This is a genomic window from Massilia sp. Se16.2.3 (assembly GCF_014171595.1).
Taxonomy (GTDB): Bacteria; Pseudomonadota; Gammaproteobacteria; order Burkholderiales; family Burkholderiaceae_D; genus Telluria.
Map to the genome: position 1 here is coordinate 5231939 of NZ_CP050451.1, position 56037 is coordinate 5287975.

General features: G+C 65.9%; 50 protein-coding genes, 1 tRNA gene and 5 pseudogenes (2 of these 56 only partly in view). 34 read left to right on the forward strand and 22 right to left on the reverse strand.

Going from position 1 to position 56037, the window contains the following annotated elements; translation table 11 throughout:
- The 10 genes from G4G31_RS23995 to G4G31_RS24040 all read left to right on the forward strand — a co-directional run.
- Positions 1-912, forward strand: the 3' portion of a protein-coding gene (locus G4G31_RS23995) for a DUF4331 domain-containing protein (protein ID WP_308621927.1). 504 nt of this gene lie to the left of the window's left edge; only the last 912 of its 1416 coding nucleotides appear in the window; the start codon falls outside the window, past its left edge; its stop codon occupies positions 910-912.
- A gap of 91 nt (positions 913-1003) precedes the next feature.
- Positions 1004-1276 carry a hypothetical protein gene (locus tag G4G31_RS24000; RefSeq protein ID WP_182989695.1) on the forward strand — a complete coding sequence of 91 codons (273 nt, stop codon included), beginning with the start codon at positions 1004-1006 and terminating at the stop codon, positions 1274-1276.
- A 148-nt stretch (positions 1277-1424) separates the two neighbouring features.
- The gene (locus G4G31_RS24005; protein WP_182989696.1) at positions 1425-2063 is read left to right on the forward strand and encodes a hypothetical protein; all 639 of its coding nucleotides are present in this window, start codon (positions 1425-1427) and stop codon (positions 2061-2063) included.
- Positions 1979-2506 carry a hypothetical protein gene (locus tag G4G31_RS24010; protein ID WP_182989697.1) on the forward strand — a complete coding sequence of 176 codons (528 nt, stop codon included), beginning with the start codon at positions 1979-1981 and terminating at the stop codon, positions 2504-2506. Before G4G31_RS24005 ends, G4G31_RS24010 begins: the two co-directional genes overlap by 85 nt.
- Positions 2507-2733: 227 nt before the next feature.
- Positions 2734-3630, forward strand: coding sequence for a HupE/UreJ family protein (locus tag G4G31_RS24015; RefSeq protein ID WP_308621930.1), 897 nt, complete (start codon positions 2734-2736; stop codon positions 3628-3630).
- Positions 3631-3748: 118 nt separating this feature from the next.
- Positions 3749-6154 (forward strand): M1 family metallopeptidase, encoded by a 2406-nt coding sequence (locus G4G31_RS24020; RefSeq protein ID WP_182989698.1) that lies wholly within the window; start codon positions 3749-3751, stop codon positions 6152-6154.
- Positions 6155-6265: 111 nt separating this feature from the next.
- The gene (locus G4G31_RS24025; RefSeq protein ID WP_182989699.1) at positions 6266-8665 is read left to right on the forward strand and encodes a M1 family metallopeptidase; all 2400 of its coding nucleotides are present in this window, start codon (positions 6266-6268) and stop codon (positions 8663-8665) included.
- Complete coding sequence (locus G4G31_RS24030; protein ID WP_182989700.1) at positions 8662-9156, forward strand: DUF6702 family protein; 495 nt, start codon at positions 8662-8664, stop codon at positions 9154-9156. Before G4G31_RS24025 ends, G4G31_RS24030 begins: the two co-directional genes overlap by 4 nt.
- 8 nt (positions 9157-9164) lie before the next feature.
- Positions 9165-11195, forward strand: a complete 2031-nt coding sequence (locus tag G4G31_RS24035; RefSeq protein WP_229425223.1) for a TonB-dependent receptor — start codon at positions 9165-9167, stop codon at positions 11193-11195.
- A 54-nt stretch (positions 11196-11249) separates the two neighbouring features.
- On the forward strand, positions 11250-11987 hold the full coding sequence (locus G4G31_RS24040; RefSeq protein WP_182989701.1) for a 2OG-Fe dioxygenase family protein: 738 nt from the start codon (positions 11250-11252) through the stop codon (positions 11985-11987).
- A gap of 354 nt (positions 11988-12341) precedes the next feature.
- Here the strand turns inward: G4G31_RS24040 and G4G31_RS24045 are convergent, their stop codons facing one another.
- Entirely contained in the window at positions 12342-12731 is a 390-nt protein-coding gene (locus G4G31_RS24045) for a hypothetical protein (protein ID WP_182989702.1), read from the reverse strand.
- A 161-nt stretch (positions 12732-12892) separates the two neighbouring features.
- Between G4G31_RS24045 and G4G31_RS24050 the strand changes: the two genes are divergently transcribed.
- Complete coding sequence (locus G4G31_RS24050) at positions 12893-14035, forward strand: efflux RND transporter periplasmic adaptor subunit (protein ID WP_182989703.1); 1143 nt, start codon at positions 12893-12895, stop codon at positions 14033-14035.
- Positions 14036-14045: 10 nt separating this feature from the next.
- Positions 14046-17172, forward strand: a pseudogene (locus tag G4G31_RS24055) (efflux RND transporter permease subunit).
- Between the two features lie 339 nt (positions 17173-17511).
- On the opposite strand, the gene G4G31_RS24060 reads toward G4G31_RS24055, so the two are convergent.
- A complete protein-coding gene (locus G4G31_RS24060) occupies positions 17512-18192 on the reverse strand; it encodes a YqjD family protein (protein ID WP_182989704.1) in 681 nt (226 codons plus the stop codon).
- On the opposite strand from G4G31_RS24060, the gene G4G31_RS24065 reads away from it, so the two are divergent.
- Together G4G31_RS24065 and G4G31_RS24070 are read left to right on the forward strand one after the other, a co-directional pair.
- Positions 18180-18365 carry a hypothetical protein gene (locus G4G31_RS24065; RefSeq protein ID WP_182989705.1) on the forward strand — a complete coding sequence of 62 codons (186 nt, stop codon included), beginning with the start codon at positions 18180-18182 and terminating at the stop codon, positions 18363-18365. The two genes, G4G31_RS24060 and G4G31_RS24065, sit on opposite strands and share 13 nt — an antisense overlap.
- A 707-nt stretch (positions 18366-19072) precedes the next feature.
- The gene (locus G4G31_RS24070) at positions 19073-19474 is read left to right on the forward strand and encodes a DUF1622 domain-containing protein (protein WP_229425225.1); all 402 of its coding nucleotides are present in this window, start codon (positions 19073-19075) and stop codon (positions 19472-19474) included.
- A 40-nt stretch (positions 19475-19514) separates the two neighbouring features.
- Here the strand turns inward: G4G31_RS24070 and G4G31_RS24075 are convergent, their stop codons facing one another.
- Together G4G31_RS24075 and G4G31_RS24080 are read right to left on the reverse strand one after the other, a co-directional pair.
- A complete protein-coding gene (locus tag G4G31_RS24075; protein WP_182989706.1) occupies positions 19515-20324 on the reverse strand; it encodes a class III extradiol ring-cleavage dioxygenase in 810 nt (269 codons plus the stop codon).
- A 59-nt stretch (positions 20325-20383) separates the two neighbouring features.
- Positions 20384-20959, reverse strand: a complete 576-nt coding sequence (locus tag G4G31_RS24080) for a YceI family protein (protein ID WP_182989707.1) — start codon at positions 20957-20959, stop codon at positions 20384-20386.
- A gap of 252 nt (positions 20960-21211) precedes the next feature.
- On the opposite strand from G4G31_RS24080, the gene G4G31_RS24085 reads away from it, so the two are divergent.
- Positions 21212-21412 (forward strand): hypothetical protein, encoded by a 201-nt coding sequence (locus G4G31_RS24085; protein ID WP_182989708.1) that lies wholly within the window; start codon positions 21212-21214, stop codon positions 21410-21412.
- Between the two features lie 13 nt (positions 21413-21425).
- On the forward strand, positions 21426-21944 hold the full coding sequence (locus G4G31_RS24090) for a YqiA/YcfP family alpha/beta fold hydrolase (protein WP_182989709.1): 519 nt from the start codon (positions 21426-21428) through the stop codon (positions 21942-21944).
- Between the two features lie 164 nt (positions 21945-22108).
- On the opposite strand, the gene G4G31_RS24095 is transcribed toward G4G31_RS24090, so the two are convergent.
- Complete coding sequence (locus G4G31_RS24095; RefSeq protein ID WP_182989710.1) at positions 22109-22417, reverse strand: hypothetical protein; 309 nt, start codon at positions 22415-22417, stop codon at positions 22109-22111.
- Between the two features lie 201 nt (positions 22418-22618).
- Here G4G31_RS24095 and G4G31_RS24100 point away from each other — a divergent pair, with 201 nt between their 5' ends.
- Both G4G31_RS24100 and G4G31_RS24105 read left to right on the forward strand, forming a co-directional pair.
- Positions 22619-24727 (forward strand): ATP-binding protein, encoded by a 2109-nt coding sequence (locus tag G4G31_RS24100; protein WP_182989711.1) that lies wholly within the window; start codon positions 22619-22621, stop codon positions 24725-24727.
- Between the two features lie 331 nt (positions 24728-25058).
- A complete protein-coding gene (locus tag G4G31_RS24105; RefSeq protein WP_182989712.1) occupies positions 25059-25475 on the forward strand; it encodes a hypothetical protein in 417 nt (138 codons plus the stop codon).
- 181 nt (positions 25476-25656) lie between these two features.
- Here the strand turns inward: G4G31_RS24105 and G4G31_RS24110 are convergent.
- The 3 genes and pseudogenes from G4G31_RS24110 to pepN all read right to left on the reverse strand — a co-directional run bounded on the left by G4G31_RS24110 (position 25657) and on the right by pepN (position 29529).
- Positions 25657-25732: transfer RNA gene (locus tag G4G31_RS24110), tRNA-Thr, on the reverse strand.
- Between the two features lie 116 nt (positions 25733-25848).
- Positions 25849-26850 (reverse strand): class 1 fructose-bisphosphatase, encoded by a 1002-nt coding sequence (locus tag G4G31_RS24115; RefSeq protein ID WP_182989713.1) that lies wholly within the window; start codon positions 26848-26850, stop codon positions 25849-25851.
- Between the two features lie 32 nt (positions 26851-26882).
- Positions 26883-29529, reverse strand: a pseudogene (gene pepN / locus G4G31_RS24120) (aminopeptidase N).
- Between the two features lie 194 nt (positions 29530-29723).
- Between pepN and G4G31_RS24125 the strand changes: the two are divergent.
- The gene (locus G4G31_RS24125; RefSeq protein ID WP_182989714.1) at positions 29724-30365 is read left to right on the forward strand and encodes a DUF4136 domain-containing protein; all 642 of its coding nucleotides are present in this window, start codon (positions 29724-29726) and stop codon (positions 30363-30365) included.
- Positions 30366-30440: 75 nt separating this feature from the next.
- Here G4G31_RS24125 and G4G31_RS24130 read toward each other — a convergent pair whose 3' ends face one another.
- From G4G31_RS24130 to G4G31_RS24145, 4 genes are read right to left on the reverse strand one after another with little or no spacing between them, the layout of a single operon-like run.
- Entirely contained in the window at positions 30441-30587 is a 147-nt protein-coding gene (locus tag G4G31_RS24130; protein WP_182989715.1) for a hypothetical protein, read from the reverse strand.
- Positions 30584-31570 (reverse strand): quinone oxidoreductase, encoded by a 987-nt coding sequence (locus G4G31_RS24135; protein ID WP_182991910.1) that lies wholly within the window; start codon positions 31568-31570, stop codon positions 30584-30586. Before G4G31_RS24135 ends, G4G31_RS24130 begins: the two co-directional genes overlap by 4 nt.
- A complete protein-coding gene (locus tag G4G31_RS24140; protein ID WP_182989716.1) occupies positions 31570-31965 on the reverse strand; it encodes a methylglyoxal synthase in 396 nt (131 codons plus the stop codon). The genes G4G31_RS24135 and G4G31_RS24140 overlap by 1 nt, the downstream gene beginning before the upstream one ends.
- Before the next feature lie 46 nt (positions 31966-32011).
- On the reverse strand, positions 32012-32932 hold the full coding sequence (locus G4G31_RS24145; protein ID WP_182989717.1) for a DMT family transporter: 921 nt from the start codon (positions 32930-32932) through the stop codon (positions 32012-32014).
- A 197-nt stretch (positions 32933-33129) separates the two neighbouring features.
- Here G4G31_RS24145 and G4G31_RS24150 point away from each other — a divergent pair, with 197 nt between their 5' ends.
- The 8 genes from G4G31_RS24150 to G4G31_RS24185 all read left to right on the forward strand — a co-directional run bounded on the left by G4G31_RS24150 (position 33130) and on the right by G4G31_RS24185 (position 39856).
- Positions 33130-33915 (forward strand): DUF2182 domain-containing protein, encoded by a 786-nt coding sequence (locus tag G4G31_RS24150; RefSeq protein WP_182989718.1) that lies wholly within the window; start codon positions 33130-33132, stop codon positions 33913-33915.
- Between the two features lie 153 nt (positions 33916-34068).
- Complete coding sequence (locus tag G4G31_RS24155; protein ID WP_182989719.1) at positions 34069-34797, forward strand: YebC/PmpR family DNA-binding transcriptional regulator; 729 nt, start codon at positions 34069-34071, stop codon at positions 34795-34797.
- Between the two features lie 24 nt (positions 34798-34821).
- Entirely contained in the window at positions 34822-36087 is a 1266-nt protein-coding gene (gene purD, locus G4G31_RS24160; RefSeq protein WP_182989720.1) for a phosphoribosylamine--glycine ligase, read from the forward strand.
- A gap of 213 nt (positions 36088-36300) precedes the next feature.
- Entirely contained in the window at positions 36301-37212 is a 912-nt protein-coding gene (gene hemF, locus G4G31_RS24165; RefSeq protein WP_182989721.1) for an oxygen-dependent coproporphyrinogen oxidase, read from the forward strand.
- Positions 37209-37922 (forward strand): nicotinate (nicotinamide) nucleotide adenylyltransferase, encoded by a 714-nt coding sequence (gene nadD, locus G4G31_RS24170; protein WP_229425226.1) that lies wholly within the window; start codon positions 37209-37211, stop codon positions 37920-37922. The genes hemF and nadD overlap by 4 nt, the downstream gene beginning before the upstream one ends.
- Positions 37922-38635, forward strand: coding sequence for a ribosome silencing factor (gene rsfS / locus G4G31_RS24175; RefSeq protein WP_182989723.1), 714 nt, complete (start codon positions 37922-37924; stop codon positions 38633-38635). The genes nadD and rsfS overlap by 1 nt, the downstream gene beginning before the upstream one ends.
- Before the next feature lie 125 nt (positions 38636-38760).
- On the forward strand, positions 38761-39231 hold the full coding sequence (gene rlmH, locus G4G31_RS24180) for a 23S rRNA (pseudouridine(1915)-N(3))-methyltransferase RlmH (protein ID WP_182989724.1): 471 nt from the start codon (positions 38761-38763) through the stop codon (positions 39229-39231).
- A gap of 7 nt (positions 39232-39238) precedes the next feature.
- On the forward strand, positions 39239-39856 hold the full coding sequence (locus tag G4G31_RS24185) for a nucleoside triphosphate pyrophosphatase (protein WP_182989725.1): 618 nt from the start codon (positions 39239-39241) through the stop codon (positions 39854-39856).
- Positions 39857-39906: 50 nt separating this feature from the next.
- Here G4G31_RS24185 and G4G31_RS24190 read toward each other — a convergent pair whose 3' ends face one another.
- A complete protein-coding gene (locus tag G4G31_RS24190; protein WP_182989726.1) occupies positions 39907-40434 on the reverse strand; it encodes a DUF1444 family protein in 528 nt (175 codons plus the stop codon).
- Positions 40435-40661: 227 nt separating this feature from the next.
- On the opposite strand from G4G31_RS24190, the gene rng reads away from it, so the two are divergent.
- Entirely contained in the window at positions 40662-42125 is a 1464-nt protein-coding gene (gene rng / locus G4G31_RS24195) for a ribonuclease G (protein ID WP_182989727.1), read from the forward strand.
- A 54-nt stretch (positions 42126-42179) separates the two neighbouring features.
- Here the strand turns inward: rng and G4G31_RS24200 are convergent, their stop codons facing one another.
- Positions 42180-42716 (reverse strand): DUF4339 domain-containing protein, encoded by a 537-nt coding sequence (locus G4G31_RS24200; RefSeq protein ID WP_182989728.1) that lies wholly within the window; start codon positions 42714-42716, stop codon positions 42180-42182.
- A 177-nt stretch (positions 42717-42893) separates the two neighbouring features.
- Here G4G31_RS24200 and G4G31_RS24205 point away from each other — a divergent pair, with 177 nt between their 5' ends.
- The gene (locus G4G31_RS24205) at positions 42894-43214 is read left to right on the forward strand and encodes a hypothetical protein (RefSeq protein ID WP_182989729.1); all 321 of its coding nucleotides are present in this window, start codon (positions 42894-42896) and stop codon (positions 43212-43214) included.
- 247 nt (positions 43215-43461) lie between these two features.
- Entirely contained in the window at positions 43462-44121 is a 660-nt protein-coding gene (locus tag G4G31_RS24210) for a hypothetical protein (RefSeq protein ID WP_182989730.1), read from the forward strand.
- Here the strand turns inward: G4G31_RS24210 and G4G31_RS24215 are convergent.
- From G4G31_RS24215 to G4G31_RS24240, 6 genes and pseudogenes are all read right to left on the reverse strand, one after another.
- Positions 44075-44896, reverse strand: a complete 822-nt coding sequence (locus tag G4G31_RS24215; RefSeq protein ID WP_182989731.1) for a substrate-binding domain-containing protein — start codon at positions 44894-44896, stop codon at positions 44075-44077. The genes G4G31_RS24210 and G4G31_RS24215 overlap by 47 nt on opposite strands.
- Entirely contained in the window at positions 44883-45581 is a 699-nt protein-coding gene (locus G4G31_RS24220) for an energy-coupling factor ABC transporter ATP-binding protein (protein ID WP_182989732.1), read from the reverse strand. Before G4G31_RS24220 ends, G4G31_RS24215 begins: the two co-directional genes overlap by 14 nt.
- Entirely contained in the window at positions 45578-46285 is a 708-nt protein-coding gene (locus G4G31_RS24225; RefSeq protein WP_182989733.1) for an ABC transporter permease, read from the reverse strand. The genes G4G31_RS24220 and G4G31_RS24225 overlap by 4 nt, the downstream gene beginning before the upstream one ends.
- Positions 46286-47167: a formate dehydrogenase accessory sulfurtransferase FdhD gene (locus G4G31_RS24230; protein WP_182989734.1), complete on the reverse strand. Its 882-nt coding sequence runs from the start codon at positions 47165-47167 to the stop codon at positions 46286-46288.
- A pseudogene (fdhF, locus tag G4G31_RS24235) lies at positions 47164-49966 on the reverse strand (formate dehydrogenase subunit alpha). The gene G4G31_RS24230 and the pseudogene fdhF overlap by 4 nt, the downstream one beginning before the upstream one ends.
- Positions 49963-51543: pseudogene (locus G4G31_RS24240) on the reverse strand (NADH-ubiquinone oxidoreductase-F iron-sulfur binding region domain-containing protein). Before G4G31_RS24240 ends, fdhF begins: the two co-directional pseudogenes overlap by 4 nt.
- On the opposite strand from G4G31_RS24240, the gene G4G31_RS27265 reads away from it, so the two are divergent.
- The 3 genes from G4G31_RS27265 to G4G31_RS24250 all read left to right on the forward strand — a co-directional run bounded on the left by G4G31_RS27265 (position 51523) and on the right by G4G31_RS24250 (position 52513).
- The gene (locus G4G31_RS27265) at positions 51523-51765 is read left to right on the forward strand and encodes a hypothetical protein (RefSeq protein WP_229425704.1); all 243 of its coding nucleotides are present in this window, start codon (positions 51523-51525) and stop codon (positions 51763-51765) included. The pseudogene G4G31_RS24240 and the gene G4G31_RS27265 overlap by 21 nt on opposite strands.
- A gap of 197 nt (positions 51766-51962) precedes the next feature.
- Positions 51963-52175: a hypothetical protein gene (locus tag G4G31_RS24245; protein ID WP_182989735.1), complete on the forward strand. Its 213-nt coding sequence runs from the start codon at positions 51963-51965 to the stop codon at positions 52173-52175.
- Positions 52172-52513, forward strand: coding sequence for a hypothetical protein (locus G4G31_RS24250; RefSeq protein WP_182989736.1), 342 nt, complete (start codon positions 52172-52174; stop codon positions 52511-52513). Before G4G31_RS24245 ends, G4G31_RS24250 begins: the two co-directional genes overlap by 4 nt.
- A 70-nt stretch (positions 52514-52583) precedes the next feature.
- On the opposite strand, the gene G4G31_RS24255 is transcribed toward G4G31_RS24250, so the two are convergent.
- On the reverse strand, positions 52584-52820 hold the full coding sequence (locus G4G31_RS24255) for a hypothetical protein (RefSeq protein ID WP_182989737.1): 237 nt from the start codon (positions 52818-52820) through the stop codon (positions 52584-52586).
- Positions 52821-53060: 240 nt separating this feature from the next.
- Between G4G31_RS24255 and G4G31_RS24260 the strand changes: the two genes are divergently transcribed.
- On the forward strand, positions 53061-55337 hold the full coding sequence (locus G4G31_RS24260; RefSeq protein ID WP_229425227.1) for a family 1 glycosylhydrolase: 2277 nt from the start codon (positions 53061-53063) through the stop codon (positions 55335-55337).
- Positions 55338-55572: 235 nt separating this feature from the next.
- Here the strand turns inward: G4G31_RS24260 and waaF are convergent.
- Positions 55573-56037, reverse strand: a pseudogene (waaF, locus tag G4G31_RS24265) (lipopolysaccharide heptosyltransferase II); it runs 557 nt beyond the window's last position.

The window sequence follows — 56037 nt, forward strand, 5'->3', positions numbered from 1 at the left end:
GGCACCAACGGCGCGACCGAATTCGACAAGCCAGTCGACAACATCGGCGAAAAGGTCTTCGGCGGCGCCGGCGGCTATGAAACCTATGCCAACCAGCACATCTACGACATCGCCATTCCCGGCTGCGGCACCGGCCGCGTGTTCGTCGGCCAGCGCAAGGAGCCCTTCTATATCGCGGTCGGCAAGATCTTCGACCTGTTCAACATGAACCCGCTGGGGCCCGAGTCCGGCGGCAACCGCAACGACCTCGAAAACAAGAACGTCAGCTCGATCGCCCTCGAGCTGCCGGTCGGCTGCCTGGTGGCGGCCGGCGAACCGGTGATTGGTGCCTATACCACCGCCAGCATGCGCCAGGCGCGCCTGATCAACCCGGCCCCGGCGTCGGGCATCAACAGCGCGGTCAAGGAAGGCGGTTCCTGGGCCCAGGTATCGCGCCTCGGCATGCCGCTGGTGAACGAAGTCATCATCGGCATGGACGACAAGGACCGTTTCAATACGTCGAAACCGAAGGATGACGGCCAGTTCGCCACTTACGTCACCAACCCGGTGCTGCCGACCGTCGTGGAAAGCCTGTTCCCGTCGGCCAAGGCGCCGGCGAATTTCCCGCGCACCGACCTGGTCACGGCCTTCCTGAAGGGTCTGCCGGGCGTGAACCAGCCGAAAAACGTGGTGGCGTCCGAGATGCTGCGCCTGAACACCGCCATCGAGCCGACCGCGCAGGCATCGCAGAATCCACTCGGCGTGGCGGCCGGCGACAACGCGGGCTTCCCGAACGGCCGCCGTCCGGCGGACGACATCGTCGACGTCTCGCTGCGGGTGGCGATGGGCGCCCTGTGCGTGCTGACCGGTAGCGGCGACGCGCTCGGCGTCGGCTGCAAGCCGACCGACGCCCCGCCGGCGGCCTGCCGCTGACCGATGGCGTGCGCAAGGATGCGACGGCCTTCAAGCCCGCCTTCCCTTACCTGAACACGCCGCTGCCCGGCAATCAATGAGGAGCATCGCCATGTCCCACTATCGATCCTTGCCGCGGCTGGCGGCGGTCACCATCGCGCTGGCGCTGTCGCTGTCGGGCTGCGGCGGCAGCAATCACACCGTCACCTTGCCGGCCCCGCCGCCGACGGGCACCGTGCCGCCGCCCGCCACGGGCGACAGCTTCTTCGCCACCGTCTACGCCAAGGCGATTCAGCTGCTCGACAACGATGAGCCGGTGGCGATCGACCAGATCGCCGAGACCAGGCCGGACAACACGGAACCCGAACCGGTTCCTGCCGGCTGAACCCGGCCGCCGGCGCAGGAACGCATCCCTGCGCCGGTTTCAAAGGAGATGTCTTGTACCCGTCCATCCTTCTGTTGTGTGCGCTGGTGGCGCCGCTGCTGTTCCAGGCCGCGGGGCGACCCCGCACATTCCCCCACGCGGCGACCAGGTGCTGGAACGCCTGCCCGCGCGCACCGACCCGGTCCAGCGCGAGCTGCTGCGCCTGCGCGCCAGCCTGAGCGCCAACCCGGCCGACATGAGGCTGGCCACGACGCTGGCGCGGCGCTACATCGAACAGGCGCGCCACGAAGGCGACCCGCGCTACCTCGGCTATGCCCAGGCGGCGCTGGCACCGTGGTGGGCCCGGCCGGAACCACCCGCGCCGGTGCTGGTGCTGCGCGCCACGCTGCGCCAGAGCACCCATCAATTCCGCGCGGCCCTGCGCGACCTCGACTTGCTGGTCAAGCGCGATTCCGATGACGCCCAGGCCTGGCTGACCCGCGCGACCGTCCAGCAGGTGATCGGCGAGCACGACGCGGCCTGGGCGAGCTGCATGCGCCTGTATTCGCGCGCGCCCGAACTGGTCGTGCAGACCTGCCTGGCGGCCGTGGGCAGCTCAGCGGCCAGGGCCGCGCCAGCTACGACCGGCTCCGGCAGGCGCTGGCCGAACGTCCCGATGCCCCGGCGCCGATCCGCGTCTGGGTCGAGACCCTGCTGGCCGAGATGGCCGCGCGCCTGGGTGACGCCGCAGCCGCCGAGCGCCACTTCCGCGCCGCGCTGGCGCTCGATGCCGAAGACAGCTATCTGATAGGCGCCTGGGCCGACTTCCTGCTCGACGCCGGCCGCGCAGGCGAGGCGGCGCGCCTGCTGCAGGACCGGACGCGCGCCGATGCGCTGCTGCTCCGCTACGCGATTGCCCTGAAAAAGCTGGGCGACGCCGATGCGGCGCGCCAGGGCGCCGTGCTGGCCGCCCGTTTCGACGCCGCCGCACGGCGCGGCGACACCGTCCACCAGCGCGAGCAGGCCCGTTTCGAACTGGCCGTGCGCGGCGACGCCGCGGCTGCCGTACGCCTGGCCAGGCTGAACTGGGCCGTCCAGAAGGAGCCGGCCGACCTGCGTATCCTGGCCGAGGCGGCGCTGGCATCAAGCGATCCTGAAGCGGCGCGCCAGGTGCGCGACTGGCTGGCCCGCAGCGCGCTCGAAGACCGCACGCTAGCCTCCGCGTGGACGCAGCCGGAGCCGCGCCGATGAACCGTCCCCCTCTTTCCTGCTCGCGCTGCTCCTCCTATGCGCGGCGCCGGCACAGGCGCACAAGGCCAGCGACAGCTACCTCAGCCTGCGGGTGCAGGACGCGCGCATCGAAGGCCAGTGGGACATCGCCCTGCGCGACCTCGAGATGGCCGTGGGCCTGGACGGCAATGGCGACGGCGCCCTGACACGGGACGAGGTACGGGGCCGCCACCAGGCGATCGCCGCCTATGCCCCCCTCTCGCCTGGCACTGGCAAACGAGGACCGGGCCTGCCCCCTGCGCGTCACCGGCCACCTGGTCGACGAACACACCGATGGCGCCTACGCGGTAGTGAAGTTCGACGCCGCCTGCGCCGCCACGGTCACGCAACTGGCGGTGGATTACCGCCTGCTGTTCGACATCGACCCGCAGCACAAGGGATTGCTGCGTTTGGAGCACGCGAGCGGCGCCTCGAGCGCGATCTTCGGCCCCGACAGCGCGCACCAGATCCTGTCTGTACGCGACGCCCCGCGCTGGCGCCAGTTCGGCGACTATGTCCGCCACGGCGTCTGGCATATCTGGATCGGCTTCGATCACATCCTGTTCCTGCTGTCGCTGCTGCTGCCGACCGTGCTGGTCCATCGCGGCGGCGCCTGGGAAGGCCGTGCCACCTTCCGCGCCGCCACGCTGGAAGTGCTGCGCATCGTCACCGCCTTCACGCTGGCGCATTCGCTGACGCTGACCCTGGCCGCGCTCGGGGTGCTGTCCCTGCCCTCGCGCCTGGTCGAATCGGCAATTGCCGCCTCGGTCATCCTGGCCGCCCTCAACAACCTGTGGCCGCTGCTGCAGCGTGCCCGCGCCGTGGTCGCCTTTGCATTCGGCCTGATCCACGGCTTCGGCTTTGCCAGCGTGCTGGCCGACCTGGGCTTGCCGCCAGGCGCGCTGGCGCTGTCGCTGGTGGGCTTCAACGTGGGTGTCGAACTGGGCCAGCTGGCCATCGTCGCCCTGTTCCTGCCGCTGGCTTACCTGCTGCGCAACGGGACGTTCTACCGCCGCGTGCTCATGGCCGGCGGCTCGGTGGCGATCATCCTGCTGGCGACGGTGTGGCTGGCCGAGCGCGCGCTCGATTTGAAGCTGATGACATGAACGGGGCGTGGCGTCCCTGGCGACCCATGTATCAGCTTTTTTACAAATCCGGATGGAGCTTGCTTGATAGATGCCATTAGAATACTTTCTCCAAATTAAAACTAAAAACAGGGGAAACATGATCCGTTTGCCAATCGCCCTGGCGGCGCTGTGCCTCAGCGTGTCCGCTTTCGCAGCCGACCCTTTCGACGACAAATTCCGCCAGCTCGACGAACTGCTGCCGACCCCGACGACGATCCGCACGGCTTCCGGCGCACCGGGCCACGCCTACTGGCAGCAACGGGCGGACTACACGATCCGCGCCACGCTCGACGAGGCGAACCGTTCGATCCGGGCCGCCGAGACGGTCACCTACCACAATAATTCCCCCGACACCCTGCACTACCTGTGGGTGCAGCTCGACCAGAACATCTACAAGCCCAATTCCGACGCCCGCATGTCGGCCACCTCGGTCGCGCGCGAAGCCTGGGTCAAGCCGCGCAGTCCGGAAGAAGGCATGAAGTTCGACGCCATGCGCACCACGCTCGAAGGCCTGACCTTCGAGGGCGGCTTCAACATCACGGCCGTCAAGGCGGGCGGACGCAACCTGCCTTTTGTCATCAACCGCACGATGATGCGCATCGACCTGCCGCAGCCGCTGAAACCCGGCCAGCGCTTCTCGTTCAACGTCGAATGGAACTACAAGATCAACGAGCAGAAGGTGCTCGGCGGCCGCTCGGGCTACGAGAAGTTCGACGAGGACAAGAACGACCTGTTCGAGATCGCCCAGTGGTTCCCGCGCATGGCGGCCTATTACGACACCTACGGCTGGCAGCACAAGCAGTTCCTCGGCGCCGGCGAATTCACGCTCGAATTCGGCGACTACGACGTCGAGCTGACGGTGCCCTCGGACCATATCGTCGCTTCCACCGGCACCCTGCAGAACCCGGGTGCCGTGCTCACGGGCGCGCAGCGCGAGCGCCTCGAGCGCGCCCGGACGGCGAAAAAGCCGGTGCTCATCGTGACGCAGGCGGAAGCGGAAAGCGCGGAGAAGGCGCGCGCCGGCATCAAGGGCGGCACCAAGACCTGGCACTTCAAGGCGAAAAACGTGCGCGACTTCGCGTTCGCCTCGAGCCGCAAGTTCATCTGGGATGCCCAGGGCATCAAGAGCGGCGACACAAGCGTGATGGCCATGTCCTACTACCCGAAGGAAGGCAACCCGCTGTGGGAGAAGTACTCGACCCAGGCGATCGTCCACACCATCGAGCAGTACAGCAAATACTCCTTCGACTACCCCTACCCGACTGCGATTTCCGTGAACGGCCCGGTAGGCGGCATGGAATACCCGATGATCTCGTTTAACGGCCCGCGTCCGACCAAGGACAAGAAGACCGGCGAGATCACCTATGGCAAGCGCACCAAGTACAGCCTGATCGGCGTGATCATCCACGAGGTAGGCCACAACTACTTCCCGATGATCGTCAACTCGGACGAGCGCCAGTGGACCTGGATGGACGAGGGCATCAACTCCTTCGTGCAGACCCTGGCCCAGGAAGCCTGGGAAGAGAACTGGCCGGAGATGCGCGGCGAGCCGCGCCTGATCACCGACTACATGAAGAGCCGTAACCAGGTGCCGATCATGACCAATTCCGAGTCGGTGCTGCAGTTCGGGAACAACGCCTATGCCAAGCCGGCCGCCGCGCTGACCGTGCTGCGCGAGACGGTGCTGGGGCGCGACCTGTTCGACTTCGCCTTCAAGGAATACGCCCAGCGCTGGAAATTCAAGCGTCCGACCCCGGCCGACTTCTTCCGCACGATGGAAGACGCCTCCGGCACGGACCTCGACTGGTTCTGGCGCGGCTGGTTCTACGGCACCGACCCGGTGGACGTGAGCATCGACGGGATCAGCGAGTACACCGTCAGCACGCAAAATCCGGAAATCGAAAAGGCCTGGCGCCGCAAGTTGCGCGAGGCCGAACCGACTTCGCTCTCGGACCAGCGCAACAAGGGCATGCCGCGCCGCGTCGATGCGCATCCCGAGCTGAAGGACTTCTACAACGAGCACGACGAGTTCACTGTCACGAATGCCGACCGCAACAAGTTCAACGAGTCGCAGGAGAAGCTGGAAGACTGGGAAAAGGCCCTGCTGGCGTCGAACAAGCACCTCTACCTGGTCGACTTTTCGAATGTCGGCGGGCTGGTGACGCCGCTGGTGCTGGAGATCCAGCTCCAGAGCGGCAAGAAATACGTCGAGCGCATCCCGGCCGAAGTGTGGCGCTACTCGCCGAAGAAGATCACGAAGCTGATCGTCACCGACGAGCCGATGGTCGGCCTGACGCACGACCCGTATTGGGAAACGGCCGATATCGACCAGAGCAACAACGCCTGGCCACGCAAGGCCACGCCCTCGCGCCTGGAACTGTTCAAGAGCGAGCCGCCGGGCAACGACCTGATGAAGGACTTCAACACCAAGCTGAAGACCAAGGAAGAAAAGGATGCCGCGGCCGAGCAGCCGAAGAAGGAAGCGGCGCCGACCGTGCAATGATTGCGCTGTGAGCCCTTCGTAGGGTGGACGGGAGACCCGTCCACCCTGCAGCCGGTGGTTGCGCTGATCGTGCCGCCACCGGTTTCGTCGTCTAAACCAAATAGCACAGAAATGATCTTCCAGCACCTCGCGCGTCCGCTTCTCCTCGGCTTCGCGCTGACATTGACCCTGTCCACCCACGCCGCCGACAAGTTCGACGACAAGTTCCGCCAGCTCGACGAATTGCTGCCCACGCCCGGCATCACCCGCACCGCTTCGGGCGCGCCGGGCCACGCCTACTGGCAGCAGCGCGCCGACTATCGGCTGCGTGCCACGCTCGACGAAGGCCGCCGCGCCGTCAGCGGCAGTGGCACCATCACTTACCACAACAATTCGCCCGATACCCTGTCCTACCTGTGGGTGCAGCTGGACCAGAACATGTTCCGGGCCGATTCCGACAACCGCAAGATCGCCACCATCCCTTCGCGCGAATCCTGGCAAAAGACGGGTGCCGACGGCGTCAAGTTCGACGCCCTGCGCAGCAATTTCGACAGCCGCGCCTTCGAGGGCGGCGTCACGGTCACCAGCGTGAAAGGTACCGACGGCCGTCCGCTCGCCCACGCCATCAATGGCACCATGATGCGCATCGACCTGCCCCGGCCCTTGACGAGCGGCGCGCGCGTGTCCTTCGACCTCGCATGGCGCTTCAACATCCCGGAAGCGAACATCGTCGGCCGCCGCATGGGCTACGAGCGCTTCGACAAGGAAGACCGGAACGACATTTTTGAAATCGCCCAGTGGTTCCCGCGCATGGCGGCCTATTACGATGCCGCCGGCTGGCAGAACAAGCAGTACCTGGGCGACGGCGAATTCACGCTCGAATTCGGCGACTACGATGTCGAGCTGACGGTACCAGCGGACCATATCGTCGCCGCTACCGGCACCCTGCAGAACCCGGGCGCGGTCTTGAGCGCCGCCCAGCGCGAGCGCCTCGAGCGCGCCCGCACGGCGAAAAAGCCGGTGCTCATCGTCACGCAAGCGGAAGCGGAAGCCGCCGAAAAGGCGCGCGCAGGCGCGAACGGCGCCACCAGAACCTGGCGCTTCAGGGCCGACAACGTGCGCGACTTCGCCTTTGCCTCCAGCCGCAAGTTCATCTGGGACGCCCAGGGCGTCAGGAGCGGCGACAGCACGGTGCTGGCCATGTCCTACTATCCGAAGGAAGGCAACCCACTGTGGGAGAAGTATTCGACCCAGGCCGTCATCCACACCATCGAGCAGTACAACAAGTACGCCTTCGACTATCCGTACCCGGTCGCCATTTCCGTCAACGGCCCGGTGGGCGGCATGGAATACCCGATGATCTCGTTTAACGGCGGACGCCCGACAAAAGACAAGAAGACGGGCGAATTGACGTATTCGAAGGCGACCAAATATGGCCTGATCGGCGTGATCATCCACGAGGTCGGCCACAACTACTATCCGATGATCGTCAATTCGGACGAGCGCCAGTGGACCTGGATGGACGAGGGCCTGAACTCCTTCCTCGAGTACCTGGCCGAGCAGGCCTGGGAAGACGGCTTTCCTTCGCGCCGCGGCGAGCCGCGCGCCATCGTCGACTACATGAAGAGCCGCAACCAGACGCCGATCATGACCAATTCCGAATCGGTCCTGCAGCGCGGCCCGAACGCCTACGGCAAGCCGGCCACCGCCCTGAACATCCTGCGCGAGACGGTGCTGGGGCGCGAACTGTTCGACTTCGCTTTCAAGGAATACGGCCGCCGCTGGAAGTTCAAGCGGCCCACGCCGGCGGACCTGTTCCGCACCATGGAAGACGCCTCCGGCACGGACCTCGACTGGTTCTGGCGCGGCTGGTTCTACACGACCGACCCGGTGGATGTGAGCATCGACGGCATCAGCGAGTACACCGTCAGTACGCAGAATCCGGAGCTCGAGAAGGCCTGGCGCCGCAAGCTGCGCGATGCCGAACCGCTGTCCATCAGCGACCAGCGCAACAAGGGCATGCCGCGCCGCGTCGATGCGCATCCGGAACTGAAGGACTTCTACAACGAACACGACGAATTCACCGTCACGAATGCCGACCGCAACAAGTTCAACGCGTCGCAGGACAAGCTGGAAGACTGGGAAAAGGCCCTGCTGGCATCGAACAAGCACCTGTACCTGGTCGACTTCTCGAACGTCGGCGGCCTGGTGACGCCGCTGGTGCTGGAAATCGAACTCCAGAGCGGCAAGAAGTACGTCGAGCGCATCCCGGCCGAAGTGTGGCGCTACTCGCCGAAGAAGATCACGAAGCTGCTTGTCCTCGATGAGCCAATGGTGGGGTTGACCCAGGACCCGTATTGGGAAACGGCCGACATCGACCAGGGCAACAATGCCTGGCCGCGCAAGGTGACGCCGTCGCGCCTGGAATTGTTCAAGACCCAGCCGCCTGGGAACGACCTGATGAAGGATTTCAATGCGCCCATGAAGAAGCCGGAAGCAGCGACGACCCCGCCGGCAAAGGTCGCGCCATGAGCACCGGCCGCTTCAAGGCGCTGGTCGCCGCCACCCTGCTGGTCGCCAGCGCGCTGGTGTCGGCGCACCGCTTCCACGCCGGGATCACGGACATGTCGTTCAACGCGCGCAGCGGCAGTACCGAGATCGTGCACACCTACATGGCGCACGACGTCGAGGCCCTGCTGGCCAACCTGTACGGTCGCCAATTCGACCTGTCAGATCCCGAAGACCAGGACGTGCTGCGCAAGTATGTCGAGCCGCGCTTCTGGCTGCAGGGGCAGGACAAGGCACGCCTGAACACGCGCTGGGTCGGCATGACGATCGACGCCGAGCGCGTCGTCATCTACCAGGAGATGGAACATACCCCGCTATGGAAGGCCAGCGTCGTCCACGATGCCGTGCTGGTCGACTTCCTGCCCGACCAGGTCAACACCGTCAACCTCGACGAGGGTAACGGCGTGCGCACCCTCACCTTCAACCGTACTGTCACCGAGCAGCCGGCGCGCTGACACCGACCGTGCCGAATCTCCGCTGCCTTCCCTGCGCATTGGCTGCGCTGCTTGCCTGCCCCGTCCAGGCCGACGACCTGGTGCTGCAGCGGGTGCTGGTCGAAGGTTCGCGCATGAGCCAGCTCGGCATCGCGGAATCCGCCAATGCCGGCACGGTCAGCCAGAAGGAACTGGCCGCGCGCACGGCCTACCGCCCCGGCGAAATGCTCGAAGCGATGCCCGGCCTGATCGCCAGCCAGCACAGCGGCGAAGGCAAGGCCAACCAGTTCTACCTGCGCGGCTTCAATCTCGACCACGGCACCGATCTCGCCACCTCGGTCGACGGCATGCCGGTCAACCAGCGCAGCCACGCGCACGGCCAGGGCTGGACCGACGTGAATTTCCTGATTCCTGAACTGGTCGGCCGTCTCGACTACCGCAAGGGCCCGTATTCCGCGAGGAACGGCGACTTTTCGGCTGCCGGTAGCGCCGATGTCAGTTATGCCAGCCGCCTGGCGAAGAACATTGCCAACCTCACGCTGGGCGAGTACGGCCATGCGCGTGCCATGGTGGCCGGCTCGCCCGAGCTGGCCGGCGGTACCCTGCTGTATGCGCTCGAAGCGCTGCATAACGACGGCCCGTGGACGCGGCCGGACGACTACCGCAAGGTCAACGGCGTGCTGCGCTATAGCCGCGGCTACGCGAACAATGGCTGGAACGTGACGGCGATGGCTTACCGCGGCCGCTGGCACGCGAGCGACCAGATCCCGCTGCGCGCGGTCGATGCCGGCACGCTCGGTCGCTTCGATGCAATCGACGACACCGACGGCGGCAATGCGCGTCGATTCAGCCTGTCCGGCGCCTGGCGCCAGACCGGCAACGATGCGGCGACAAAGCTCAGCGCTTACCTGATCCGCAACCAGCTGGCGCTGTTCTCGAATTTCACCTACTTCCTGAACGACCCGGTGAACGGCGACCAGTTCGCCCAGCCGGACCGGCGCGTCACCTCGGGCCTCGACGCCAGTCACACCCTGCACCTGCACCGCGGCGAGACGATGGCTTCCGACCTGACCGTTGGCGCGCGTCTGCAGAACGACAACATCTTCAACGGCTTGTACGACACCCGCGCCCGTGCACGCCTGTCGACCACGCGCGAAGACCATATCGTCGAGACCAGTGGCGCCGTGTTCGTGGAGAGCGCGACACGCTGGAGCGAGGCCGTGCGCACGGTGGTGGGCCTGCGCGCCGACCGCTACCGCTTCGATGTCAGGAGCGACCGCGCCGCCAATTCGGGCCGCGCCGGCGACACCCAGGTGAGCCCCTCGTTCAGCCTGATCCTCGCGCCCCTTCCCGCGACCGAGTTCTACCTGAATGTTGGCCACGGCTTTCACAGCAACGACGCGCGCGGCACGGTGGCAAGGATCGATCCGGCCAGCGGCGACCCGCTGGAACGCGCCCCGGGACTGGTGCGCGCACGCGGCATGGAACTGGGCCTGCGTACCGAAGCCATCCCGCGCATGCAGACGGCGCTGTCGCTGTATCGCCTCGATATCGCCTCGGAACTGACCTACATCGGCGACGCCGGCACGACCGAGGCGGGCGAGGCCAGCCGCCGCACCGGCGTCGAGTTCTCGAACTACTGGAAGCCTTGGAAGTGGCTGTCGCTGGACCTGGACGCGGCCTTTGCCCGGGCACGTTCACGCTCGGGCGCACGCATACCGGGCGCGGTGGAAGGCGTCGGCCAGCTGGCCCTGACGCTGGGCAAACTCGGCCCCTGGTCGGGAGCCCTGCGCCTGCGCTACTTCGGCCCGCGCCCGCTGGTCGAGGACAACAGCGTGCGCTCGCATGCCAGCACCACGCTCAACGGCCGCATCGGCTACCGGATCGGCAAGGACATGCAGCTCGAACTGGAAGGCTTCAACCTGGCCAACCGGCGCGATTCCGCCATCGACTACTACTATGCCTCGCAGCTGGCGGGCGAGGCCGCGCCGCGCGAGGACATCCATTTCCATCCGATCGAGCCGCGCAGCCTGCGCCTCTCCGTCACCAAAACCTGGTAGGCGACGCCGGCGGGCACCTTCACTCCTGCCGGGGAAAGGTGCTACGCTAGCGGGATGACAACATCCGAACCACCCTTCACCGACCCTTCCCGCATAGCCGACGCCTTGCGCGGCGAAGGCTATGCGCTGGTGCGCCCGCAGGACGTGGCGCGCCTGGCCGGCTGCAGCCTGGCCGAGCTGGACACGCTGGCAGCGAGCTGGGACCGCCTCGAACTGGACAACTACCTGAAGGACGGCGGCCGCTACCGGCGCCGCCGCCATTCCTGCTTCGTCGATACCGCCGGGAAGCTGGTGCAGACGCCGCACCGCGCGCACTGGCAGCCGGTCGAGTACAACGCCCTGCACGGCGGCATGCATCGCCTGTTCGAGCCGATCGAGCTTGATACCATCGCCAACCCGGCCTGGCAACGCCTGCTGGGCGCCCTCGGCGCCGTCTGCACGAGCGTGCGCAATGTCCAGCCCCGGTACGTGGAAGCGCACCAGTTCCGCATCGATACCGCCGACGGCATCGGCCGCCCGACGCCGGAAGGCGCGCACCGCGACGGCGTCGATTTCGTCGCCGTGATCCTGGTCCAGCGCCACGGCATCAAGGGCGGCGAGACGCGCGTGTTCGAAGCGAACGGTCCGCGCGGCCAGCGCTTCACGATGCAGGAACCCTGGACCCTGCTGCTGCTCGACGACGCGGCCGTGATCCACGAGTCGACCCCGATCCAGCCGCTGGCGGAGCATGGGCATCGCGATACGCTGGTGCTGACCTGGCGCGCGGGAAGCTTCCAGGGCGAAGGGGTGTAAGGTTCGCGAACGCTGGGCTTTGGCATGAGCGCCACCCTACGGCTGCTGCCAGGTAACGCGTGGGCACGGAGTGCCCACCCTGCGGCTGGCGAATACAGGCAAAAAAAACGCCCGCGTACCTGGGGGTAGCGGGCGGCAATCCAGTATTTCGGAGAAAACTGGAGGAGACAGTTCCAATATAGCGCGATTTTTTGTGCATCGCAATACGGTAGAACTACGAGCGCGTCTCAAAGCTTCCCCCGTTTTCGTAAGAATTTTCTGACGCCTTGCATGTGACATGCATATTTTTGGTGCGGCGCATCATGATCGTGCAACCGGGACCGCCTATGCACCATCACTGGGCGCCCCCTGCTGTCAGCCCTGCCGTATGCTGCCCTGCGGCGTGCTCGGCTGGTCGGTGACGGCGCAGGCGGGCCGGTCCTGGACAGCGCCGCCATCTGCCTTGACCTTTTCCTGTCCAGCCTGTCTTGCCGTGGCGACCGCCATGGCACGTGACGATGCACTGTGCGTTTCCCGGGGTAGCCACGTGGCGGGTGCCACCGTGCCCAGTTGCGGTTGAGGCCGTGTACTTGCCCTGGCCGGCAGGGCACCGAGGGCCTGGTCAGGCGCATCGGCGCCGCAGGGCGATCCGGATGGTGCCGAGTTCGCCGCCGGTCCTGGGGCGCCGGCGGAGGCGCCCTCCTGCGCGCTGGCAAATACGGGGAGTGCCGCCCACATGGCGGCAAGCAGCAAGGAATGGTTCATCGCGGCCTCCTTCAAAACGTCCATTGTAGTACCCGCGCCGACCGCGGGCGCCGGCCCAAAAATCGCGGAAGCGGCGTCGGCTTGTCATGCAATTTGATAAACTCCTTCATTGCGTCCTTACACGCGCAACCCGCTCCATCACGCAACCGGAACCCACGCCCATGCCACCATCGACTCCACGCCTCTTGTCCCGCGCCGTCCTGGCCTTTCTCGTCCTGTCCGCGCTGGCGGGCTGCGGCAAGGGCAAGGACGAGAAGAAGGATGCCGCGCCGACGCCGGCCCTGACCGTCACCACCGGACGGCCGGCCACGGCCAGCCTGCCGCTGCGCCTCGGTGCCAACGGCAACGTCGCCCCCCGGCAGGAGGCGATCGTCGGCAGCGAGTCGGGCGGCCTGCGCCTGCTTGATGTGCGGGTCAACGTGGGCGACGTCGTCAAGAAAGGCGAAGTGCTCGCCGTATTCTCGGCCGACACCGTCAACGCCGAAGTCGCGCAGGCGCGCGCGCCCCTGCAGGAAGCGCAGGCGAATGCCGCGGAAGCGGCCGCCAACGCCAGGCGCGGCGAAGCCCTGCGCGCATCCGGTGCGATGAGCGAGCAGCAGGTGGCGCAGTACGTCACGGCCGCGAATACCGCCGCGGCGGCGTGGGTGGCGGCGGCGCGCGCCACGCTCAGCCAGCAGCAGCTGCGCCTGCGCTACACGCAGGTGGTGGCGCCGGACAGCGGCATCATCTCGGCGCGCAGCGCCACTGTCGGTGCCGTCGTCGGCGTCGGCACCGAACTGTTCCGCCTGATCCGCCGGGGCCGCCTCGAGTGGCGCGCCGAAGTCACGGCAAGCGACATCGGCCGCATCAAGCCCGGCACGAAGGTGACGGTGAAGGCGGCGAACGGCAGCGAGGTCGCCGGCAAGGTGCGCATGGTCGCGCCCACGGTCGACCCGCAATCGCGTACCGCGCTGGTCTATGTCGACCTACCGCCGGCGCTGTCGGCCAACGCGCCCCTGAAGGCGGGCATGTTCGCCGGCGGCGAATTCGAACTGGGCGCCTCGAGTGCGCTGACCGTGCCGCAGACGGCGATTGCCGTGCGCGATGGCTTCAGCTACGTGTTCCGCCTGAATACGGACAACCGCGTCAGCCAGCTCAAGATCGACACCGGCCGCCGCCTGGGCGAACGCATCGAGGTGGTCAAGGGGCTGGCGGCCGACACGCCGATCGTGGTCAGCGGCGCGGGCTTCCTGAATGACGGGGATCTGGTGCGCAACGTCGCGGCGCCTGCCCCGGCCAAAGCGGCCAAGGTCGCGGCGCGCTGAGGACACCTCCATGAATTTTTCCGCCCTCTCGATCCGCAATCCGATCCCGGCGATCCTGCTGTTCGCCCTGCTCACGCTGGCCGGCCTGCTCGCCTTCAAATCCAACAAGATCCAGTTCTTCCCCGATATCGAACTGCCGATCGTCACCGTCACCGCCACCCTGGATGGCGCGGCGCCCGCCCAGCTGGAAACCGAGGTGGCGCGCAAGATCGAGGACTCGGTCGCCACGCTGCAGGGCGTGAAGAACATCTATACCAAGGTGCTCGACGGCGTCGCCACCGTCACCGTCGAATTCATCCTCGACAAGAACCTGTCGGACGCGGAGAACGACGTGCGGGGCGCCGTCTCGCAGGTGCGCGCCGACTTGCCCGGCGAGATGCGCGAGCCAAGCGTGACCAAGGCGGCCACCGCGGGGCGCTCGATCCTCACCTTTACCGCCGCCGCCAAACCCGGCCTGAACGGCACGGCGGGACCTGGACGACCAGGACCTGTCCTGGTTCGTCGACAACACCGTGGCCAAGCGCCTGCTCAGCGTGCCCGGCCTGGGCGCCGTCAAGCGCGTCGGCGGCGTCGACCGCGAAGTGCGGGTCGAACTCGATGACGCGCGCATGGCCGCGCTACGGGTGTCGGCGCTGGACGTGTCGCGCCAGCTGCGCAACGTGCAGCGCGAAGCACCGGGCGGCCGCGGCGACGTCAGCGGCGCCGAGCAGTCGGTCCGCACGCTGGCCACCGTCGCCAGCGCCCGGGAACTGGCGCGCATGGATATCCCGCTGCCGGATGGGCGCCGCGTGAGGCTGAGCGACATTGCGACCGTCATCGATACCGTGTCCGAGCCGCGCGCGCTGGCCGAGCAGGATGGCCGCAAGGTCGTCGGTTTCGAGGTCTTCCGCACGCGCGGCGCCAGCGAGACCGAAGTGGCCGAGGGCGCACGCGCCGCCGTGGCCGAGCTGCAGAAGAAACACCCCAACGTGGTGCTCAAGGAAGTGGTCGACAATGCCGAACCGGTGCAGGAGAACTTCGACGCCTCGATGGAGATGCTGTATGAAGGCGCGCTGCTGGCGGTGCTGGTGGTGTGGTGGTTCCTGCGCGACTGGCGCGCCACCTTCGTCGCCGCCGCCGCCCTGCCGCTGTCGGTGATCCCGGCCTTCCTCGGCCAGTACCTGTTCGGCTATACCCTGAACATGGTCACGCTGCTCTCGCTCGCGCTGGTGGTGGGCGTGCTGGTGGACGATGCCATCGTCGAGATCGAGAACATCGCGCGCCACCTGCACATGGGGAAAACGCCGATGCAGGCGGCGCTGGAAGCGGCCGACGAGATCGGAATGGCGGTGATCGCCACCACCTTCTCGCTGGTGGCGGTGTTCCTGCCGACCGCCTTCATGGGCGGCATTCCCGGGCGCTTCTTCAAGCAGTTCGGCTGGACCGCGGTGCTGGCCATCCTGGCGTCCTTGGTGGTGGCCCGCCTGCTCACGCCAATGATGGCGGCCTACATCCTGAAGCCATCGAAGCAGCAGGAAGAGAAGGATGGCCCGCTGATGCGCCGCTACATGGGCGCGATGCAGTGGTGCCTGCGCCACCGCCTGGTGACCGCCATTGCCTCCTTCCTCTTCTTCGTCGCCTCGATTTCGCTGGTGCCGCTGCTGCCGACCGGCTTCGTGCCCGCCGCCGACCGCGGCCAGACCATCATCAACGCCGAGCTGCCGCCCGGCGCCACGCTGGCCCAGACCCACCAGGTGGCCGAGCAGGCGCGCCTGGCGGCGATGCGCGTGCCGGGCGTGACGAGCATCTTCAGCTCGATCGGCGGCGGCTCCAGTGGCGACGCATTCGCGCCGGGCGCCTCGACCGAAGCGCGGCGCGCGGTGCTGACCGTGAGCACGGTCCACCGCAGCAAGCGCGACGAAAAATTGTCGGACCTGGAAAACCGCATGCGCAAGGAGTTGTCCGCCATTCCGGGCGCGCGCTTCACGGTCGGCCAGGCCGACACCGGCGGCAAGCTGCAGCTGGTGCTGCGCAGCGAAGACCCGGCCGCGCTGCAGGCGGCGGCCCAGCGCGCCGAGCGCGAATTGCGCACCCTGCAAGGCATCGGCAACGTCAGTTCCAGTGCATCCCCGGTGCGCCCGGAAATCATCGTGCGCCCGAATTTCGCCCGCGCGGCGGACCTCGGCGTGACTGCGGCGGCCATCGGCGAAACGGTGCGCGTGGCGACCGCAGGCGACTACGAACAGGCGCTCCCTAAAATGAACTTGTCCGAGCGCCAGGTACCGATCCGGGTGAAACTGCCGGATGCCGTGCGCGCCGACCTGGATGCCATCGGCCGCCTGACCGTGCCTGGTAAAAACGGCCCGGTGCTGCTGGCGACGGTGGCGGACATCACGATGGAAAGCGGCCCGGCCGAGATCAACCGCCTCAATCGCAGCCGGAATGTCACGCTCGACGTCGAGCTCTCGGGCCGCTCCCTGGGCGAAGTCAACGACGAGGCGCGCGCCCTGCCCGCCTTCAAGACGCTGCCGGCCTCGGTGCAGATCGCGGAACTGGGCGACGCCCAGGAGATGCAGGCCCTGTTTGCCAGCTTCGGCATCGCCATGACCATCGGCGTGCTGTGCATCTATGGCGTGCTGGTGCTGCTGTTCGCCGACTTCATGCAGCCGCTGACGATCCTGGCGGCGCTGCCGCTGTCGATCGGCGGCGCCTTTGTCGCCCTGCTCGTCACCGGCAGCGCGTTGTCGATGCCGACCATGATCGGCCTGATCATGCTGATGGGGATCGTGACCAAGAACTCGATCCTGCTGGTCGACTACGCCATCCTGGCGCGCAAGGCGGGCATGCCGCGTTTCGAAGCGCTGGTCGATGCCTGCCACAAGCGCAGCCGGCCGATCATCATGACGACCATCGCAATGGGCGCCGGCATGCTGCCGCTGGCGCTCGGCTTCTCGGGCGACCCGAGCTTCCGCTCGCCGATGGCCATTGCCGTGATCGGCGGCCTGATCACCTCGACGCTCCTCAGCCTGCTGGTGGTGCCGGCGGTGTTCACCTATGTGGATGACGTCAAGGGTTGGCTGAACCGGGGAGCGCGCAGGCTGCGCCGCCATCCGCAGGAAGGGCGGCACAGGGAGCAGGAGCCGACGGCTATGAAGTAAGCCGGAGGCGGCGAGCGGCAGTACGCAAGCTGCGCCTGGTCTCGAAAGGTGAGACGGCGTGGGCTCGAGAGCCCACCCTACGAACTTCGCCGGTGCGGTTCAACCGGCGGCTCCCATCCACGCATGCGGTGCGGGAACGCATAGCGTGGAGGACGCGTCGACGGCGGAGCCGTCCAGCCTGCGAGCCGCACCGCTCGCCTCCATTTTGACGCCGGCGACTGCGCCCTTTCGTCGTGACCATGAAAAAAGCGCCGGCATTGCTGTGCCGGCGCTTTTTTTTCGCGCAAAGGGATACCGGCCGGACGCAATGCCGGCCGATCTCCTTGCTGCGGCTACCGATCAGTAGTCGCGGCGGTTGCTGCCGAGCAGCTTGGCCAGGATGTAGCCGGCGCCCAGGGCGATGGCGATGGCGGTACCTGGTTTGTTACGCACATACTCGCGGCCCGAATCGGCCAGTTGCTGGTAGGTGTCGTTCATTTGCTGCTGGCGGCCGCTGAACTTCTCCGTCGCGCCGCTGAGCAGGCCGCTCAGCTTGTCGACACCGGCGTGTGCCGTGCTGACGACGCGCTCGACCATTGGCTGGGCTGCCTGGGCGGCCTTGTCGATGGTTTTGTGCATTTCGTCCGGTTTCATCGAAGCCATCATGCCGGCGCTTGCACCCGAATCGCCGCCGGTGCCGCTGGTGCCGGCGCTGGCGCCGCCCATGGCGCCCGACGAGCCGCCGCTCGAGGACGAACCCGAAGTGCCCGAGCTGCTCGAGCTGCCCATGGCGCCCGACGAACCCGAGGACGAACCCGGGGACGAGCCCGAGGTGCCCGAGGTGGACGAGCTGCCCATCGCGCCCGACGAGCCGCTCGAACCGGAGCCCGAGGAGCCGCTGGACGACAGGTTCGACGAACCCGACGAGCCGGACGTCGACGAGCTGCCCATGGCGCCCGACGAACCCGACGAACCGGTGCTCGACGAACCGCTCAGAACCGCCGCTGCTGCCGGCGCCGCTCGACCCCATGCTGCCGGCATTGCTGCTGCCGCCGACTGCGCCGGTGCTCGAGCTCGTTGCCGGGCTGGCGCTCGACGATGCGGTGCCGCTCAGGCTACCCGACGAACCGGCGCTGGCCGACGAACCGCTGCCGCCCTTGCCCAGGCTGGAGCTCGACTTGTCATCCTTGCCCAAGTTGCCGCCGCTATTTTGACCAGCGTTAACGCCTTTACCCTCGCTCGATTTCTGATTATCCATGACTTTTGTCCTTGTAAAATGTAGACCAACGCGGAGTAGACCGGTACCCGACCAACACCATTCTTCCTTCATTCCGCTCGAAACAAAACGGAGGCGCGAAAATGAACTGCGCTAAATCAATGGAGCGTTCGAGTTATGCCTACGGTCAATGATTTGCATCGACGACCTCGGGCAAGCTCAAAAGTTCCGCAACCAGCCACGTCACTTTCGCATCCCGTTTTGCAAGACTACGCCGTTCTGGCGTGCTGCACGATTGCGGCGGTCGGGTAACCGGATCGCGATACAAAAAATATAATGAATGAGCTAGCCGGACGGTGCGCTGACTAACAGAATTGCGGGATCGATGAAAATCGACGGCAATTGCGCGCCGAAGCAGGCATGTTGCGAGGCGTTTCGATGAGCGGAGGAAATAATCCCGGCCGAAAAGCAAGTTCCGCTGCGGCCGCACCCGCCATGCATGGCGATAGCGACAGCTGATCTGTCGGCGGCCGTGCCAAGGTTCCCTGGCGTACAGACTGGCGCAGGCCAGTTCATCAAGCTTGCACCATCCCGGCCTGCACCGGATGGGCGGACGGATGTCGCGGCAGCCCGGCGCGGGGCCGGGACGACGGCAGCCGCCGCTGTCCGGTACGGGTCATATGGCGTGGCGAAATCGGGGAATCCATGTTCGAACAAGTCGAAGAACAAGTACGTGACGCCGTCGAATGGCTGCGTTTGCTGGTCGAAGCCCTGGGCGCGGTGGTCATCGCCGCCGGCATCTTCCTGGTCATCGTCGCGCTGGTGCGCCATCTGTTCACGGAGCGCGGCAACAGCTTCATCCCGATCCGGCTCGCGTTTGCGCGCCACCTGACGCTGGCGCTCGAGCTGCAGCTGGCGGCCGACATCCTGTCGACATCGGTCGCGCCAACCTGGGACCGCATCGGCAAGCTGGCCGCGATTGCCGTCATCCGGACCGCACTGAACTATTTCCTGAACCGGGAACTGCAAATGGAAAGCGCCAGCGCGCAAACGATGAATGCGGACGGCTCCGGTCGGGCCGGCAGGGACGCGCCGGCCAAGGGGTGACCGGCGTCGGGGCGCTCCGGGGGATCCCGCAAGGCGACGCTCAGGCGACGACGCCGAACCCGTACGACGCCATCGGCACCTTGAACACGTGGTCGACGAACAGCGCGCGGCCGGGGTCGGCCTGGGCCGCGCCGGCAACGACCATCAACGGCAGCAGGTGATCCTCGCGCGGATGCGCCAGGCGCGCGCCCGGGGCCTGCTCCCAGCGCACCAGCATGTCAAGGCGCCGCTCCGGGTCCTTCTCTTCCACGACGCTGTGCAGGTATTGTTCGAACGCGGTCGCGACAAGGGTCGACTCGTCGCGGCCGAATCCGCGCATGTTGTGGTAGGTGAGGCCGCTGCCGATGATCAGCACGCCCTCGTCGCGCAAGGGGGCCAGCGCCTGGCCGACGCGGATGTGCTCGAGCGGATCGTAATTCGACTTCAAGGACAGCATCACGACGGGAATGTCGGCCTGCGGATACATCAGGCTGAGCGGCACGAAGACGCCATGGTCGAAGCCGCGCGCCGGGTCCGTACCGACGGGCGTGCCGGCGGCGCCCAGCAGCGCGCGCACGCGTTCGGCAAGCAGGGGTGCGCCGGGCGCCGGGTAACGCACGCGATAGGTGTGTTCGGGGAAGCCGTGGTAGTCGTATTCCATCGGCGGCTGCGCGCTGGTCGACACCATGAAGCCCGGCGCTTCCCAATGCCCGGAAATGGCGAGGATGGCCGTCGGCCTGGCCGGCAGGCGGCTTGGGATGGCCGCGAACTCGCGCGCGGTGCGGTCGAACGCCCGGCGCATTTCGTCGATCCAGGGCCAGGGCCCGCCGCCATGCGACAGGAAACAGACGGGCATGCGGGGCGAATTCATGGTGCTTCCTTTCGTGAAGGCGCGCCAGCCAGATGCCGGCATGGCGCACTTCATGGCTCTTACTGGGCGACGGCCTCGATGGCGACGTCGATGCGCACCTCGTCGCTGACGGCCGGCACGTACTTGGCCGCGCCGAAGTCCGAACGCTTGATGACGGTATAGGCGTTGGCGCCAATCGCGTCCTTCTTGAGCATCGGGTGCTGTGCGGCCTGGAAGGAGGTCACGGTCAGCGTCACCGGTTTCGTGATGCCCTTGATCGTCAGGTTACCCTCGATGGTGGCCGGCTTGTCGCCGTCGAAAACGACCTTGGTCGACTTGAAGGTCGCGGTCGGGAATTTGCCGGTATCGAGGAAATCCGCGCCCTGGATGTGTTCGTCGAAGGCCGTCACGCCGGTGTCGATCGATTTCATGTCGATCGTCACGTTCACGGAAGCCTTCTTCGCGGCCTGGTCGAGCATGACCTCGGCACCGGTCTTGTTGAAGCGCGACAGCTGCGTCGAGAAACCCAGGTGGTTGTACGAGAAGCGAGCCACCGTGTGGCCCGGATCGGCGGCATAGGTGCGCGGTGCGGCGAAGGCCGAGGCGGCGCCGCCGGCCAGGGCGATGGCAACGATGAGTTTGCTGAGCTGTTTCATGGTGGAATCCTTATCGATGGGTCCAGGGTGATGGCAGGTGCGCCAGCGGATAAGCACTACTGTAAAGCGCTCGCCTGCTTTGCACTAGTCGGCAAAGAAGCAAAACACTGTGCAACCAATGGGACAATCGAAGCGATGCGACTGCCACCGTTCCAGATCGCCGGCGCACACTTGTCGGCTGTGGGCGCTTGCGACACGACCTGTCGCCTTGAGCCCCAGAGTGGATAGCCCGTACCGATAAGGAGCACCACCATGAGCAGGCAGACTTTGCGCGACGCACGTTACCGCACGATCGGTTACATCGATACCGCCCCAGACGGCAGGCAGACCGGCAGCGATGCGCGCTTTCGCACGGTCGGCTACTATGATCCGCGCACCAATCTGACCCGGGATGAACGCTTTCGTACGGTGGGCAGCGGCAACATGCTTGCCTCGCTGATCGTCTGCGCATAAAGGGAGCACACTGATGACAACAGGACTTATCCACTTCATCCACGGCAAGGAGAGCGGCCCCACGGGCAGCAAGATCCTGGCGCTGGCTGCAGTCGCGCGTGCGAACGGCTGGGAGGCCGCCAGCCTGGATTATTCGCACACGACCGACCCTGCCCTGCGGCTGGAGCAATTGCTGCGTGCCTGCGAAGGGCACAGCGGGCCGCTGCTGCTGGTGGGCTCGAGCATGGGTGGCTGGCTGGCGGCCGAGGCGGCCGGGCGGCTGGGCGCCCATGCCGTCTTCCTGCTGGCCCCCGCGCTGTACATGCCGGGTTACCCGAGCCAGGAACCGGATGTGCCCGCCAACCGTACCGAGATCGTGCACGGCTGGGCCGACGATGTGATTCCCTGCGAACATTCCATCCGCTTTGCGCGGCTGCGCGCATGCACGCTGCACCTGGTGCAGGACGATCACCGGCTCAATGCCAGCATTCCGTTGCTGTGCGAGTTGTTCGGGGCTTTCCTGGGGCGGTGCGAGGTATCCCTGCCCGTTTGACGCCCGCAGTGGGAGGATGGGATCGCATCGGTAGCGGCCGCATGACGCGTTGCGATGTGCTGCTGTTGCACCGCGTGGAGTCAGGACTCCACCCTAGGCCACTGCCGTCGTCAAGCGACATCGCATTCCCTTCGTCACCTGGGCCTGCTGGCTTTCGTCCCCATCTACAGCACGATTTTCATTTCCATCGCCCAGCCATCCCGGCCGGTCCTGACGCCCTTGTGCGCCATCGTGGGCTCGATGCGAAACACCACCCTGCCCTTCAGCGGTCCTTCCTCATGAATACGGTAGCCGAGGATCCTGCCGCCGAAGTGAGAGGGTGCATCCTGTGCGGTGTGCAGGTACATGTCGCCGCCAACGAGCTTCCTTGCCGTTTCTTCCGACAGCTTCCAGTCCCCCGAATCGTGGATATACGAGTCGGGCGACAGGCGGACGACGGAAATCTCATGTTCGATCACGTGCAGGGCGGGCATGTCTGTCTCCTTGTTGGCTGGTGCTTGCCCCGGCAGGCGGGAGGCGATGCCGATCGGTCAAGCGCACTCAAGCGTACCACCAGCCCCGCAAGGGCCGCTCACCGTTGGGTCGTGGCGCAAACCATGGCGTACCGCCCGCGCCACGTGCGACATAAGCTGTCGCAGCCCTCTTTATGATGAGTCACTCTCAAGGAGGAGCACATGAAAACCCGTCGCCGCATCGCTTCCCAAGGTTTCCCGTCGAAGGAAATCGATTCCATCACCGACCTCTGGATGTTGCGCATCCTGGTTCCCCTGTCCGGTCTCAAGTACTTTGTCATGCGCAACGGTTTTTCGGAAGACACGGTGGCCCGCCACCTGGGCGTGGGCGACTGGCTCGATAACGACGAACTCGATTTCGACAAAGCCGCCGTCTGCGCGCAGGTGCGCGAACTGCACATCGCCGCCGAAGCGCGCGCGCCAGGCCTGCTTCCGCCGCCCGCGCTGCAGGCCAATATGGCGCGGCTGTCGAAGCTGGTGGGATTGTCGGACGTCGATTGCCGCATCCTCGAATTCGCGGCATTGATCCACCACGACCGCGTCCTGGACGACTGCGCGGACATCCTCGGGCAGCTCAATTCGCTCAAAGTCATCGATGCGCTGGCGGCCATCCTGGCGCTCGACCGGCGTGCCGTACAAGCGGCGCTCGCTACGCAGGGGGTGCTGGCGCGCTCAGGCCTGCTGGCGGTGGACCGCGGCAATGGCGGTTTCCTGCGCGGCAAGCTCGACCTGCTGTCCGACAGCTTCGCAGCCCTCGTCATGGGCGAGGAGGCCGACCCGCTCGCCCTGTTGAAGGATACCGTCAGCCCCAGCCTGCCGGCCACGCTGTGCCTGGCCGACTACGCCCACATCGACGCCAGCCTGGCGCTGCTCAAGCCCTATCTCCAGCAAGCACTGGCCACTGGCCGGGTCGGCGTGAACATCTTCCTGCATGGCGCGCCCGGTACCGGCAAGAGCGAACTGGCGCGGGCCATGGCCGCCGCGCTCGGATGCGAGCTGTTCGAAGTGGCCAGCGAGGATGACGACGGCGACCCGGTGCTGGGCGAACGGCGCCTGCGTGCCTATCGCGCCGCGCAGAGTTTTTTCGGCCAGCGCAATGCGATGATCCTGTTCGATGAAGTGGAAGACGTCTTCAACGACGGCGACCGCATGTTCGGCCGCATGAGCACGGCGCAAAAGCGCAAGGCATGGATCAATCGCACGCTGGAACAGAACGCCGTGCCGGCGCTGTGGCTGTCCAATTCCATCGACGGCATCGACCCGGCCTTCCTGCGCCGCTTCGACATGGTGATCGAGATGCCGGTGCCGCCGCGCAGCCAGCGCGAGCGCATCGTGCGCGACGCCTGCGGCGGGGTGCTCGACGATGCCGCCGTCCGCCGTATCGCCTCGTCGCCCCGGCTGGCACCGGCCGTCGTCAGCCGCGCAGCCGAGGTCGTGCGTACCATCGGCAGCGGCTTCGATGCCGATGGTACGGGCAGCGCCGGCCGCGCCGTCGAATTCCTGATCGACCAGTCGCTGCAGGCGCAGGGACATGCGCCCATCAGGCAGGGCGAGGCCGCGCGCCTGCCGGCCGAGTACGACGCCGCGCTCGTCAATGCCGACGCCGACATGCTGCAGCTTGCCGACGGGCTCGCGGGCAACCGCGCCGCCCGGCTCTGCCTGTATGGCCCGCCGGGGACCGGGAAAACCGCATACGGCCGCTGGCTGGCCGAACGCCTGGACATGCCGCTGCTGCTCTACACCGCGTCGGAGCTGATCTCGAAATGGGTGGGCGAGAGCGAAAAGAACATCGCCGCGGCCTTCCGCCGCGCCGAAAGCGAGAACGCGCTGCTGCTGATCGACGAAGTGGACAGCTTCCTGCAGGACCGCGCCCACGCCCGCCAGTCGTGGGAAGTCACGATGGTCAATGAAATGCTGACGCGGATGGAAACCTATTCCGGCGTGTTCATCGCCTCGACCAACCTGATGAACGGGCTCGATCCCGCCGCGCTGCGCCGCTTCGACCTGAAAGTGCGCTTCGATTTCCTGTTGCCGGACCAGGCGGCACTTCTGCTGGCACGCTATTCGGCCGGGCTCGGACTGGCGCCGGCAACGCAGACCGACCTCGATCGCCTGCGCTCGCTGCGCAATGTCACGCCCGGCGACTTTGCGGCAGTCGTCCGCCAGCATCGCTTCCGCCCCGTCGTGTCGGCGGCGGCCCTGGTCGAGGCGCTGGCGCAGGAATGCAGCCTGAAAGCACCGGTGTCGGCGTCCATCGGCTTCCTGCGCTAGGCCGGCCGCGGCCGTCCGCGTACACGTTCGGCCGCGCGATTCCTGCGCGGAAGCCGCCTCCGTGTACCTCAGCGTGATTCTTCCGCGCCAGAGATTTACATTTCGGCAACCCATCGGGTAGACTGGGTGCTCAGCGCTCCCCTCGACAATCGCCGTTTCGGGGCCGCGATGAGCCGGAAGTCCCTGTACTTACAGATTGAAACCATTTTTACAGCAGGAGCGACAGCTTTCCGCGCCGCCTGGTGCCACACTATGAACCAGGAATACTATTACGCGCCGGGACTGGAGACTACACAGTCGCATCCATTACTGAACTGAACGGAAGAACAACATGAAGACCGCTTACCGACACCTCGTGCGCGTTGCCGCGCTCCTGACCTTCACCGCCGCCTCCGCCTCCGTATTCGCCCAGAGCAGCGAATACCGCCGTGGCTACGACGACGGCTTTGCGGCCGGCCAGCGTGCCGCCATGGGCGAGCGCGGCGACCGTGGCGGCCGCAACTGGGGCCACCTGCGCGTGGAACGGGCCGACTACGGCGCACGTGGCGCCCTGTGCGATGCACGCCAGGCGGTGCGGGCCGAAGTCGATCGCAATGGCGGCATGGTCGTCGTCGGCAACCACCTGTGCGGCGACCCGATCCGCAACGTGCAAAAGCGCCTCGACATCGTCTACCGTTGCGGTGACGACGCGCCGGTACGGCTGAGCGGACGCGAAAACGAAACACTGCGCCTGAGCTGCCGCCGCTGATTCCGCTGCAGCATGTCAGAAGGCCGGGCACGATGGCGTGCCCGGCCTTTTTTCATGGACCGCGATGGCGCTGCAGCACGGCCGAGGCCGTACAGGCCGGCCCGAGGAGTTGCCCGCATGCGAAAAGAAAAAGGGGTTGCATGCCTGAGCATGCAACCCCTTTTTCCTTACTGCTGAATTCTGGTGCCGCTGACCGGAATCGAACTGGTGACCTTCGCATTACGAATGCGCTGCTCTACCGACTGAGCTACAGCGGCTCTACGCCAGGCTATCCCGACGAAGAGCCGTATTCTAGCAACAACGTAGCAAACGTGCTAGTCCGACTCGGCAATTTCGCACGGGATTTGCCAAAAAAAACCGGCTGCCCAGTCACTTACTCCGCGTGATAGCGGGTGACGAGCTCGACTTCTTCCTTCGATCCCAGGAACACCGGCACGCGCTGGTGCAGCTTGGTCGGCGGGATCTCCATGATGCGCCCACGGCCATCGGTCGCGGCGCCGCCGGCCTGTTCGACGATCATCGCCATCGGATTGGCTTCGTACATCAGGCGCAGCTTGCCCGGCTGGGACGGGTCGCGCATGTCGGCCGGGTACATGAAGATGCCGCCGCGGTTCAGGATGCGGTGCACGTCGGCCACCATCGAGGCGATCCAGCGCATGTTGAAATCCTTGCCGCGCGCACCGGTTTTACCCGCCAGCATTTCGTCGACATAGCGCTGCACCGGCGGATGCCAGTGGCGCTTGTTCGACATGTTGATGGCGAATTCCTTGGTCGTGCTCGGGATCTTGATGTCGCTCTGGGTCAGTACCCAGGAACCCATCTCGCGGTCCAGCGTGAAGCAGTGCACGCCGTCGCCGGTGGTCAGCACCAGCATGGTCTGCGGGCCGTACACGGCATAGCCGGCGGCCACTTGCGCCGTGCCTGGCTGCAGGAAGGCCGCTTCGGTCGGCTCGCCCATGCCTTCCGGGGCTTTGAGGACCGAGAAGATGGTGCCGATCGAGACGTTGACGTCGATGTTCGAGGAGCCGTCGAGCGGATCGAACAGCAGCATGTACTCGCCCTTCGGGTAGCGGTTCGGGATCGGGTGGATGCTTTCCATCTCTTCCGACGCCATGGCCGCCAGGTGGCCGCCCCACTCGTTCGCTTCCAGCAAGATCTCGTTGGAAATCACGTCGAGCTTCTTCTGCACTTCGCCCTGGATGTTCTCGGTGTCGGCGCTGCCGAGGATGTCGCCCAGCGCGCCCTTGCTGACTTCATAGCTGATGCGCTTGCAGGCACGGGCCACGACCTCGATCAGGAGGCGCAGCTCGGCCGGAATGGTGTTGTGGAGGCGTTGCTCCTCCACGAGATGTTGCGTGAGACTGACGCGTTTCATGAACTTCCTTCGGTTTGGTGAATTCTTTGTAGTTAGTTGGCCAAGGCTTTGCCCACGACCTCACGCACGTCGTTCGACAGGCGTTGCTGGCCGGCCACCTGTTGCAGCGCCTTTTTCATCTGCTCCTGCAGTTCCGGGGTATAACGGCGCCAGCGGTCCATGGAACGTGCCAGGCGGCTCGCTACTTGCGGGTTGAGGCCGTCGAGCGTGATCACCTGCTCGGCCCAGAAGGCATAGCCGCTGCCGTCCGGCGCGTGGAACTGCACCGGATTGCCGGCGCAGAAGCTGGAAATCAGGCTGCGCGCGCGGTTCGGATTGCGCAGGTTGAAGGCCGGGTGGCGCATCAGGCCGCGGATGGCGGGCACGTCGGCGGTCGCGCTCGATGCCTGCAGGGCGAACCACTTGTCGATCACCAGCGGCTCGTCTTCGAACTCGTCGTAGAAACGCGCCAGCGCGGCGTCGGCACCCGGCGCGCGGGCATGGATCAGGGGCAGACAGGGCCGCGACGCGGTCGGTCATGTTGCCCGCTTCGTCGAACTGGCGCTGGGCCAGGGCCAGGCCCTCCTCGTCCTGCGCAGCCGTCAGGTAGGCCAGGCACAGGTTTTTGAGGCCGCGCTTGCCGCTCGATACGGCGTCCGGACTGTATTCGCCCGGCGTCTGGTTCGCTTCGTACTGGGCCAGCAATTCCGAGCGCAGGCGCGCGCCGATATTGGCGCGCATGAACTGGCGTGCCAGGTGGATCGAGAGCGGATTGACGACCTCGATCTGGTCGGCCACCATGCCTTCGGAAGGCAGCAGCAGGGCCTGCTCACGGAAGGCCGGGTCGAGCGTCTCGTCGGCCAGGATCTTGCCCAGCGCCAGCAGGAAGGTGTCGTCCAGCATCAAGGGCGCGCCGACGCCGGCCTCGCCAGTCAGTTTCAGCAGGCGGCCCATCGCCAGGCGCTGGCCGGCTTCCCAGCGGTTGACGGCGTCGCTGTCGTGGTTGAACAGGTGCAGCAGGTCGGCGTCGCCATAATTGAAATCGAGGATGACCGGGGCCGAGAAGTTACGCAGGATCGACGGCGTCGGCTGTTCCTGCACGTTCTCGAACACGAAGCTCTGCTGGGCTTGCGTGAGTTCCAGCACGGCGGTGGTGCCCTTGTCTTCGCCGCCAATCGTGAGCGGCATGTCGCGCCCATCCGCGCCCAGCAGGCCAACGGCCACCGGAATGTGGAAGGGGAATTTGCTCGTCTGGCCCGGGGTCGGCGGGCAGGACTGGAACAGGGTCAGCGTATAGGTCTTGGCGAGCTCGTCGTAGCGGGTTTCGGCGCGCACGACCGGGGTGCCGGCCTGGCTGTACCAGCGGTCGAACAGGGTCAGGTCGCGCCCGCTCGCGTCGGCCATGGCTTGGCGGAAATCGTCGACCGTGACGGCCTGGCCGTCATGGCGTTCGAAGTACAAGTCCATGCCCTTGCGGAAGCCTTCGCGGCCGAGCAGGGTCTGGTACATGCGCACGACTTCGGCGCCCTTTTCGTACACGGTGACGGTGTAGAAATTGTTGATCTCGACAAAGGAGTCGGGACGCACCGGGTGGGCCATCGGGCCGGCGTCTTCCGGGAACTGGGCCTGGCGCAGGGTGCGCACCTGGTCGATGCGGGTGACGGCGCGGCCGGTCTCGGTGCCGATCATGTCGGCCGAGAATTCCTGGTCGCGGAACACGGTCAGGCCTTCCTTCAGCGACAGCTGGAACCAGTCGCGGCAGGTGACGCGGTTGCCCGTCCAGTTGTGGAAGTATTCGTGGCCGACCACGGCTTCGATGCCCTGGAAGTCGATGTCGGTGGCCACGCGCGGGTTGGCCAGTACATACTTCGTGTTGAAGATGTTCAGGCCCTTGTTTTCCATCGCGCCCATGTTGAAGTCGCTGACGGCGACGATCATGAAGCGGTCCAGGTCGAGTTCCAGGCCATAGCGTTCCTCGTCCCAGCGGATACTGTTCTTGAGCGACTGCATGGCATAGTCGGTCTTGTCGAGGTTGCCCTCCTCCACCCACACCTGCAGCAGCGCATCGCGCCCATCGGCGAGACGGAAGGTTTCTTCCTGGCAGACCAGGCGCGCCGCCACCAGGGCGAACAGGTAAGACGGTTTCGGGAACGGGTCTTCCCATTTGGCGTAATGGCGGCCATCGCCCAGCTCGCCCTCTTCCACCAGGTTGCCGTTCGACAGCAGCACCGGATATTTTTCCTTGTCGGCGCGCAGCATGACGGTGTAGACGGCCATCACGTCCGGACGGTCCGGGAAATAGGTGATGGCGCGGAAGCCCTCGGCCTCGCACTGGGTGTAGAAATTGCCGTTCGAGGTGTACAGGCCGTTCAGGGTGGTGTTCAGCTCGGGCGCGCAAATCGTTTCGATCTCGAGCGTGACTTCATCAAGCGTATCGGGAATCGTCAACAGGCTGCCTTCGACCCGGTAGTCATCAAGCCCCAGTGTGCGGCCGTTCATGCGCAGCGCGACCAGTTCCAGGCCCTCGCCATGGAGCTCGATTTCGCGCTGGGCACTGGCGGGGTTGCGCCGCATCGTCATCCGGTTGGCGACGATGGTGCGCGTGGGATCGAGGTCGAAGCCGAGCTCGACGGTGTCGACGAGGTAGCTGGGGGGCGTGTAGTCTTTCCGGTAAATCGTCTGGGGCGTGTCGGTGCGCATGGGATGTCCGAAAAATACAGTCGAAGAAGGTCTTATTTTACCAACAAGGTTTCGGAGGCTACGCGCGATTTCGATGCGGCGGAATGTGTCGGCATGTGCAGTGGGTAACCAGGTGTAAATTTACCTGCGATAAACGATCAAAAAGCGCAATCTAACAGTCGGCAAAGACCGTCTAAAAATTGGAGAGAGTTGAAATGAAACGCCTGATCATGTTGACAGCCGCGGCCGCCATGGCCCTGCTGCTTGGCGGATGTGCCACCACCATCCGCAGCGACGTTACCACCTTCCACCAGTGGCCGGCGCAAATCGAGGATAAAAGCTATGTGTTCGAAGCGCCGCCGGCGATCGACAACACGCTTGAATACCAGAGCTACCAGAACCTGGTGCGCGGGCAACTGGCGCAGCTGGGCTTCCGGGAAGCGAACACCGGGGGCGCGGCGCTGAAAGTCGCCATGCGCTTTACCACGACCGACGTCCCGGTGCGCGTGATCGAGCCGACCACGCCGCTGTTCGAGCCTTATCCGATGTATTACCGCTATGGTCCGCGTTTCGGTCCGCGCGGCCGCTGGGCGCGCTGGCACCACCCGTTCTATGACCCGTTCTGGAATCCGTTCCCGAGTTACCAGGTCTCGGTCGAGCACCAGTACCGGCGCGAGCTGCAGGTGTCGATCAAGGACAAAGCCGACAAGCGCCTGTTCGACGTCACGGTGCACAACACCAGCCGCGAACTGTCGACTCCGGCGCTGATGCCGGCCCTGGTGCACAGCGCGTTCGCGGGCTTCCCGGGGCCGAACGGGGTGGCAAGGCGCGTGGAGCTGCAGCAGAAGCGGGGCTGAAGCGGCGGCTTCAGCGGCAGAAAAGCCGGAACGATTGCGTTCCGGCTTTTTTATTGGGCGTCACGGTGATCGGCGTCAGGGCGAAAAATAGGCCTCAGACGCGAAGGTAATCAGCACTACCAGCAGCACCGCCGCCACCAGTACCAGCAGCAGCCGGCCAAAGCGGGGCGAGCCGACGGTGTCGGGTTCCTGCGGATCGTTGTCGTCGCTGAACTCCCTCATGGTGCCACCTCCGGCAGCAGGATCGTCGAGCCGGTCGTGCGACGCGCCTCGAGGGCGATGTGGGCCTGCGCGGCCTCGGCCAGCGGGAAACGCTGGTTGATGCCGACCTTGATCTTGCCGCTGGCAACCATCTCGAACAGCTCGGCCGCCATCGACTCCAGCTCGGGACGCGTGGCTGCGTAGGCGCCCAGTGCAGGGCGGGTGATGAAGAGCGAACCGCGCGAAGCCAGCTCGCTCAGCGAGAACGGCGGCACGGCGCCGGAGGAGTTGCCGAAACTGACCATCAGCCCGCGCGGCTGCAGGCAGTCGAGCGAGCGGTGGAAGGTGTCCTTGCCGACCGAATCGTAGACGACCGGCACTTTCGCGCCACCCGTCATGTCCAGCACGCGCGCCACGATGTCCTCGCTGTTGTAGTTGATCACATGGGCTGCGCCATGGGCCAGGGCCAGCTCCGCCTTCTCGTTCGACCCCACCGTGCCGATGAGGTTCACGCCAAGTGCGCGGGCCCACTGGCAGGCGATCAGGCCAACGCCGCCGGCGGCCGCGTGGAACAGGATGGTCTGGCCCGGCTGCAGCGGATAAGTGCGGCGGAACAGGTATTGCACGGTCAGGCCCTGCAGCATCATCGCGGCCGCGGTCTCGAAGTCGATCGCGTCGGGCAAGCGCACCAGGATGTCGGCCGGCATGACGCGCACTTCGCTGTAGGCGCCGTTGGGCCGGCCGGCATAGGCCACGCGGTCGCCCGGCCGCAGGTGCGTGACGCCCTCGCCCACCGCCTCGACCACGCCCGCGCCTTCCTGGCCGAGGCCGGACGGCAGCGGCATCGGGTAGAGGCCGGTGCGGAAATACACGTCGATGAAATTCAGGCCGATGGCATGCTGGCGCACGCGCGCTTCGCCCGGGCCGGGTTCGCCGACCTCGACATCGACATACTCGAGCACCTCGGGCCCGCCCGTGCGCGCCATGCGGATCGCCTTGGCCATCATGCGCCCTCCTCCTCGCGCTGGCGGTCCATCAGCCGGCCCAGCACGAGGTGGGCGGTGGCGACGTTCGTTGCGCAAGCCACGTCGTGCACGTCGCAGGCGCGCACCAGCGCATTGATGTCCGGCTCGTGCGGCTGGGGCGTCATCGGGTCGCGCAGGAAGATCACGCAGTCGATCCCGCCGTCGACGAGCTGGGCGCCGATCTGCAGGTCGCCGCCGAAGGGACCCGAATGCTTGCACTCGACCGCGAGGCCGAGTTCGTTGATCAGGCGCGAACCGGTAGTGCCGGTTGCCGACAGGATGCAGGTGGCGAGGAAGTCGCGGTACTCACCGGCAAGGGTGATCATGTCGTCCTTCTTCTTGTCGTGCGCAATGAGCGCGATGCGGGGTTTCATTGTCTTCGTCTCTTTCCTTGTTTTGGCAGCGCTTATTTTGCAGCGCTCATTTTTTCAACGACAACAGCGTGATACCGGCGAGCACCAGCCCGGTTCCAAGCAATTGCACCGCGGTGATCGGTTCGCCCAGCAGCAGCGCGCCGAGGAACAGCGTCGACACGGGCCCCACCATGCCCGCCTGCGACGCCGCCGGGGCACCGATGCGCCCGACCGCGGCCATCGTCATGAACACCGGGAAGATAGTACAGAAAACGCCATTCACGAGCGAGAGCCCGAGCACCGGCAGCGGCTGCAGCAGCAGCGACGCCGGGCGCAGCAGGAAAAACTGCAGCAGGCAGGCGGCACTCGAGACGCACATCGCGTAGGCCACCAGGCGCAGCGAGCCGACCCGGCGCACCATCTCGCCGGTACCGAGCAGGTAGAACGCGTAGCTGAGCGCCGCGCCCAGCACCAGCAGCGCTCCGAACAGGGTGTCCGCCCCGCCGCCGGCCAGGTCGTGCAGGAACACCAGCGCGATGCCGCAGTACGACAGCGCCAGCGCACACCATTCGGCCGGGGCGATGCGGCGCCGCAGGAACAGGGCCGTGATCGCCAGCACGAAGGTCGGCGTCAGGAACAGGATCAGGCGTTCCAGCCCGACGGAGACGTATTGCAGTCCGAGGAAGTCGAGCGTGCTCGACAGGTAATAGCCCAGCAGGCCCAGCCCGGTGATGCGCCAGCGGTCGGCGGCGGAAAGCGGGGGTCCGCTGCGCATCTTCCAGAGTGCGACACCAGCGAACACCGGAAGCGAGAACAGCATTCTGAAGGCGATCAATGTCACTGCGTCGATGTGGTATCGGTACAGCAGTTTGGCGACCACGGCCTTTGTGGAGAACAGAACGGCACCGCCGAGCGCCAGCGCAAGGCCAGCCAGCCAGGCGCGTCGTGGCGAAGATGTCGCAATCGTGGCAGTTTCAGGCGGGGTCATCCGGCGATTGTACGGGCAAGCACAGAATCAGGCTCGACAGAAGCCCTGAACGCAAAGCCGACTGCGCAGTCCAACCCTTGCAAACACAACCCATGAGGAGGAACAATGCCGAACTGGAGCATGAAGCGGCCACCCGGCCATCCGTCCCGCCCACCCTGGGGAGACGGCAGCGCGCCTTCCTGCACGAGGGAACCCCGATGACCGCCCTGATCCGCGTGGACGCGCAGCCCGGCCGCGAGCGGCCGCTGGTCATCGCCTGGCTGGCCGCCCTGGTTGCCCTGAGCTGGGCCTGCCCGGTATTCCGGGCGCTGCACATCTCGACCGTCGAGCCGCTGGCGCTGCCGCCGGCGCAAGGCAGCACACCCCACCCTACCGCGCGGCTGAGGTGGTGCTGGTGCTGGCCATGTGGGGGGGCCATGCTGTCGGCCATGATGCTGCCGGCCTCGACCCCGACGATCCTGCTGTTCGCCCGCCTCAACCGGCTGGTGCATGCCGTACGCCACCCGAACCTGGCCACGCTGCTGTTCGTGATCGGCTACCTGGCGGTCTGGAGCGGCTTCGGCGCCTGTGCCACGCTCGCGCAATGGGCCCTGCACGATGCCGGCGCGCTCGACCCTGGCATGGCGATGGTCAACCCGAACGCCTGCGGACTGGCACTGGTGGCCGCCGGGGTCTACCAGTGGACGCCGGCAAAGCATGCCTGCCTGCAGGGTTGCCGGGCGCCCCTGTCCACTTTCCTGACCGGCTGGCGTCCCGGGCTGGCGGGAGCGCTGCGCATGGGCTTCGGACACGGCCTGTACTGTACCGGGTGTTGCTCGCTGCTGATGGCCCTGCTGTTCGTGGCAGGCGTGAACAACCTGGGGGCGCTGGTGGGCCTGGCCGCGCTGGTGCTGGCCGAAAAACTGCTGCCGGGTGGCACGGTGGTGGCCTGTATCGGTGGACTGGGCCTCGTTGCCTGGGGCACGCTGTTGCTATTTCCATAAGCTCGAGAGCAGTTTTACAGGCGGTGTGCATGTTAAAATGTCGGCCACTCTTGCATACAGGAACCTCGAAATCCCTTGCGCTGCCGGCGGCTTGTCGCCCTGCACCGCGCAGCGGGTTGGCGCGGTTCCCACACCGTCTAAGGAATTCTCGACATGGCTGGACACAGCAAATGGGCCAACATCAAGCACAAGAAAGCCGCGACTGACGCCAAGCGCGGCAAGATCTGGACCCGCTTGATCAAGGAAATCACGGTTGCGGCGCGCATGGGCGGCGGCGACATCGACGCCAACCCGCGCCTGCGCCTGGCGGTAGACAAGGCGGCTGACGCCAACATGCCGAAGGACAATGTAACCCGCGCGATCCAGCGCGGTTCGGGCAGCCTGGAAGGCGTGAACTACGAAGAGATCCGCTACGAAGGCTATGGCATCGGCGGCGCGGCCATCATCGTCGACTGCATGACCGACAACCGTGTGCGTACCGTGGCCGAAGTACGCCACGCCTTCAGCAAATACGGCGGCAACATGGGCACCGAGGGCTCGGTCGCCTTCATGTTCAAGCACACCGGCCAGTTCCTGTTCGCGCCCGGCGTGGACGAGGACAAGTTGATGGAAGCGGCCCTGGAAGCGGGCGCCGAGGACGTGGTGCAGGACGAGGAAGGCGGCTTCGAAGTGCTGTGCGATCCGTTCGCGTTCTCCAACGTCAAGGATGCGCTGGAAAAGGCCGGTTTCAAGGCCGAGGTCGCCGAAGTCATCATGAAGCCGGCCACCGAGACCGTGTTCACGGGCGAAGACGCGCTCAAGATGCAGAAGCTGCTCGACGCCCTGGAGAACCTGGACGACGTCCAGGAGATCTACACCAACGCCGTCATCGACGATCAATAAGCTTACCTACGCGCGCGAGCACACATGAAGATCCTGGTAGTCGGCTCTGGTGGCCGTGAACATGCCCTGGCCTGGAAACTGGCCCAATCCGAACGCGTGCAAATGGTGTATGTCGCGCCGGGCAATGGCGGCACGGCGCGCGACCCGCGCCTGGTGAACGTCGAGATCACGGACCCGGCCGCGCTGGCGGACTTCGTGGTGTCCGAACACATCGCCCTGACCCTGGTCGGCCCGGAAGCGCCGCTGGCCGCCGGCATCGTCAACCTGTTCCGCGCGCGCGGCCTGAAGATCTTCGGCCCGACGCGCGAGGCGGCCCAGCTGGAAAGCTCGAAGGACTTCGCCAAGGCCTTCATGCAGCGTCACGGCATCCCGACCGCGACATACCAGAGCTTTTCCGACGCCGCCGCGGCCCACGCCTATGTCGACGCCAACGGCGCGCCGATCGTCATCAAGGCCGACGGCCTGGCCGCTGGCAAGGGCGTGGTCGTCGCCATGTCGCTCGAGGAGGCACATGCCGCGGTGGATCGTATGCTGTCGGACAATGCCTTCGGCGACGCCGGCGCGCGCATCGTCATCGAACAATTCCTGGCGGGCGAAGAAGCGAGCTTCATCGTCATGTGCGACGGCAAGCACATCCTGCCGATGGCCACCTCGCAAGACCATAAACGCCTGAAAGACCACGACGAAGGCCCGAACACGGGCGGCATGGGAGCCTACTCCCCCGCGCCGATCGTCACCCCGGCCATGCATGCGCGCGTGATGCGCGAGATCATCAACCCGACCATCGCCGGCATGGCCAAGGACGGCATCACGTTCACCGGCTTCCTGTATGCCGGCCTGATGATCGACAGCGAAGGCAATCCGCGCACGCTGGAATTCAATTGCCGCATGGGCGATCCGGAAACCCAGCCGATCATGACGCGCCTGAAAAGCGATTTCGTCACCGTGCTCGAACACGCCTGCAACGGTACGCTCGACGCCGTCGATCTGGAATGGGACCGCCGTACCGCTGTCGGCGTCGTGCTGGCCGCGGGCGGTTATCCGGACAACCCACGCAAGGGCGACATCATCGAAGGCATCCCGCCCGAGACGCCGGAATGCGTCACCTTCCACGCCGGCACCAGCATCGTCGGCGGCACCCTGCAAACCAATGGCGGCCGCGTGCTGTGCGTGGTCGGCCTGGGCGACAGCGTCAAGATGGCGCAGAAGCAGGCCTATGAAGGTGTCGACAGGATTAGTTTCGACGGCGCCCAGTTCCGCCGCGATATCGGCTGGCGCGGGATTAAATAGGCGTATCGGTTTCGGAGCGGTGCACTGGCGAAAATAGACGCATCTCGAATTTCGAACCGTTGTACCGCGTGGAGTCAGGACTCCACCCTACGAATAGCTATGAATCGTAGGGTGGAGTCCTGACTCCACGCGTTTACACCGCAGGATCTGCCACCGGCTTCGCCCCGCAGTGTACAATCCCCCTCTTATTTTTCTTTCACGACGTCCCGCCTCATGTCCACCCCGAACCCTTCCGCGATCAAAACCTGGCTGCTCGACCTGCAGCAAGGCATCGTGTCGGCCCTGGAAGACGTGGACGGCAAGCCCTTCCTGCAGGACAGCTGGGAGCGTCCGGAAGGCGGTGGCGGCATCTCGCGCCTGATCGAGGAAGGCAATGTGCTGGAACGCGGCGGCGTGAATTTCTCGCACGTGACCGGCGCCAACCTGCCGCCTTCGGCCGCGGCCAGCCGCCCGGAACTGGCGGGCCGGGCCTGGGAAGCGATGGGCGTCTCGCTGGTGCTGCACCCGCGTAATCCCTATGCGCCGACCGTGCACATGAACGTGCGCTTCTTCGAAGCCACGGCAGAAGGCAAGGATCCGGTCTGGTGGTTCGGCGGCGGCATGGACCTGACGCCCTATTACGGCAACCTTGATGACGCGCGCCACTTCCACCGCGTCTGCCACGATGCGCTGGCGCCGTTTGGCGAAGGACTGCACCCCCGCTTCAAGAAATGGTGCGACGAGTATTTCTACCTGAAGCACCGCAAGGAAGCACGCGGCGTGGGCGGGATCTTCTTCGACGACTTCAACGAACTGCCTTTCGAAGAAGCCTTCGCGATGGTCAAGCGTGTCGGCGACGGTTTCATCGACGCCTACCTGCCGATCCTGCGCGCGCGCAAGGACACGCCGTATGGCGAACGCGAGCGCGATTTCCAGGCTTACCGGCGCGGCCGCTATGTCGAGTTCAACCTGGTCTGGGACCGCGGTACGCACTTCGGCCTGCAGTCGGGCGGACGCACCGAGGCGATCCTGATGTCCTTGCCGCCGATCGTCAAATGGCGCTACGACTGGCATCCGGAAGCGGGAAGCGCGGAAGCCGCGCTGTACACCGACTTCCTGCCGCACCGGGACTGGCTCGCTTCGTGACGGCCTGTGTCGCCCTGCTGGGGGGCAGTTTCGATCCCGTCCACCATGGCCATATCGCACTGGCGCGGCTGTTTTTCGAATTGCTGCATCCCGACCAGCTGCGCGTGCTGCCGGCCCGCCCATGGCAGAAAGCGGCGCTGCAGGCGAGCGACGAAGACCGGGTAGCCATGCTGGAACTGGCGTTTTGCGATGCCGGCCTGCCTGTCATCATTGACCGCCAGGAAATCGATCGCGGCGCCCCGAGCTATACCGTCGAGACCCTGCGCGGCCTGCGCGCCGAACTCGGGCCGGCGGCGTCGATCGTCTTCATCATGGGGGCCGACCAGCTGCAAAAACTCGACAGCTGGCGCGACTGGCAGGCGCTGTTTGGCCTGGCCAACCTCGCGGTGGCCGCACGGCCGGGCTATACGCTGGACCAGGATGCGCTGCCGCAGGCGGTGGCGCGCGAACTGGCGCCGCGCCTGGCAACACCCGAACAGGTAAGCACCACGCCCGCGGGCCTGGTCTGCCTTGCGCACACGCTGGCGGTCGATATTTCCGCGACGCAGGTGCGCGCAGCATTAAAAAATGGCGCCTTGTCGGGCGCCGCCTCCCCTTCCCTTCCCCGGGCGGGCGCGGGAGCGGAGGGCACACCCGAGGGCGCGGACAATTCGCTCGTTTCGCGGGTAGTGCTAGACTATATTCAACACCATAATTTATACAAGAGCTAATGGATATCAAAAAACTGCAAACGGTCGTCGTGGACGCCCTCGAGGACGTCAAGGGCCAGGAAATCATGCTGTTCGACACGACCCACCTGACCAGCCTGTTCGACCGCATCGCGGTCGTGTCGGGCACGTCGAATCGCCAGACGAAGGCACTCGCTGCCTCGGTGCGGGACAAGGTCAAGGAAGCAGGCGGCAACGTGATCGGCCTGGAAGGCGAAGACACCGGCGAATGGGTGCTGGTCGACCTGGGCGACATGATCGTGCACATCATGCAGCCGGCCATCCGCCAGTACTACCGCCTGGAAGAAATCTGGGGCGAAAAGCCGGTCAAGCTGGGCGCGGCCAAGCGCAAGTCCACCGCGGAAGCCGTGGACGCCGAGCCGAAGACGAAGTCGAAGCACCTCGCTGCGAACCAGGACCAGCCGGAAGCCAAGCCGGTCAACGAGCGCAAGCCGGCGGCTAAGCGGGCTTCGACAGTGTCGAAGACAAGCGCAGCGAAAACGACCGCTACCAAGACCGCCGCCGCGAAGAAGCCGGCAGCGAAGAAGGCACCAGTCGGCAAGACCGTGAAAGTCGCGCCAAGCAAGAGCGAGATCGCCGCCGTTGAGGCAACCAAGGCCAAGCCGCCGAAGCGCGTCACCAAGGCAGCCGCGCCGGCCGATGCCGAGCCGGTCAAGAAGGTCATCAAGCGCGTCGCCAGGAAGGCTGCCGAGTAAGCACGGGCAGCCGCGCCGGCAACTGGACAGGCAAGCGGGCACGCAACTGTGCCCTGCCCGCCTGGCAGCGGGTCCAGTACCCGTTTGCCGCTGCGGGGCGCCTGCGATCTGGCAGATAGGTTTTAATGCAACTGATTATCGCTGCGGTCGGCCACAAGATGCCGGCCTGGATCGAAACCGGCTTTGCCGAGTACGCGAAACGCATGCCACCCGAGCTGCGCATCGTGCTCAAGGAAATCAAGCCGGTCGAGCGCTCCGGCAGCAAGACGGCCGCCACCGCGATGGCGCTCGAACGCGAGCGTATCGAGGCCGCCTTGCCGAAGAGCGTACGCATCATCGCGCTCGACGAGCGTGGCCGTGACCTGACAAGTGTTGGATTGTCTCAACAATTGATGAATTGGCAACAGGACGGGCGCGATACCGCTTTCCTGATCGGCGGTGCCGATGGCCTCGATCCGGAGCTGAAGGCGCGTGCCGAAGGCTTGATCCGTATTTCCAGCATGACGCTGCCGCACGGTATGGTGCGGGTGATGCTGGCGGAACAGCTCTACCGTGCCTGGTCCATCACCCAGAACCATCCATACCACCGCGTCTGACTCCGCCATGAAAGTACTGGACAAGAAAATCTACCTCGCCTCGAAGAGCCCGCGGCGTCGTGAATTGCTGCGCCAGGTAGGCGTCGACTTCGAGTTGCTGATGCTGCGCAGCGACCCGGCCAGAGGCGCCGACGTCACCGAGGAAGTGCATCCGGGCGAGCCGGCGCATGAGTATGTGGTACGGGTGGCGCTCGAGAAAGGCGCGTTTGCCTGGAAGATGCTGCAGCAGCGGCGCCAGCCGCCGCGTCCGGTGCTGACGGCCGATACCACCGTGACCGTCGACGACGAGATCCTCGGCAAACCCGCCGATGCGCGCGAAGCGGTCGCCATGCTCGAGCGGCTGTCGGGCCGCACCCACCAGGTGCTGACGACGGTCGCGGTGCATTATGTCGACATGGCCGAGCACGTCACCCAGGTGTCGAACGTGCGCTTCGCCAAACTCACGCCGCAGGCGATCCGCGCCTATTGCGCCACGTCCGAACCCTACGACAAGGCCGGCGGCTACGGCATCCAGGGCCTGGCGGCACTCTTCGTGGAGCATATCGAAGGCAGCCACTCGGGCATCATGGGCCTGCCGCTGTTCGAGACGGCCGCGCTACTGCGCCGGGCCGGCGTACTGATCTAGCGGCGCTACCGGCGTCGGGCAAGGCCCGTCCGCGTTCGTGGCCGCCTTCTTCAGGCGGCTTTCTTCTTCAAGCGGAACAGCTTCGGTGTCAGCAGGTGATCGCCGCTTGCCATCACGCGTTGCGTCATCTGCTGCAGCCTGTCGATTCCTTCCTTCGAGTCCATGTCGCAAAACGCCAGCACGTCGCGCGCCGGCATGGCAACCGCATAGCCTCTGTTGACCAGGGGTAGCGCTTCGTATTGCCAGAAGCGCTCGCGCAGGAACACGCTGGCCTCGAACACCCCGTTCAGGAAAACGCCGAAGATCGGGCCATGCTTTTCCACGTTCAGCTGGGTGTCGCATAGCTGGTCGAGGTTGGCCATCGCTTGCCGGTGCAATTGTTCCGTCGAGATGCCGGCTTCGCGCAGGTGGCGCTTCTGAACGAAGACGAGACCCTGCGGCTCGTCGACAACATAGGCGATGGCGACGTCATCGGTCAGGCGCGTCAGCACGGGACTGTCGTCGTCGGGTACGCTGGCGGATGCGCCGGACTCGACCGCCTTCATGTAGGTGACTGCGCGGGAAAGGAACTCGTTCATGGTGGGGGCGGAAGAAGGGCAACCTCGCTGCTGCTCGGCGCAAAAAACAGTTTCGCAATATTTCTTAACATCAAGATAGCGGATTGTTGGTGCTTGCGCAACGTTTTGCCTTTCGTCCTGTTGTATTAACCGGCGCTTAAGCGGCCGCTGGCCGTGGCCGCCCTGTCCACGCTCCGTCATCCCAGCGTGTATCATTACACTCTGAACAATATCCTGTGCAGCGGTCCATGAACGAAGACATCCTCATCAATATCACCCCGCAGGAAACGCGCGTGGCGCTGGTTCTGCAGGGCGCGGTGCAGGAGTTGCACATCGAGCGCACCCTGACGCGTGGCCTGGCCGGCAACGTCTATTCGGGCAAGGTCGTGCGCGTGTTGCCGGGCATGCAGTCGGCCTTCATCGATATCGGCCTGGAGCGCGCAGCCTTCCTGCACGTGGCCGACATCTGGGAAGCGCGCCCGCACGACAATTCGAACGTGCCGCAGACCCCGATCGAAAAGCTGCTCTACGACGGCCAGGTACTGACCGTGCAGGTCATCAAGGACCCGATCGGCACCAAGGGCGCGCGCCTGTCGACGCAGATCTCGATCGCCGGGCGCATGCTGGTCTACCTGCCCCAGGATAACCACATCGGCATCTCGCAGAAAATCGAGAAGGAAGCCGACCGCGAACTGCTGCGCACGCGCATGGCAGGCTTGCTGCCGGCCGAGGAAAAAGGCGGCTACATCGTGCGCACGCAAGCCGAGGAAGCGTCCGACGCCGACCTGGCCGCCGACATCGATTACCTGCGCAAAACCTGGGCCGCGATCCAGAACGGCGCCCGCACCCGCCCGGCCACGAGCCTCCTCTACCAGGACCTGAACCTGGCCCAGCGCGTGCTGCGCGACTTCGTGCACGACGAAACGGCCACGATCCAGGTCGACTCGCGCGAGAACTACGTGAAGCTGGTCGAGTTCGCCCAGATGTACACGCCGAGCGTGCTGGCGAGATTACAGCACTATACCGGCGAGCGGCCGCTGTTCGACCTGTATGGCGTCGAGGAAGAAATCCTGCGTGCGCTGGGCCGGCGCGTGGATTTGAAATCCGGCGGCTACCTGATCGTCGACCAGACCGAGGCGATGACGACGATCGACGTGAATACCGGCGGTTTTGTGGGCGGCCGCAATTTCGCCGACACCATTTTCAAGACCAACCTGGAAGCGGCACATGCGATCGCGCGCCAGCTGCGCCTGCGCAACCTGGGTGGCATCATCATCCTCGACTTCATCGACATGGAGAACAACGAGCACCGCAACCAGGTGCTCGCGGAGCTCAAGAAGACGCTGGCGCGCGACCGCACCAAGGTGTCGGTGAGCGGCTTCTCGGCGCTGGGCCTGGTCGAGATGACGAGGAAGCGCACGCGCGAGTCGCTGGCCCACATCCTGTGCGAGCCCTGCCCGGCCTGCGCCGGCAAGGGACAAGTCAAAACCTCGCGCACGATCTGCTACGAAATCCTGCGCGAACTGCTGCGCGAAGCCAAGCAGTTCAACCCGCGCGAATTCCGCATCCTGGCCTCGCAGGAAGTGGTCGATTTGTTCCTGGAAGAAGAATCGCAGCACCTGGCGATGCTGGGCGACTTCATCGGCAAGAAGATCTCGCTGCAGGTGGAAAAGGGGTACCACCAGGAGCAGTACGACGTCATCCTGATGTAGACGGAAAAAAGGGGCGCCGCGGCGCCCCTTGCTTTCGCGAACGGCGCAGCAGGATCAAGCGTCGGCGAACAGCGACAGCACGAACAGCACGATCCAGACGATGAAATAGCTGTTGTTCTGCTTGAGCACCTTGGCGCGCTTGAACAGGTACACCGGCACGATGAAGGCGGCGCCCATGCTGTCGGTGTCGTGGCCTGCCTGCTTGAGCTTTTTCTCGTCGGCAATCGACAGGGCGATATTGATTATTAGGGTGGTCCACCAGAAGCTGCTGATATCCTTGTCGGTCAGGCCGGACAGGAAGCCAGCCGCGAACACGCCCAGCAGCGGCCCGAACGCCAGCCACCAGACCAGGGCGTTGCTCACAGCCGCGCCGGTCAGCGGTGGCGGGGTCGCCGAAAACTGTCCGGCGAAGGACGTCGTCTCCAGGGTCATCCAGTCCGTCATGCCGCGGCTCCAGACATAGGAGCCGCGTCCCAGCCTGTTGGCGGCGATCAGGCCGAGGATGTCCGCTTCCCTGACCGGCCCCGTGCGCACGCCGTTGGACTCATAGTGCCATTCCACTTCCGGACTGACTGCTTCGGCATTTCCCATTGTCTTTTCTTCCTGGTGTTGAGCTGCTCACCGGGCGGCGCAGCATGCTATGTTGGCGACCATCGCCGGCAAGACGGTGCCCCTGCGGCACCGCTATGATTTTTGTAGCGATCGACTGTAAGCAGTCTAGCCAATAAATATGCCAGAAGCAACAATTTTTCCAGAAAGAAATACCTGATGAGGCAAGGGTTCGCAATAGACTGGCAGGGCTTGTGGAACAGGCTCGGCAAACCGGCTCCTCCCGCCCTGCTCGCGGCGCTGCTGGCCGCCTACAGCGAACCGCAGCGCCACTATCACACCCTGCAGCACCTGGGGGAATGCCTGTCGCACTTCGACGCCGAATATGCGCATGTGCCCGCCGCGCTCTTCGCCAGCAAGCGGCGCGACGTGCTGCAGCGCTTCCTTGCGCGTTCCGCCATTTACCATACGGCACATTTCGCCGCGACCCTCGAGGCGCGTGCCCGCGCCAACCTGGGGGCGGCACTCGCCCGCGGATAGCGTGCCGGTACGCGCCGCTGCAGGGACGGATGTCCGGCGCCATACCATGCCAGCAGGTATCCGCCTGTAGCAAGAATCAGACCTTTTCGCGGCATGCCGCTACGTGCGCACGCAGCACGATCGGCGCACCCCGCGCAGGCGGTTCCGATGGCGTAGTATCGGGGCGATACAGCAGCGCGCTGCACAGCTTCGCGGCCCTTGGCCTTCAAGGTCGCGCCATCCGGGAACGCAGGTCCAGGGTGCCGCCATGATCGACAGACGAGACATACTGCAGTTCATTTTTAACGCGCACCTGAGTTTGTTTAACACGCGGCGCGACCACGAGTGGCGGGTCATCATCAGCGCCATGATTTTGATGGGTGCGGTCGACGCGACCGTGCTGACAGTGAAAATCTGCCTGTCGATTCGCCAGCAAGACCTGTGGACGGCAGCCCTGGCCGTGCTGTTCCTGTCGATTGCCTGGTACCAGTGGGGTGTTCAGGTGCGCAACAGGGTCGACCGCGTGGCCATGGACAAGGTACTCGATGCAATGTGCAACGAGATCCAGGAAGAACGCGATAGCCCCATGCGCGCCGGCATCGATCGCGAGGACGAACGCATGCCCGGCTCACGGGTCGACATCATTCTGCATTACACCTACCTGTGGGCATTCATTCCCCAGATGCTGGTGCTGCTGATCGCGGTCCTGCTGTCGGCCTACGTGCCGCTGATGGTGTCGGGTTGCCCGCGTTCGACAATCCTGACCTGTCCGACGCCAGGCTCCGCCCTGCCAGCTGCTTCCCCGGGAACCGCTCCGGCGGCCGCTCCCACGGCTGTGACTCCGGCTGCGCCAGCCACGGGTGCGCCCGCCGCCACTCCCGTCAGCGCGTCGCCGTCGGGAAGAACAACTGCTGGCCCGCCGGCCTGAAGGCGGCAATGCGGGCCTGTCCCTCGTTCGAGGTGATCCACTCGATCAGCTGCTTGGCGCCGCCATAGTTCACACCCGGGTGCCTGGCCGGATTGACGGCGATGATGCCGTAGGGGTTGAACATGCGCTTGTCGCCCTCGACCAGCACCGCCAGGCCCGTCTTGGCCTTGTAGGCGCCGTAGGTGGCGCGGTCGGTCAACGTGTAGGCACGCAGTTCGGCCGCCATGTTCAATACTTCGCCCATGCCCAGGCCCGCCGACACATAGGCAGCGCCGGCGGGTTTGGTGCCCGCCTGCTGCCAGTAGCCCTTCTCCATCACGTCGGTGCCGGAGTTGTCGCCGCGCGAGATGAATTTCGCGCCGCTGGCGGCGATCTTGCCGAAGGCGGCAATCACGTCCTTTCCACCCTTGACCCTGGCGGGATCTGCTTGCGGGCCGACGACAATAAAATCGTTGTACATCACGTCGCGCCGGTCGACGCCCCAGCCTTCGCCGACGAACCGGTCCTCGAGCTGGCGCGCATGCACCAGGGTGACATCGACGTCGCCATTCTTGCCCAGTTCCAGGGCCTTGCCGGTGCCAACCGAGATTACCTTCACCTTGATGCCGGTCTTCGCCTCGAAAGGCGGCAGCAGCCAGGCCAGCAGGCCCGAATTTTCCGTGCTGGTCGTGGTCGACAGGCGCAGGGCTTTCGGTGCGTCCGCTTCTTGCGCCAGGACGGAAGGTGCGGCGAAAGAGGCGCAGAGCAGGACGGCCAGCAGACTACGGCGTTTCATCGGGTTCTCCCTTGTGGAATGGTCGGTATTCGAGACGCCCGTCGCGCAGCTTCAGGCGACGCACGCCGGGTAGTCCAATCAGGTCGCGGTCATGGCAGGCCATGACGACGGTACTGCCCTTTTGCAGCAGGGTCGGGATCAGGGCGATCACCTGTTCGCGCGCCGGTCCGTCCAGGTTCGCGGTGGGTTCGTCCAGCAGCAGCAGGCGCGGCTCCAGCACGCTGGCCCGTGCCAGCGCCACGCGCTGCTTTTCGCCGCCCGACAGGCGCGCCGGATCGGTCGCGCGCAGGTGCGCGACTCCCGCCCAGGCCATCGCCTCCTCCACCGCCTGTGCCACCCGCGCCTTGCTCTCGCCGCGCGCCAGCAGGCCGTAGGCGATGTTGTGGGCGACACTGGTGGAAAACATGATCGGATGCTGGTGCACGTAGACGATGGCGCGGCGCAGTGCGCCTGGATACGGCTGCAGCGTGACCGCGGCCCCATCGAAGGCCACGCTGTCGACCTGCGCGCTTTCCAGTCCGGCCAGCACGCGCAGCAGCGTGCTCTTGCCAACACCGTTGGCGCCGGTCAGCACATAGGCGCTGGCCGCGTCCAGCCGCAATGCATCGATATCGAACAGGATGCGCGCGCCGTGGCGCTTGCGCAGTCCGCGCAAGTCCAGCAGGGGCGCGCCGTGCAAACTCATGCGCGTCCCCCGGCCGTATGCGCCTCGCCCTGCAGCAGCATCAGCGCGCCATTCATCAGGAGCGCCAGGGCGACGAGCACGATGCCCAGCGCAATGCCCTGCGCGAACTCGCCCTTGCTCGTCTCCAGCGCGATGGCCGTCGTGATGGTGCGGGTTTCGCCTTCGATGTTCCCGCCCACCATCAGCGCGCAGCCCACTTCCGAGATCACACGGCCGAAGCCGCTGATGACGGCCGCCATCACGCCATAGCGCGCCTCAAACAGGACGGTGGCCATGACCCGCCAGCGCGAGGCGCCCAGCGCCCGTGCGGTCTCGGCGTAGCGCGGGTCGAGTGCCTGCACCGCCGCCAGCGTAAAGGCGAGCAGCACCGGCAGTCCCACCACGCACTGGCCGAGGATGATGCCCTGCTGCGAGAACAGCCACTCGAGCGCCCCGAGCGGCCCGCGCCGCGACAGCAGCAGGTACAGCAGCAATCCGATCAGGACGGTGGGCAGCGACAGCGCGCATTGCGCCAGCCAGACGGCGATACGGCGGCCCGGGAAGCGGTGCATGGCGATCGCGTAGCCGAGCAGGATGGCGGGCGGCGCGGCCAGCAGCAGGCCGATGACGCTGGTCTTGACCGATACCCAGATGATGCGCCACAGGGCAGCGTCGCCGGAAAACAGCAGGGTAAATGCGTGCGCCGTGGCGTCGAACAGGGACATTTACGCGGGACGTGCGGCAGTGGCGAGCTCAAACAGTTCCGGTTCGAACTCCAGGCGCTCCTGCCCCGCCAGCAGCAGGAAGTGCTTGCCCGTGCAGCGCGCCAGCAGCGACATGCCGACCTTCTGCGCCACCATGTGCCCCATCTGGGTCGTGCCCGAGCGCGACAGCAGGAAGGGAATGCCCATCTGGGCGCCCTTGATCACCATTTCCGAGGTCAGCCGGCCAGTCGTGTAGAACACCTTGTCGGCACCAGGCATCTCCTCCAGCCACATCAGCCCGGCGATGGCGTCGACGGCGTTGTGGCGGCCGACATCCTCGACGAAATACAGCAGTTCTCCCGTGTTCGAAAACAGCGCGCAGCCGTGCACGGAGCCGGCCTGCTTGTAGATCGATTGCTGCGTGCGGATGGTGTCGACGATGCGGTACACGACCGACTGGGCCAGGCGCGCATCAAGCGGCAGCGCGATGCTGTCGACTTCGTCCATCAGCCCGCCGAACACCGAACCCTGGCCGCAGCCGGTGGTTACCACTTTTTTCGCGGTGCGCTCCTCGATGTCGCGGATGCCGCTGCGCGTGACGACGGCCACGGCGTCCACCGACCAGTCGACCTGCACCGAGACCACGTCGGCGATGTCGCGCACCAGGCGCTGGTTGCGCAGGTAGCCCAGCGTCAGCGCTTCCGGTGCACCGCCCAGCGTCATCAGGGTGACCAGTTCGCGCTTGTCGACGTAGACGGTGAGCGGACGCTCGGCGGGAATGGCGATGTTTGATGCGCGGCCACGCTCGTCGAGCGCGCTCACCTCGTGCGTGAGCGGCGCATGCGCACTTGACAACAGGGGACGCGATCCGGAACGAGGGCGTGGCAGGTCTGGGCAGTTCATGTTGTCGATTCTGCCACATCACCCAGGATTTGGCCGCCACCGTAGCTGCCCTGCGGTGCGGGCTCCCCGCCGGGCGTCAGCTTGATCGCGCAGTACTTGAATTCCGGGATCTTGCCGTAGGGGTCGAGCGCGGCGTTCGTCAGCCGGTTGATGGCGGCCTCGTAGTAGCAGAACGGGACGAACACGGCGCCCACGGGCGAACTGTCGTCGGCGCGCGCATACAGCACGACCTGGCCGCGACGCGAGGCAATGGTGACCGGGTCGCCCGGCCGGATACCCAGGCGCTGCAAATCGAGCGGATGCACCAGCGCCACCGGATCGGGCTCGATCGCGTCGAGCACGCCGGCGCGCCGCGTCATGCTGCCGGTGTGCCAGTGTTCGAGCTGGCGGCCCGTGATCAGGACCATCGGGTAGTCGGCGTCAGGCCGCTCGTCGGCCGGGATGATATCGGCCGGCACGAAACGGGCGCGTCCGCCTTCGCGCGGGAATTCAGCCGTGAACACCACCGGCTGGCCAGGGTCGCCCTCCTCGCGGCAGGGATAGACCACGGCACCCTCGCTTTCCAGCCGCTCCCAGGTGATGCCGGCAATGCTAGGCATCAGGCGGCGCATCTCGTCGAACACCTCGGACACGTGGGTGTACGACCAGGGCAGGCCGAGGCGCTTGCCCATCTCCTGGACGATCCACAGGTCCTGGCGCGCGTCGCCTGGCGGATCGATGGCCTGGCGGCCCAGCTGCAGCAGGCGGTCGGTATTGGTGAAGGTGCCGGTCTTTTCCGGGAAGCTTGACGCCGGCAGGATGACGTCGGCGAGATAGGCCGTCTCGGTCAGGAAAATGTCCTGCACCACCAGGTGCTCGAGCGCGGCCAGTGCAGCGCGCGCGTGGTTCGCGTCCGGGTCGGACATGGCCGGGTTTTCGCCCATGATGTACATGCCGCGCACCTGCCCCGCCAGGATCGCGTCCATGATCTCGACCACCGTCAGGCCCGGTTTCGGGTCGAGCCTGGCCTGCCAGGCCGCCTCGAACTTCGCGCGCACGGCCGGGTTGTCGACGCGGCCGTAATCGGGCAGCATCATCGGGATCAGGCCGGCGTCCGACGCGCCCTGCACGTTGTTCTGGCCGCGCAGCGGATGCAGGCCGGTGCCGGGACGGCCGATCTGCCCCGTCATCAGGGCCAGCGCAATCAGGCAGCGCGCGTTGTCGGTGCCGTGCACGTGCTGCGACACGCCCATGCCCCACAGGATCATCGAGCCCTTCGACGTCGCATACAGGCGCGCAACCTCGCGGATGGTGGCGGCATCGATGCCGCAGATCGGCGCCATCGCTTCCGGGCTGTAGTCGCGCACGTTCTCTGCCAGCTCGGCATAGCCCAGCGTGCGCTCGGCGATGAAGGCCGGGTCCACCAGGTTTTCGGCGACAATTACGTGCATCATGGCGTTCAGCAGCGCGACGTCGGTATCGGGCTTGAACTGCAGGTAGCGGTGCGCGTGGCGCGCAAGTTCCGAGCGGCGCGGATCGAGCACGATCAGTTTGGCGCCGGCCCGCACGGCATTCTTGATCCAGGTGGCCGCCACCGGGTGGTTCACGGTCGGGTTGGCGCCGATGACGAGGATGACCTCGGCGCGCGTCACATCCATCACCGGGTTCGACACCGCGCCCGAGCCGATCCCTTCCAGCAGGGCCGCCACCGAGGACGCGTGGCACAGGCGGGTGCAGTGGTCGACATTGTTGCTGCCGAAGCCGGTGCGCACCAGCTTCTGGAACAGATAGGCTTCCTCGTTGCTGCCCTTGGCCGAGCCGAAGCCGGCCGGGGCCGCACCGCCGTGGCTGTCGCGAATCCGCGCCAGAGCACCGCCGGCCAGCGCCAGCGCTTCTTCCCAGCTGGCCTCGCGGAATACGTCGAGCACGCGTTCCGGGTCCATCGTGAACTCGCCCGTCCCGGGCACGCCCTCGCGGCGGATCAGGGGTGTAGTCAGGCGATGCGGATGGTGGGCGTAGTCGAAGCCGTAGCGGCCCCTTGACGCACAGGCGGCCGTGGTTGGCAGGGCCGTCGCGCCCTTCGACGGCGACGATGCGCTCGTCCTTGACCTGGTAAGTGAGCTGGCAGCCGACGCCGCAGTAGGGGCAAACCGAATCGACCTGGCGATCCGGCACCAGCAGCGCCGCGCCGCGCGCCGGGGTCAAGGCGCCGGTCGGGCAAGCCTGCACGCATTCGCCGCAGGCTACGCAGGTGGAGGCGCCGAGCGGGTCATCCTGGTCGAACACGATCTTCGCATCTTCGCCGCGGAAAGCCAGGCCGATCACGTCATTGACCTGCTCGTCGCGGCAGGCGCGTACGCAGCGGGTGCACTGGATGCAGGCATCGAGGTTGACGCTGATGGCCGCGTGCGTCCCGTCTGGCTGCGGCCGGCGCCGCGTGGGCTGGAAGCGCGAGCCTGTCACGCCCAGGCGCGCAGCCCACTCGTCCAATTCGTTGCGCCGCGTGTACCCGGCTTCGGGCATGTCGGCCAGCAGCAGCTCGAGCACCATCTTCTGCGCCTTCGTTGCGCGCGGGCTGCTAGTGTGCACCTTCATGCCGGCGCCGGGATGGCGGCAGCAGGATGGCGTAAGCGTGCGCTCGCCCTCGATCTCGACCATGCAGGAGCGGCAGTTGCCGACCGCTTCCAGGCCCGGCTTGTAGCAGAGGTGCGGGATGGCGATGCCTTCGCGGGCGGCGACCTCGATCAGGGTTTCATGCGCTTGCGCCTCGACCATGCGGCCATCGAGTTCGAAGGAAACGGTGTGGAGGGGGGCGTTCATGGCTGCACCGCCGGTTGGGCTAGTTCATGGGAAAAGTACTGGACGACGCAATCGACGGGATTCGGCGCGGCCTGGCCCAGCCCGCAGATCGAAGCGTCGCGCATCACCTGCGACAGCTCGGCCAGCAGCGCCGTGTCCCATGCGTGGCCGGGCTGTTCGATCAGCGCCAGCGCCTTGGCCGTACCGTTGCGGCAGGGGGGTGCACTGGCCGCAGGATTCATCCTTGAAGAAAGCCAGCGTGTTGCGCGCCGCGCCCACTGCGCTGTCGTGCTGCGAGAGCACGATGACGGCGGCCGAGCCGATGAAGCAGCCATGGGGCTGCAGGGTATCGAAGTCGAGCGGGATGCCGGCTTTCGACGCGGGCAGGATGCCGCCCGAGGCGCCGCCCGGCAGGTAGGCGTAGAAAATATGCCCCTCCTGCATGCCGCCGCAATACTCGTCGATCAGCTCCGCCGCCGTGATGCCTGCCGGGGCCAGTTTGACGCCCGGTTCGCGCACCCGGCCCGAGACCGAGAACGAGCGCAGTCCGTGGCGGCCATGGCGGCCGAAGCCGGAGAACCAGGCGGCGCCGCGCTCGAGGATCTCGCGCACCCAGTGCAGCGATTCGAAGTTGTGTTCCAGCGTGGGCCGGCCGAACAGGCCGACCTGCGCCACATAGGAACGGACGCAGGCGCGGCATGCCGCGCTTGCCCTCGATCGACTCGATCATGGCCGACTCTTCGCCGCAGATGTAGGCGCCGGCACCGCGCCGCAGGTGGATCGCGGGCATGCCCTGTACCGGCGGGTCGGCCAGCAAGGCCGCCAGCTCGGCCTGCAGCATGCGGCGGCAGCCGTGGTACTCGTCGCGCAGGTAGATATAGATGGCCTCGATCCCGACCGCCCAGGCGGCAATGAGCGCGCCTTCGAGGAAGCGGTGCGGGTCGCGCTCCAGGTAGACGCGATCCTTGAAGGTGCCCGGTTCGCCTTCGTCGATGTTAATCGCCATCAGGCGCGGGCCGGCTTCGGCGCGCACCAGGCGCCACTTGCGCCCGAGCGGAAAACCGGCGCCTCCCAGGCCGCGCAGGCCCGAATCTTCGAGCGTGCCGATGACGGCTTCCACATCGTGCAGGCCGGCCACGCAGTCGCGCAGCAGCGCATAGCCGCCACCTGCGCGGTAGGCCGCGTAGCCGATCTGGCCAGTCACGGTGTCGGTCATGACGCCCGTCGCCACCGGGCCGTCACCTTGTCGGCATCGGCCTGCGCCACCGGGTACTGGCCGACCAGCACCGCGGGCGCCGCCTCGCAGCGGCCGATGCAGGGCGCAGCCAGCACCCGCACCTCGCGCCCGAGCAGGGCCGGCAATTTGTCCAGCAGGCCGCGCGCACCGGCCAGTTCGCAGGACAACCGGCGCAGACGCGCACCGTCAGCGCCGCCGGTGCGCTCCCCCTTCTTTCACGATGTCGAAGTGGTGATAGAAGCTGGCGACCTCGTAGACCTCGACCTGGGCCATGCCCAGTTCCTGCGCCAGCGCGGCCAGGTGCCGGCTGGCCAGGCAGCCGGCGCCGTCCCTGGATGCGGTGCAGGTACTCGATCAGCAGGTCGCGCCGCCGCGGCGGGTGGCCAAGCAGGGCCTGCACTTCGACGAGCGCCTGCGGGTCGACACGGCGGCCCTTGGGCGCCTCGCGCTTGCGCTGGCGGCTGGCGCCGCTGATCGCGATCGGGATGATGGGGTGGTTCATGGTCAGGTGGTCGCTGGAACGTTGAGCCTGGCTGCGCCGCAGGCGCGTGCGGCCATGCCGAAAGCCATCAGCCTAACATGATGTTTTTGTTACCGGAACAGGCAATTTGGCGGCGGCCCAGGCCAGCAGTGGCGGGTGCGGCATCGGGCGAGGACAAACCGCCCGGCGGCCCGTTCTGCCTCGCAGGTCTTGCCGGCCTTGATCGCGGCAAAGAGACGGATATGCACGATCGGCGTAGAATCTACGCAGGATCGGCGTATCGGTACACAGGAGGGAACATGGCAACGTCTTACAACATCGACGCGAAGCTCGATGAAACGCTGGAACAGCTGAAACTGCACTTGGGCGCCTCGTCCAAGGCGGAAGTGCTGCGCAAGGCGGTGGCCCTGCTCAACGTGGCAACCCGGCATGAGAATGCCGACGGCAGCGTGACGATTCTCCAGCAAAACAGCAGCGACAAGCCCAACGAAACCAAGGTTATCCTGAGATGAACGCGCCCAACACCGTCGTCCTCGATGACGTGTCGGTCGGTGGTATCGAAGGCGCCAGGCGTGCGAGCATCCTGTGGGATATCGTCCTGCGCGCATTCATGGTTGCCGTCGTCAGCGGCATCTTTATCTGGCTCAACTGGCAGGTCATCGATTTCGTCCTCGATGGGCTCAAGCTGGATGAGAAAATGCTTGCGGCGAAGTCCATCGTTCCGGCGGACCGGCTGGTGACCTCGGAAGTCATGATGGCCCTGATCGGGGCGACCGTGATCCAGACCGGGGCCGGCTTCATCGCGATCACCTCTTACCTGTTCCCGAAGCGGATTTCGCAGGAGAAGTGAGGTCCGCGAATGAGCGGGCGCCAGTGCCGGTCCGCAGCCCGCTCCGGTGCTTGCCGCGCAGCCGGCCCGCTCAGCGCCGGCGCTTCTTCCAGTTGTATTCCGGCCCGGTGACATCGACACCCGGATGCCCGACCAGGTCCGGATGCTCCGAGCACATGGTAATGAAGCGCACGCCTTCGCCCCCGCGCTGGCGCCGCCGCAAGTCCTCCATGAACCCCATCGCCTGCACCATATCGCTCGTGTCGAAGTCCTGCGCCTGCGGGTGGCTCCCCGCTTCATCGACGACTGTCCAATAGACCATATACATGGGCATTCCTCCCGCCTTTGCAGCGTTGCCGCAAAGGCAACAATGTCACATTGTTGCATCGCTAGCGTGCGGTGCGGCGCACGATTTCGACGAAGATGGCTCATATTTAGCAGAGGAAATGGATATGAAGCCAAAAAGTAGGACTAGTCCGAAAACTTTGTTATATGTTCGCCGTTTCACATAACCGAGTCCGTGGGGCCGTTAGGCTGGAGCCTGTCTTCAATAAAGCAGGTATTCCTCATGAACATCGACAAGCAAATCCAGCCACCTACCGCAACCGAGCGCGCACCAGAGCTGGCGCTTTGGGGCGGACTCGAATGCACCGTCAACCGTGTACGTGACAATTACTTCAGCCAGATGGACCGCAACGGCCACGCCGACCGCCTGCAGGACATCGAACGTTTCGCTTCCCTTGGCATCAAGGCCATCCGCTACCCCGTCCTGTGGGAACGCGTCGCTCCCGACCGTATCGAAGATGCCGACTGGTCCTGGTCGGACGAGCGCCTGCCCGCGCTGCAGCGCCTGGGCGTCACCCCGATCGTCGGCCTGCTGCACCATGGCAGCGGACCGCGTCATACCAGTCTGGTCGACGCCGACTTCCCCGAAAAGCTCGCCGAGTACGCCGGCGCGGTAGCCCGTCGCTACCCCTGGGCCGAGTACTACACCCCGGTCAACGAACCCCTGACCACGGCGCGCTTCTCCGGCTTGTACGGCGTCTGGTATCCGCACGGCGAATCGCACGAAACCTTCATCCGCGCCCTGATCGGCGAATGCCGCGCCACCGTGCTGGCGATGCGCGCGATCCGCGAAGTCAATCCGGAAGCGAAGCTGGTGCAGACGGACGACCTGTCGAAGACCTATGGCACGCCCGAGATGCAGGACCTGGTCGACTTCTTCAACGAACGCCGCTGGCTGGGCTGGGACCTGCTGTGCGGGATGATCGATCCCGAGCACAAGATGTGGGACTACCTGATCAAGTCGGGCGCCACCGCCGAGGAGCTGCTCTGGTTCCGCGACAACCCCTGCCCGCCGGACGTCATCGGCGTCAACTACTACGCCACCAGCGAGCGCTGGCTCGACCACCGGCGCGAGCGCTATCCCGAGGACCGCTGGGGCCGGTACGACGGCCGCAAATTCGCCGACATCGAAACGCCGCGCGTGCTGGCCACGCCGACGCCGGGCATCGGCCCGCTGCTGCAGGAAACCTGGGACCGCTACGGCCTGCCGATCGCCGTCACCGAAGCCCACATCGACGCCAACCGCGAAGACCAGATGCGCTGGCTGCTCGAAATCTGGAACGCCGCCAAAAAGGTGCGCGAGAAAGGCGCCGACGTGCGCGCCGTGACAGTCTGGGCCCTGCTCGGCTCCTACGACTGGAACTGCCTGGTGACCGAATGCCGCGGCTACTACGAGCCCGGTCCGTTCGACGTGCGCGGCCCCGAACCGCGTCCGACCGCGGTCGCCAACCTGATGCGCGAACTGTCGTCCGGCCGGCCGCTGTCGAACCCGGTACTGCAGGGAGAAGGCTGGTGGCGCCGTCCGGACCGCTTCATGGCCAAGCCGGTCGCCACCCGCACCGCGGTGGCCGACTTCGCCACCCGCAGCCAGTTCAAATCGAACCATGTACAGCCGATCCTGATCACCGGCGCCACCGGCACCCTCGGCTCGGCTTTCGCGCGCATCTGCAGGAAGCGCAACCTGGCCTGCCACGTGCTGACGCGCCAGGAGATGGATATTACGAATCCGGACTCGGTCGAAGCGGCGATCCAGCGCTTCAAGCCCTGGGCCATCATCAATGCCGGCGGCTATGTGCGCGTGGACGAAGCCGAAGCCGATGCCGAAGCCTGCATGGACGGGAACACCCATGGCCCCAACATCCTGGCCCTGGCCTGCATCCGCCACGCGATCCGCTTCATGACCTTCTCGAGCGACCTGGTTTTTGATGGCAGCAAGGGAGAAGCCTATGTCGAATCCGATCCGGTCGCGCCGCTGGGCGTGTACGGCCGCAGCAAGGCCGAAGCCGAACGCCGCGTGCTCGAGGCCGACCCGCAGGCGCTGGTGATCCGCACCAGTTCCTTCTTCGGGCCATGGGACAAGCACAACTTCGTCACCCAGGCCCTGGAAGCGCTGCGCAGCGGCCGTCCGTTCACGGCGACGAACGACCTGGTGGTGTCGCCGACCTACGTGCCCGACCTGGTCAACGTCAGCCTCGACCTGTTGATCGACCGCGAGCGCGGCATCTGGCACCTGGCCAACAACGGCGCCATGACCTGGGCCGAGCTGGCGCGCAAGGCCTGCGAACTGGCCGGCGTCGACGCCAGCGGCCTGCAGGAACGGCCGGCGGTGGAATCGGGTTATGTCGCGGTACGTCCGAGCCACTCGGCGCTGACCAGCGAACGCGGCATCCTGATGCCATCGGTCGAAGACCCGCTGGCCCGCTACCTCAAGGCAGTCGAGGAACACGCCGCCGACGACGGCCAGCTGCCGGGAGAAGCACCGCAGTACGCCAGCAGCTGACCGCTGCCGCGCAAGAGACCTGCGGACCGCGCGTCCGCAAGGTGGGCCGGCCGGTGCCCGACGCAGGACGCGTTGGCAGCGGCCGGTTGTTGTTTTGGGAGTGGGCTACGCGCTGTTGTGCGGATGATCGACCGCTCTACCGCGTGGAATCGGGACTCCACCCTACGATATGGCGCTGTGCGTAGGGTGGAGTCCTGACTCCACGCGTTCTTTCGTGTCCGTGCACACCCCGACGCTAGCGCGCCAGGATCGGTCCCAGCTCCCGCCACACCAGCGGCGCTTCCATCTGCTCCATGCAGTTGTGATGCCCCAGCGGGCATTCGCGCTGGCGGCAGGGAGAACACGCGATGCGCAGCGAAATCGAGCGGGCGATGTCGGAAAATGGCGGCGCATGCTCCGGATCGGTGGGCCCATACAGCGCCACCACCGGCCGGTTCAGGCCTGACGCGATGTGCAGCAGCCCCGAATCGTTGGCCACCACCGCATGCGCCCGCGCGATCAGGGCGATCGCCTCGTCCAGCTTCGTCTGCCCGGCCAGGTTCAGCATGTGCGGCGCGGCGGCGCCGGCCAGCGCCACCACTTCCTCGCAGCTCTCGCGGTCCTTGGGCGAACCAAGCAGCGCCACCGGGCGCTGCCATCCTGCGCGACGATCGCCTGCGCCAGCGCGGCGAAATGCCGCGGCGGCCAGCGCTTGGCCGGG

Excerpts from the sequence above, each read along its gene's own strand:
- G4G31_RS24085 (WP_182989708.1), top strand. The coding sequence starts at position 21,212 with ATGAGCAGGCAGACTTTGCGCGACGCACGTTACCGCACGATCGGTTAC.
- G4G31_RS24115 (WP_182989713.1), bottom strand. The coding sequence starts at position 26,850 with ATGAAACGCGTCAGTCTCACGCAACATCTCGTGGAGGAGCAACGCCTC.
- G4G31_RS24155 (WP_182989719.1), top strand. The coding sequence starts at position 34,069 with ATGGCTGGACACAGCAAATGGGCCAACATCAAGCACAAGAAAGCCGCG.
- G4G31_RS24100 (WP_182989711.1), top strand. The coding sequence starts at position 22,619 with ATGAAAACCCGTCGCCGCATCGCTTCCCAAGGTTTCCCGTCGAAGGAA.
- rng (WP_182989727.1), top strand. The coding sequence starts at position 40,662 with ATGAACGAAGACATCCTCATCAATATCACCCCGCAGGAAACGCGCGTG.
- G4G31_RS24200 (WP_182989728.1), bottom strand. The coding sequence starts at position 42,716 with ATGGGAAATGCCGAAGCAGTCAGTCCGGAAGTGGAATGGCACTATGAG.
- G4G31_RS24080 (WP_182989707.1), bottom strand. The coding sequence starts at position 20,959 with ATGAAACAGCTCAGCAAACTCATCGTTGCCATCGCCCTGGCCGGCGGC.
- hemF (WP_182989721.1), top strand. The coding sequence starts at position 36,301 with ATGTCCACCCCGAACCCTTCCGCGATCAAAACCTGGCTGCTCGACCTG.
- G4G31_RS24250 (WP_182989736.1), top strand. The coding sequence starts at position 52,172 with ATGAACGCGCCCAACACCGTCGTCCTCGATGACGTGTCGGTCGGTGGT.
- G4G31_RS24105 (WP_182989712.1), top strand. The coding sequence starts at position 25,059 with ATGAAGACCGCTTACCGACACCTCGTGCGCGTTGCCGCGCTCCTGACC.
- G4G31_RS24095 (WP_182989710.1), bottom strand. The coding sequence starts at position 22,417 with ATGCCCGCCCTGCACGTGATCGAACATGAGATTTCCGTCGTCCGCCTG.
- rlmH (WP_182989724.1), top strand. The coding sequence starts at position 38,761 with ATGCAACTGATTATCGCTGCGGTCGGCCACAAGATGCCGGCCTGGATC.
- G4G31_RS24045 (WP_182989702.1), bottom strand. The coding sequence starts at position 12,731 with ATGAACCATTCCTTGCTGCTTGCCGCCATGTGGGCGGCACTCCCCGTA.
- G4G31_RS24125 (WP_182989714.1), top strand. The coding sequence starts at position 29,724 with ATGAAACGCCTGATCATGTTGACAGCCGCGGCCGCCATGGCCCTGCTG.
- G4G31_RS24030 (WP_182989700.1), top strand. The coding sequence starts at position 8,662 with ATGAGCACCGGCCGCTTCAAGGCGCTGGTCGCCGCCACCCTGCTGGTC.
- G4G31_RS24135 (WP_182991910.1), bottom strand. The coding sequence starts at position 31,570 with ATGGCCAAGGCGATCCGCATGGCGCGCACGGGCGGGCCCGAGGTGCTC.
- G4G31_RS24210 (WP_182989730.1), top strand. The coding sequence starts at position 43,462 with ATGATCGACAGACGAGACATACTGCAGTTCATTTTTAACGCGCACCTG.
- G4G31_RS24065 (WP_182989705.1), top strand. The coding sequence starts at position 18,180 with ATGCTGCCGGCATTGCTGCTGCCGCCGACTGCGCCGGTGCTCGAGCTC.
- G4G31_RS24025 (WP_182989699.1), top strand. The coding sequence starts at position 6,266 with ATGATCTTCCAGCACCTCGCGCGTCCGCTTCTCCTCGGCTTCGCGCTG.
- rsfS (WP_182989723.1), top strand. The coding sequence starts at position 37,922 with ATGGATATCAAAAAACTGCAAACGGTCGTCGTGGACGCCCTCGAGGAC.
- G4G31_RS24050 (WP_182989703.1), top strand. The coding sequence starts at position 12,893 with ATGCCACCATCGACTCCACGCCTCTTGTCCCGCGCCGTCCTGGCCTTT.
- G4G31_RS24010 (WP_182989697.1), top strand. The coding sequence starts at position 1,979 with ATGGCCGCGCGCCTGGGTGACGCCGCAGCCGCCGAGCGCCACTTCCGC.
- G4G31_RS24070 (WP_229425225.1), top strand. The coding sequence starts at position 19,073 with ATGTTCGAACAAGTCGAAGAACAAGTACGTGACGCCGTCGAATGGCTG.
- G4G31_RS24190 (WP_182989726.1), bottom strand. The coding sequence starts at position 40,434 with ATGAACGAGTTCCTTTCCCGCGCAGTCACCTACATGAAGGCGGTCGAG.
- G4G31_RS24090 (WP_182989709.1), top strand. The coding sequence starts at position 21,426 with ATGACAACAGGACTTATCCACTTCATCCACGGCAAGGAGAGCGGCCCC.
- G4G31_RS24185 (WP_182989725.1), top strand. The coding sequence starts at position 39,239 with ATGAAAGTACTGGACAAGAAAATCTACCTCGCCTCGAAGAGCCCGCGG.
- G4G31_RS24205 (WP_182989729.1), top strand. The coding sequence starts at position 42,894 with ATGAGGCAAGGGTTCGCAATAGACTGGCAGGGCTTGTGGAACAGGCTC.
- G4G31_RS24220 (WP_182989732.1), bottom strand. The coding sequence starts at position 45,581 with ATGAGTTTGCACGGCGCGCCCCTGCTGGACTTGCGCGGACTGCGCAAG.
- G4G31_RS24260 (WP_229425227.1), top strand. The coding sequence starts at position 53,061 with ATGAACATCGACAAGCAAATCCAGCCACCTACCGCAACCGAGCGCGCA.
- G4G31_RS24245 (WP_182989735.1), top strand. The coding sequence starts at position 51,963 with ATGGCAACGTCTTACAACATCGACGCGAAGCTCGATGAAACGCTGGAA.
- G4G31_RS24255 (WP_182989737.1), bottom strand. The coding sequence starts at position 52,820 with ATGTATATGGTCTATTGGACAGTCGTCGATGAAGCGGGGAGCCACCCG.
- G4G31_RS24145 (WP_182989717.1), bottom strand. The coding sequence starts at position 32,932 with ATGACCCCGCCTGAAACTGCCACGATTGCGACATCTTCGCCACGACGC.
- G4G31_RS24040 (WP_182989701.1), top strand. The coding sequence starts at position 11,250 with ATGACAACATCCGAACCACCCTTCACCGACCCTTCCCGCATAGCCGAC.
- G4G31_RS24075 (WP_182989706.1), bottom strand. The coding sequence starts at position 20,324 with ATGAATTCGCCCCGCATGCCCGTCTGTTTCCTGTCGCATGGCGGCGGG.
- G4G31_RS24000 (WP_182989695.1), top strand. The coding sequence starts at position 1,004 with ATGTCCCACTATCGATCCTTGCCGCGGCTGGCGGCGGTCACCATCGCG.
- G4G31_RS24215 (WP_182989731.1), bottom strand. The coding sequence starts at position 44,896 with ATGAAACGCCGTAGTCTGCTGGCCGTCCTGCTCTGCGCCTCTTTCGCC.
- G4G31_RS24060 (WP_182989704.1), bottom strand. The coding sequence starts at position 18,192 with ATGCCGGCAGCATGGGGTCGAGCGGCGCCGGCAGCAGCGGCGGTTCTG.
- G4G31_RS24150 (WP_182989718.1), top strand. The coding sequence starts at position 33,130 with ATGACCGCCCTGATCCGCGTGGACGCGCAGCCCGGCCGCGAGCGGCCG.
- purD (WP_182989720.1), top strand. The coding sequence starts at position 34,822 with ATGAAGATCCTGGTAGTCGGCTCTGGTGGCCGTGAACATGCCCTGGCC.
- G4G31_RS24140 (WP_182989716.1), bottom strand. The coding sequence starts at position 31,965 with ATGAAACCCCGCATCGCGCTCATTGCGCACGACAAGAAGAAGGACGAC.
- G4G31_RS24230 (WP_182989734.1), bottom strand. The coding sequence starts at position 47,167 with ATGAACTGCCCAGACCTGCCACGCCCTCGTTCCGGATCGCGTCCCCTG.
- G4G31_RS24020 (WP_182989698.1), top strand. The coding sequence starts at position 3,749 with ATGATCCGTTTGCCAATCGCCCTGGCGGCGCTGTGCCTCAGCGTGTCC.
- G4G31_RS24225 (WP_182989733.1), bottom strand. The coding sequence starts at position 46,285 with ATGTCCCTGTTCGACGCCACGGCGCACGCATTTACCCTGCTGTTTTCC.
- G4G31_RS24015 (WP_308621930.1), top strand. The coding sequence starts at position 2,734 with ATGCCCCCCTCTCGCCTGGCACTGGCAAACGAGGACCGGGCCTGCCCC.
- G4G31_RS24130 (WP_182989715.1), bottom strand. The coding sequence starts at position 30,587 with ATGAGGGAGTTCAGCGACGACAACGATCCGCAGGAACCCGACACCGTC.